This window comes from Streptomyces sp. NPDC050147, assembly GCF_040660195.1.
Lineage (GTDB): Bacteria > Actinomycetota > Actinomycetes > Streptomycetales > Streptomycetaceae > Streptomyces.
This window is the reverse complement of record NZ_JBFALJ010000021.1, coordinates 1-57671: the sequence shown is the minus strand read 5'-3', so window position 1 is coordinate 57671 and position 57671 is coordinate 1. Positions and strand designations below refer to the sequence as shown.

Below are 57671 nucleotides of genomic sequence, written 5' to 3'. Positions count from 1 at the left end.
CGCCCGACTGCAGCATCTGGAGCCACTGGCGGGTGCCGGGGTAGGGGCTGTTGACGTTGAGGGCGACGCACCCGTCGGGGATGCAGCCCGCCCGGTGCAGTTCGGCGATGAGGTCGAGCGTGTCAAGGCGCTGCTCGGGCGTCTCGCCGAGACCGAACTGCAGGGACGTGCCGACCCGGATCCCGGCCTCGCGGCACCAGTGGGCCACCTCCCGGAAGCGCTCGGTCCAGTCGCCCTCGGAGACCAGGAGCAGTTGGCGGACCTTCTGGACGCGTACGGCGTCGGGTTCGGCCGATTCGACACCGAAGTAGATATAGCTGCAGCCGGCCGCCGCCATGCGCCGCAGGAGATCCGGGTCCACGTCGTTGACGGTGGTCTGGCAGCCCCATTCGAAGGTGCCGTGGTCGGCGGCGAGTTCTTCGAGGAGGGTCAGGAACTCCTTCAGCCAGCGGGGGTTCTGGGTGAAGGTGCTGTCGTCGAAGAACACCGCCTCGAAGCCCTGCTCGATGCGCAGCCGGATCTCTCCGATGACGTGCTGCGGGGAGCGCTGGCGGATCTTGGGCTGTTCGTAGAGGAACGCGTCCGCGGACTCGTGACAGAAGGAGCACGCGTACTTGCAGCCCAGGCAGGCCATGATCTGCGCGGTGCGGCGATGCCCGAAGACCGGGAAGCGGTTCTCGTGCGTCATCCGGGTCACGTCGATGTACGGGAGCCGGTCGCCGTCGATCGGGACGCCGCTGAGCGGCAGCGACTCGATGCGCCGCGCGTTCCAGTCGTAGGTGAACAGGCTGCCCACGCCCGGCAGTTCGGTGAACCGGTCCGGCTCGGCGAGCATGCGCTTCTTGATGGTCTCGGCGTCGGCGGGCAGGCACTCCGCCACCAGCTTGAGCACCTCGGGCAGTGCGAACGCGGAGTCGCCCGCGAACACGATGTCCGCGAGCTCCCGTTCCTCGGGGCGGGCGAAGGTCTGCAGCGTGGTGAGCCGGCCGAGTTCCTCCGCGCCGATGCGGAAGTCGTCGTGGCTCTCCTGCCTGCGGCCGCTCATCCCGGACACGCGCCGCGAGGCCGCCCGGTAGGCGTCCGGGTTCACGGCGTCCTCGTGCTGGCCGCCGAGCAGGACGATGGCCTGCGGGCACTCCTTCTTGACGGTGGCGGCGATGCGCAGGGCGAAGTGGTGGCCCTCGGAGAGGTTGCTGATGCCGACCACGACCGGGCGGTGCTCGCGCAGACAGCCGACGAGCTCCTTCTCGAAGGCGGACGAGTAGGCAGGGGGGTTGAGGACGGCCACCACGTCGGGGACGCGGATGCCCGGGAACTCGTCGATGCGCAGCATCCGGTCCAGGACACAGGTCGCGTAGAGCAGCGGCGTGGGCATGCCGGGGAACGCGCCGGTCGCGCCCTCCTCGATGTGTGGGGCGCTGACGAAGAGCACCGGGAAGTACTTGGTCCCGTGATCGGGCGAGGTCTCGCGCAGTAGTGCCTCCTGCGAGACGGTGCGCGGGTCCCCGCCGTCGCCGGGGTGCCAGCGCCAGCGCTTCTCCTCCTCGTACAGCTCACGGTCTATTCGCTCGGCGCGCGCCCGGCGCACGCTGCGCGCCAGGGCCTCCGGTACAGCGAGCGGTCTGGGGTCCATGAGCGTCACCCGCCCGTCGCACGGGAGACGTACGCCGCCACGTCGGGGTCCGCGAGGAGGCGGGTGCGGTCCACGGTGAACCGGGTGACGGTGCCGCGGGGGTCGGCGTCGTCGGTGCCGACGCCGCCCGTGGTGGACAGGACCGTCGTCGCGGGTGGTGTGTCCCGTGCCGGGGGAGTCGCTTGTGCCCAGGCCGCGGCGGCGAGGTAGGCGAGGTAGTGGGAGAAGCGGTCGGAGAGCTGCTGTTGGACCGCCGGGGCGACGCTGAGGCGCTCGCAGGCGGCGGCCACCGCCGTTCCGTAGGCCGTTTCCAGTGCCTCGGCGAGCGGCAGGACGTCCACTCCGGTCAGCGTGGGTCCGTCATCGCACGGCCCGGCGGCCACCAGGGCGCTCTCCAGGTCCTGCGGGGAGAGCTGGGCGGCGAGCGTGCGCACAGCGGCGCGGTAGTCGTCGGCCAGGATGTGACTGTCGACCAGGATCGGGTCGAAGGCGATGAGGGAGGGTTCTCCAGAGGGTTCGTCAGTGGGCTCGCCAAGCCCCAACGTCCTTAATCGGCCAAACAATTCGCGCGCGAGGCCGCTTCCCGCGCAGTGACCGAACACGGCCCGCACCGGCTGCCCGAGCTCCTTGACGGCCTCGAGCCACGGCTCCACGTACGCGTCGGGCCCCTCCTTGACCAGCTCGGCGACCGTGCTGCGCAGCGGCACGCCCTCCAGGACGTGCCGTCCCTGAAGGAAGGACGCCAGGTCGGCGAACCGGGCATCGCCGCGTCCGGCGTCGAAGGCCACGGTGAGGATCAGGCCCGCGTCGCCGTCCCGCAGTACCTGCCATCGAGAAGAAGTCATGGTGCTCCCGTCTGTCCGTGGCCGCGGAAGGCTATACGTGGGCATCGGCCCAGAAGGTGCCGTACTCGTCGGCGGTGCCGGGGACCGGCGCGGAACCGAAGTACGGGGTCTTGTCCATGGCCTGCGCGAACTTCACCTGACCCTCCAGGAACACGTCGTACACCTGGTCAGGGGTGGCCTTGTCGGTCGCGAAGACGGGGGGCAGGTCCTCGTGGTAGAGGCGGAAGTCCCGGTGGAGCAGCTTCATGCCGAAGCGCTCCGGGGTGTCGAACATGGCGCTTCCCGGATACGGCACGAGGCCGAAGAGGTACGTCGCCTGCAGCAGGTCCTCATCAAGGAGTTGGCAGACCCAGTCGATGCTGCGGCGCATGTCGTCCGGTGTCTGGTCGGGAAAGCCGTTCACGGTGAAGGAACAGGCGGCGAGCCCGGCGTCCCTGACCTTCTTGAGGGTTTCCCTTGTCGCGCTCAGCTTCATGTGATGCTTATGCGTTTCATGGCTTTCCTGGGAGGCGGTCTCCAGGCCTATCTCCACCCATTGGCAGCCGCTGCTCTTCAGCTTGCGCAGGATACGGTCGTCCGTCAGGCAATTCAGTCGGGTCTGGCAGTCGTAATTGATGTCACCTTCCTTCTCCAGTAACTCGAGGAGTTCGAGGGTACGTTCCGGATGCAGGGTGAAGGTCTCGTCGCCCCAGTAGATGTTGTGGCGCTCGCCGTAGCGGGCCCGGTAGGCGCGGATCTCCTTGATCACGCGGTCCAGCGGGAAATAGTCGGGGCGCCTGCCGATGGTCTGGATCGTGCAGAAGGTGCACTGGTAGGGGCAGCCGAGCGCATAGACCTGGCGTAAATAGCGGATGTCTTCCCCGGTACTCGCAGGGAAAAGGTCCACCTTCGGAAAGGGGATGTCGGCCGGGTGCAGCTGCGTATAGCGGGGCGCCGTCCGGGCCGTCGTGCCGTCGGAGCGCCGGTACACGAGGTTGCCCACGCCCTCCACGTCGCCTCCGCGGGACAGCGCGTCGAGGAGCGCGGGAAGGGCCTGCTCGCCCCGGTCGGCCACGACGTAGTCGACGCTGGGGTGGCCGGCCACCTCGTGGCTCAGCGGCGTGGCGACGACCCCGCCGTACACGACGAAGGACGCGGGCCGGATCCGCTTGACGGCGTCCGAGATCTCGTACGCGAAGCAGAGGTTCACCGTCATCGGCGAGAACAGGTAGACGTCCGCCGGATGGTCGCGCACGGCCGCCTCCACGACGTCCACGGCCATATGGCCCGGCCGTGTGAAGGTGTCCGGATCGGTGTAGAGATCGACCACGTCGATGTCGTCGTAGCCGTACGCTACGAGCACTCCGGCCAGCCAGTGCATCCAGTGCGGAAGCTCCCACATATTCTTGCGCATATGGTCGAGACCCGGATGTGCCGCGTGGTATTGAATGTCGAAGTTCCGCCAGAAATCTTTGCGCTGAGCAATAGGAACGGTAGACATGGGCGTATGCACAAAAGCGACCCGCAATTTCTCTCCAGGGAAGAGGGGGATGGGGCTGCGCACAGACGGTCCTAGCGAAATCGAATTCCTATCATGCATGACGGAGTACCGTCAAGAAGTGCATCAAGTCACCACGCCCTGGCCGACCTTGACGCTCTCGTGGGCCTGTGATTTACTGCCCGCCGGCAGATCCGGATGGGGGAACCCGTGCCGTCAGATGAACTGTCAGATGAACTGTCCGAGGAGCAGGATCAGGCGCGGCCGACGGGTGCGGAGGGCGGTTCGCCCTCTTTATGGAGCAACCCCGCATATCGAATTTTCTTAGGCGTTCAGACTCTTTCCGCGCTCGGTGACTCCTTCTCGTATGTCGCCTTGCCGTTGCTGGTACTCCACACCACGGGATCGGTCCTTCAAATGGGCCTCGTCACCGGGCTCACCGGTGTCGCGTCGATCCTGACCGGCCTGTTCGCCGGTGTCGTCGTCGACCGCTTCGACCGCAGACGGCTGCTGATGCTCGCCGACGGGGCGCGCTGTCTGCTCTATCTGCTGATCCCGCTGGCGTGGATCTCCGCGTCGCCGCTCTGGCTGATCTACACCGTCGTCCCCATCGCGGGCTGCTTCTCGATGCTCTTCCAGGTCACCTATGTGACCGTGGTGCCGGCCATCGTCCAGCCGGACCAGATCACCAAGGCCAACGGCCATATGTACGCGACGTACGCCGTGGCCAGCGTCGCGGGGCCCGCGCTCGCGGGCTTCGTGGCCTCGTCCGCGGGCCCTGCCGCCGCGATCGGCATCGACGCGGCGACCTTCGCGGTCTCCGCGCTCGGCGTGCTGCTCGTCAAGTTCGACGGCAAGCCACGGCGGGCCGACACTGCTGACACTGCCGAACGCGGCAGCATCCGCAACGAGTTCCTGGCCGGGGTGAGGTTCCTGTGGGCGCACCCCGTACTGCGGCCGCTGACAGTTCTGCTCTCACTGATCACCTTCCTCATCTATGGCCTGACCGACCTCGTCATCTACCTGGTCAAGGATGAGCTGCACCACCCGGACACCACCGTCGGCTATGTGCTGACGGCCGGGACCGTCGGCTCGTTCATCGCCTCGGCGGCGGTCGCCCGGGTGCGCAAACGGCTTGGCTTCGGGGTGAGTTGGATCAGTGCGTTCTCGCTCGCGGGTGTCGCCGTCGCCGGGATCGGCCTGTCCGGGAGCGTCCCGGTGATCGCTGTACTGATGACGGTCACCCTGATGTGCACGGGCATCGCGGGCATCTCGTCGATGTCCCTGCGTCAGGAAGTGACCCCAAGTCATCTCCTCGGCCGGGTCACGTCCTCGTTCTGGACCATCCATACGGCGCTGGGGCCGATCGGCGCGGCCGTCACGACCGCGGCCGCCGCCGGGGCCGGCGTCACGACGGTCTGTGTCGTCATCGGCGTCGTCGTCATGGGCATCGCCGTGACCGGGCTGCTCACCGGCATCGCCCGGCCCTACGCCGCCGACCGCCCGGCAGGAGGGGTCGCATGAGCTTCGGCACACCTGGTATCCGGCCCTCGACCCCTCAAGCCTCCCAGGGAGCGGACGCGCTGTCACCCGCCCAGGAACGCTTCTGGTTCCTGGACCGGATGCACCCTCGCACCGCGCTGTACAACGCGTGCTCGGCGATCCGTCTCACCGGACCGCTCGACCCTGGCGCGGCCGCCCGAGCGGTGGGCGAGATCGTCCGCAGGCACGACGTCCTGCGCGCCCGCTTCCCCGCCGACGGCGGCGTACCGCGCGTACACGTCGAGCCGGAACTGCCGCTGAGCACACAGCTGATCGACCTCACAGGGCTGGACCCCGCGCTCCGTGCCGCCCAGACGCGGCGCATCGCCGAAGAGCATGCCCGGCGCCCCTTCGACCTGGAGACCGGCCCGCTGATCCGCACGGCGCTGCTGCGCTCCGCCGCCGACGACCACACCCTGCTCCTCAACTGGCACCACATCATCTGCGACGGCTGGTCCCGGCAGGTCTTCATCGACGAGTTCCTCGAACTCGTCGCGGCCCAGGCCGAGTCCCGCCCCGCCGAGCTGCCCCCGCTGCCCGCCCAGTACGCCGATTTCGTCGCCCGGAGCCACCACCCGGGCGCGGGCGACCCTGCCCATGAGGCCGAACTCGCCTACTGGCGCAAGCAGTTGTCCGGGCTCCCGGAACTGCGGCGGCTGCCTCCCGACCGCACACCTCCCGAGCGGGCCACGCCGCCCGCCGCCGTCGCGCTCCGCACGCTCGACCCCGAACTGATGGAGCACGTACGGGAGTTGGCCCGAGCCGAGCGTGCCACCCCGTTCATGGTGCTGCTCACCGGCTTCGTGATCGCGCTCTCGCGCCACCAGGACCAGGACGACATCGTGGTCGGCACGCCCAGTTCCCTGCGGGAGGACATCGACGCCGACCTGCTGATCGGCCCCTTCCTCAACATGCTCGCCCTGCGCACGGACCTCTCCGGCGACCCGACCGTCCGGCAGGCCCTGGCCCGGGTGCGGCAGACCTGCCTGGGCGCGTACGACCATCAGACGGTCGCCTTCCAGGACATCGTCGCCGCCATAGACACCGAACGCGCCGAGGGCGACGGCCAGTTCTTCGGCGTCACCTTCCAGTACATCGGTACGCCGTCCACCCGCACCGGACCCGGCACGCTGACCGCAAGTGCCGAGGAAGTGGACATCGGCTTCGCCAAGTTCGACCTGACCGTCGACGTGTTCGCCGAGGAGGGGCACACCGACGCACTCGCCCAGTACGACAGCGGGCTCTACCGGCCCGAGACCATCGACGCGCTGCTGCGCCTGTGGCAATCCGTGCTCGGCGACATGGTCCGGGACCCGGAGCGGCCCGTCGCCCTGACCGGCGCCCCCGGCCCCGAGGCCCGTACGCCGCTGCTGCGCGCCGCGACGGGCGCCCCCGTCGAGCCCGCCGAGGCCGATGACAGCGTGCTCGACGTGTTCGAGCAGTGGGCGCAGCTCCAGCCCGACGCCCCCGCCCTCGTGCACGGCGAAACCCGGCTCAGCTACGGCGAGTTGGACCGCGCCGCCAACCGTCTCGCCCACCGGCTGCGCGGCGAGAACGTCACGCCCGGATCCCGGGTCGGCATCTACATGGAGCGCTCCGCGGAGAGCGTCGTCGCGGTCCTCGCCGTGTGGAAGGCGGGCGCCGCCCATGTGCCGCTCGACCTCGACAGCCCGGCGTCCCGCCGCGCGATGATCGTCGCCGACGCCGGGGTGGACATAGTGGTCACCCAGGAGTCGCTCGTCCCCGACCTGGCCGACGACTCCGTACGCCTCCTGGTCGCGGGCCCGGACGGCGCGGACCCCGCCCGCTTCCCCGGCACCCGGCCCGAACGCCTGCTCGGCGCCGACAGCCTCTGCTATGTCATGTATACGTCGGGCTCGACGGGGCGTCCGAAGGGCGTCATGGCCACGCACGGATCGCTGCGGCGCATCCAGCTCGCATGGGAGCATGCCTTCGCGCTGCGCGGACGGATCAGCGGCCATCTGCAGATGGCCAACTTCAGCTTCGACGGCTACCTCGGCGAACTCGTCCGCAGCATCGGCTCCGGCGCGACTCTCGTCGTCTGCCCCCGCGAGACGCTGCTCCTTCCGGCCCGGCTGCTGAGGCTGATGCGCGACGAGGACATCGACGTCGCCGACTTCGTGCCCACGGTGCTGCGCACCCTTGCCGCGCACGTCGCCGAGAGCGGCGCGGACCTGGCCTTCCTCAAACTGCTCATCGTCGGCTCCGACACCTTCCCCGCCGACGAACTGGCGCGCATCCGCGGGCTGTGCGGCCCTGACACGGACGTCGTCAACTGCTACGGACTGACCGAAGGCACCATCGACAGCACCTACTTCACCGTCGGCGCCGACGACCACGACACACAATCCGTGCTCATCGGCACGCCCCTGCCCGGCACCGAGGCGTACCTCCTCGACGACCGGATGCGCCTGGTGCCCCCGGGCGTGCCCGGCACCCTCTACATCGCGGGCCCCACCCTCAGCCGCGGCTACCTGGGCGCCCCCGGCCGCACCGCGGACGCCTTCGTGCCGCACCCCTTCGCCGACCGGCCGGGCGCGCGGATGTACCGGACCGGCGACCGCGGCCGCTACCGGCAGGGGCCGCACGGCCTGCGCATCGAGTTCCTCGGCCGCCGCGACCACCAGCTCAAGGTGCGCGGCTACCGCGTCGAACTCGGCGAGATCGAGGCCGCGTTCCGCCGCTCCCCGTACATCAGGGACGCCGTCGTCCTCACCGAGGGGGAGCAGGACGCCAAGCGCCTCCACGCCTACCTCGTACCGAGTGCCGGCCAGCACGACGTGGACTGGCACGGCGTGCTGCGCGAACACCTGCCGCTCTACATGCTGCCCGACCGCCTGGTGCTCCTCACCGAGCTGCCGCTCACCCCGAACGGCAAGCTGGATCGCGCCGCGCTGCCGCGGGTCCACGGCACCGAGGTCGCTCCACCCGGTACCGCGAGGCCCGCCCGCACCCCCGTCGAGCACACCCTGCTCGACCTGTGGCGCACCGCGCTGCGCCGCACGGACATCGGCGTCAACGACGACTTCTTCAGCCACGGCGGCGACTCCCTGATGGTGATGCGCGTGATCGCGGCCGCGCACGACACCTGGGGCGTGGACATCACCGTACGGGCCTTCTTCCGCGCACCGACCGTGGGCCGTCTCGCGCCGCTGGTCGAGAAGCTGCTCGCCGAGACCGCCGCACGCGGCGGGACGGACCGGATACCCGGCGGGCCCGACCGGATCGTCCCGGTCGTCCGCCAACGCATTGCGTACGAGGAGGGTTAAGTGATGACTGGACCCATCGGCGGCGTCCCGGGCGGATACCGGGTCGTCGTCAACCACGAGGAGCAGTACTCGATCTGGCCTGTCGACCAGCCGCGGCCCGCGGGCTGGGAGGACGCCGGGTACGGCGGGGCGCGCGAGGAGTGCCTGGCACACATCGAGACGGTGTGGACCGACATGCGGCCGCTGAGCCTGCGCCGCAGGACCGAGCGGGGGGCCGCGGGATGACGCCGTACTACCAGGGCTGCCTCCTCGGCGATGTACGCGGATTCGCCGGCTGGGCCGAATCGGCGGCGCGGGAGCAGCGAGATCTTCCCGACGACACCGTGGTGTATCTGCGCGAGGACCTGGCCGTCGTACGGCACCCCGTCCTCGCCGACCAAGGGGTGCTGTGGGACGCGGCGACACCGCAGTGGCGCGCCTACTGCACCGACGAGCTGCGGTTCGAGCCGCCCGCCGGACGGAAGTGACGGCCGTGCAGCTGCCCCACGTCATCGAGGCACACGAGGGCGAGGACCTCCTCGACCGGATCGGCAGGGACCGCACCGGGATCCGGCAGCGGCTGCGCAGGGAGGGCGCCGTGCTGCTGCGCGGCTTCGCCGTCGGGGGCGTGGACGGATTCGAGTCCGCCGTGCGTGAACTGTCCGGCGAGGACCCGCTGCCGTACGAGGAACGGTCCTCGCCGCGCAGCACCATCAAGGGCCGCGTCTACACCTCCACCGACTATCCGCCGCACGAGGAGATCTTCTTCCACAACGAGAACTCCTACCGTGTCTCCTGGCCGATGAGCCTGTACTTCTACTGTGTCGAGCCACCGGGAGGCGGCGGAGCGACCCCGCTGTCGGACACCCGCCAGGTCCTGCGCGTCCTCGACCCCGCCGTGCGCGAGGAGTTCGAGCGGCGCGGCTGGATGGTGGTGCGCAACTTCGGCCCCGAGTTCGGGCTGAGCTGGCAGGAGGTCTACGACACCGACGACCGGTCGCAGGTGGAGCGGTTCTGCGCGGCCAACGGCGTCACCGCCCAATGGCGCGCGGACGGCAGGCTGCGTACGTCATCGGTGCGCGAGGCCGTGCACCGGCACCCCGAGACGGGGGACGAGGTGTGGTTCAACCACGCCGCGGTCTTCCACCTCTCGACACTGTCGCCGGAGAACCGCGAGGGCATGCTCGAACTCTTCGGCGAGGAGGACCTGCCCAACCAGAGCTACTTCGGCGACGGCGGGGACATCCCCGACGACGTCATGGCGCACGTACGCGACTGTTACCGCTCTTCGGCCACCCGCTTCGACTGGTCCCGCGACGACGTCCTGGTCATCGACAACATGCTGACCGCGCACGGCAGGGAGCCCTACACCCGTCCCCGTACGATCGCCGTCGCCATGGCCGAGGCGCTCGCGATGACCGGGCGGAGGTGAGCGGCGTGACGGCACCGACACCACCGACCGGTTCAGCCCTGGTGAGCGACGCGTCGTACGCCCAGTCGCGGATGTACTTCTTGGATGAACTGGCCGACCAGACAAGTGTGTTCACGGTCGCCCGTGTCCTCGACCTGACCGGAGTTCTCGACCCGGCGGCCCTGGACGCGGCCGTCCGGGGCTGCGTGCGCCGCCACGAGAGCCTGCGCACCTGCTTCCGCGTCCTCGACGGCCGGCTGAGCCAGATCGTCACCGACCACGAGCCCGCCCTGCGCATCATCGACCTGCGCTCCCTGCTCGGGCGGAACACGTCGGTCGACGAGCAGGGCCTGGTCGCAGGGCTGGCCGGGCAGGAGGCCGCCGAACCCTTCGACCTGCGGCGCGTGCCCCTCCTTCGGACCACGCTGATCCGCCTCACCGACCAGCGCTCCGTCCTCCTGGTGACGCTCCATCACATCGTGGCCGACGCCTGGTCCCTCGACCTCTTCCTGCGCGAACTCACCGCGCTGTACCGCGCCCACGTCACCGAAACCCCGCACGGTCTGCCCGAACCACGCCTGCAGTACGCGGATTTCGCCGCCTGGCAGCAGCGCGCCGAGGCGAGCGGCGGCCACGACCGGCTCCTCGACCACTGGCGCGAACGCATCCGCGCACTGCCCGAACTGCCGTTGCCCACCGGGCGCCCGCGCCCCGAACAGCTCTCCTACCGCAGCAGCGAACTCTCCGTACCGCTCGACGACCGCCTCACGGCACAGCTGAACACTTTGGGCCGTGAGGAGGGCGCGAGCCTGTTCATGGTCCTGCTCGCCGGCTTCTATGTCGCGCTGCACCGCCACAGCGGCCGGGCCGACCTCACCGTGGGCGGCACCACCTCCGGGCGGGCCCGCCCCGAGACCCAGAACGTGATCGGCTCCTTCGTGAACATGGTCGTGCTGCGCACCCTGGTCCGCGACGACCACACGCTGCGCGACGTGCTGCGTGCCACCGCAGAGACCTGCCATGACGCGTACGAGCATCAGGAACTGCCCTTCGAGCGGCTGGTGGCCGCGCACGGCGGGGCCCGCCGCGCCAACCAGAACCCGCTGTTCCAGATCGTGTTCCAGATGATCGTCGAGGCGGACGACGAGCTGTCCGTGCCGGGCTTGCGCATCCGGATGCGCGATGCGGCCACCACCGTCACCACCTTCGACCTGGTGTGCACCGTCACGAACACGGCGGGACGGCTGTCGGCGACCCTGGGCTACGCGACCGAGCTGTGGGACGAGGACACCGTCGCCGCCCTGGCCGAGGCCTGGCAGCGGGCGCTGCGGGAGCTGGCCGAGCGGCCCGACCGCGCCGTGCGGGACATCCCCCTGGCCGAAGAACACCCGTACGCACCGGACGCCCTCCCGGACGAGCTGCGCCGCTCGACCGCCCTCGCGGACCTGCCCGCCGACGCCGTGCTGAGCGTCCACGACGCCTACGGCCACCCCGCACCACGCGGATCGGTCGGTGAACTCGTCCGCCGCGACGGGCCCGACGCCCCCGCACGGCCGACCGGCGTCGCTGTGCAGTCGGATGGGAACGGACGCCTGGTCGCCGCGCCCTCACAGGAGGCTGCTCCCCAACCCGGACCCAAAACCGAGCCACTCGCCCACTCCGCACCCGTCGGCCCCATGGAGCGTGAACTCGTTGCCCTGTGGGAGGAGTTCCTCGGCCGCACCGGCATCGGACGGCACGACAACTTCTTCCAGCACGGCGGCCATTCGCTGCTCGCGACGGTGCTCATCACCCGGGTCCAGGAGCGCTACGGCGCCGATGTGACCCTGGAGGCCTTCTTCCGCGGCCCCACCCCCGCGGGCCTCGCCGAGGCGATCGCCGCCGCCTCGCCGGACGGCACCCTGCCCGGCGGCAGCACGCAAGCCGATGAACTGAGCGCGCTCGTGGACGCCCTGGATCGACAGGAGGACCATGTCTGAAGCCGATCTCGCCGAGCGGATCCAGAACCTCACCGCCAAGCAGCGCGCACAACTGCTCCGGCAGCTGGGCGAACGCGGCATCAACCCGCCGCTGAGCCTGTTCTCCGGACCCGCCGACGGCGACGCACCGGTGTCGTCGGCGCAGCGCCGCATCCTCTTCCTTGGCGCGCTGCAGCCGGACAGTTCCGCCTACACCAGCGTGAACCCCTTCCGGCTCACCGGGCGGCTCGACCCCGCCCTGCTGCACCGCTGCCTGGACGAGATCACCGCCCGGCATGAGATCCTGCGCACCGTGTTCCCCACGGTCGACGGCGTCCCCGTGCAGCGCGTCCGGGCCGCCGCGCGGGTCGAGTTGACCGTCGTCGACCTGCGGGGACTCCCGCCGGCCCGGCGCGCCGCCGAGGCGGACCGGCTCATCGCGGCCGAACACGGCATCCCCTTCAACCTCGCGGACACCCCGCCCGTGCGGTTCCGGCTGCTGCGGTTGACCGCCGACGAGTCGGTGCTCGTCGCGGTCTTCCACCACATCATCGTGGACGGCTGGTCGCTCGCCGTCCTCGGCCGCGAACTGACCGCTCTGTACGAGGAGTTCTCGCTCGGCCTGCCCAGTCCGCTGCCGCCCCTGCCGGTCCAGTTCGGCGGCTACGCCCGCTGGCAGGCGGCCTGCGAGGACGGCACGGAGGCCCGGCGGCAGCTGGCCTACTGGGAAACGCACCTCAGCGGCGCCCCCGACCGCCTCGACCTGCCCACGGACCGGCCGCGCCCGCCCGTGCAGAGCCACCGGGGCGCCACCTACCATTTCGTGCTGGACGCGGAGCTGACCGAGGCCCTGTACGAGCTGGGCGTACGCCACGGGGCCACGCTCCACATGACGCTGCTCACCGCGCTCGCCACCGTCCTGTACCGCTACAGCGGGCAGGCCGACATGCTCATCGGCGGCGCCGTCGCCAACCGGCGACAGAGCGAACTGCACGGCCTGGTGGGCTTCTTCGCCAACTCGGTGCTCTTCAGGGTGCGCCTTGACGGCGACCCGAGCTTCGCCGAGCAACTGGCCCGCGTACGCAGCACCTGCCTGGCGGCGCACGACCACCAGGACGCATCGGTGGACCTGATCGCCCAGCGCCTGTTCCCCGAGCGCGACCTCGCGCGCAACCCGCTCTACCAGGTGAATTTCACCCTGCACAACACGCCGGCCATGACCGGGAACCCTTCCGGCCTGACGGTGGAGCTGCTCGACACGGCGGCCGAGTCATCGCGCTTCGACCTCGACTTCAACATCCTGGAGACCGACGAAGGCCTCGACTGTCTGGTCGACTACGCCACCGACCTCTTCGACACCACCACCGTCGCCCGCATCTGCGACTCCCTCGGCGAACTGCTCCGTGCCGTCACCGCCGACGCCGACCGGCGCCTGTCCGCCCTGCCCGTGCTCTCCGCGCGCGAACTGCGGCGCATCGTGACCGAGTGGAACGACACCGGCACCGAGACCTGTGAGACGCCCCTGCACGAACTGGTGGCGGCCCAGGCCTCCCGCACGCCCGACGCGGTCGCTGTACGCGCGCCGGGCCACTCAAGGACGTACGGGGAACTCGACGGCGCGGCCAACCGGCTCGCCCACCATCTGCGGGACGCCGGAGCGCGGCCCGGCACCGTCGTGGCCGTCCTGATGGGTCACGGGCCGCGTACCGTGACCGCGCTGCTCGCGATCCTCAAGACCGGCGCCGCCTACGTGCCGCTCGACCGCACGCACCCACCGTCCCGGACCAACGCCATGCTCGCCGACAGCGAGGCCACCGTCCTGGTGGTGGACGACGGCCTGCCGGTGGAAGTGGAACCCGGCGACGCCCGAGTCCTCGGGCTCACTGCCGAGGCCGACGCGATCGCCAGGCGGCCCGCGACCGCCCCGGACGTCCGTGTGACGGCGGACGACCTGATCTACCTCATGTTCACCTCGGGCTCCACCGGCCGTCCCAAGGCGGCGCTCCTCACCCACCGCAACGTCGTCAACTACCTGCTGTGGGCCAAGGATTACTACTCCGCGTCCACGGGGACGGGCGTGCCCGTGCACTCGTCGCTCGCCTTCGACCTGACCGTGACGAGCATCTTCGCACCCCTGCTTGCCGGGCAGCGCGTGGTGCTCCCGGCAGCGGCCACCGCCGACGCCCCGGACGTGGCCTTGCGCGACCTCCTTGCCGACGCCGCCGACCTGAGCTTCGTCAAACTGACGCCCTCGCACCTGAGGCTCCTCGAACAGCACGCCGACGACGCCCCGCTCGCCCTGCCTGCCCGGACCGTCATCCTCGGCGGGGAGGGGCTGCACGACGACGCCCTGTCGGCGCTCCGCGCCGGCACACCCGAGGCCCGCATCATCAACGAATACGGGCCCACCGAGACTGCCGTGGCCTGCACCGCGTACGAGGCGGACAGCGCGCCACCGGAAGGCGGCGCGGGCCGGGTGCCGATCGGGCGGCCGATCGCCAACGTTCGCGTACACGTCCTGGACGAGGCGCTGCGCCCGGTGCCGGTCGGCGTGCCGGGCGAGGCCTGCGTCGGCGGTGCCGGAGTCGGCCAGGGCTACTGGCGGCGTCCGGCGCTCACCGCCGACCGCTTCGTGCCCGACCCCTTCAGCACCGTCCCGGGCGTCCGCCTCTACCGGACGGGGGATTTGGTCCGGCTGCTGCCCGGCGGCGACCTGGAATACCTGGGCCGCAGGGATGAGCAGGTCAAGGTGCGGGGCCACCGGCTCGAACCCGCCGAGGTCGAGGCCGCGGTGCGCAGCCATCCCGAGGTCCACGAATGCGCCGTCGAGGTGGTGAGCCGTGAACCGGGCGATGAGCGGATCGTCGCCTTCGTCCGCCTGCGCGACGGCTCCCGGAGCGAGAGGAACTGGGACGCAGACCGAGTCGAGGAGTGGCGTCGGCTCTACGAGACCACCTACGGCGATCTGCCGACGGGCCGGGACGAAGCATCATTCAACCTCGCAGGCTGGCTGAGCAGTTACACAGGCCGGGCCTTGGACGAGGGACAGATGCGCTCCTGGCTGGACAACACGCTCGGCCGCATCCGTGCCCTGCGGCCGCGCGACGTCCTGGAGATCGGCAGCGGCACCGGCATGATCCTGTTCAACCTGGCCGCCGATTGCCGCAGTTACCGGGCCACCGACATCTCCGCCCCCGCCGTCGCCTACGTGCAGAGCACCGTGGACGCTATGGACCTCCCGCCGGGACGGGTCGATGTCCGCACGGCTCCCGCGCACCAGAGCATCACCCCGCAGGCGACAAAACCGGCGCCCGACACGGTGGTGCTCAACTCCGTCGTCCAGTACTTCCCTTCGGCCGGCTACCTCCTCGACGTGCTCCGGCAGGCCGTCGACGCGGTGCCCGACGGCGGCCATGTCTTCCTCGGCGATCTGCGCAGCCTGCCGCTGCTGGAGCTGTTCCACACGTCCGTCCAGGCGCACCGGGCCCCGGCGAACATGCGCATCGCCGAACTCCGCTCCAAGATCCGCCGCCAGAGCGACCTGGATCCCGAACTGTGCGTCGATCCCGCCCTGTTCGAGGAACTCGCGGCGCGCTGGCCTCGGGTGGCGCAGGTCCGCGTGGAGCCCAAGCGCGGCCGCGACGACAACGAGCTCACCCACTATCGGTACGACGTCGTCCTCGCCGTCGGCCCCAAGGCGGCCGCATCTGAGCCCTCCGGCCCGGTGCTCGACTGGGCCGCATCACCTCTCGCGCCGGACGAGCTCCTACGCCTCGTCCAACGGGAGCGCCCCGAGCGGCTGCGCCTCACCGGTGTGCCCAACGCCCGGCTGTCCGCCGCACTGAGCCTGCGCGACCTCATCGCAGAGCGGGCGCCTGCCTCCTCCGTGGGTGAACTCCGGGCGCGGGCCGCCGCCGTGACCTCGCAAGGTCACGCGCCGGAGGACTGGTGGGAGCTTGCGGAGCAGTGCGCGTACGAGGTGGAGCTGAGCTGGCGGGACGGGCGGGCCGACGGCGCGTACGACGTCTTCCTGACGCGCCGCGACGTCTTCCTGACGCGCCGCGACGCGGCAGCCGTGCCGTCCGCGCTCCCGGCCGTCGCCACAGGCCGGGAAGCCGAGGTCTTCGATGGACGGCGGCACACCAACGACCCGCACTGGCGCCGGGCCTGCGCAATGATCATTCCGGACATCGACGCCCACGTACGCCGCTGGCTCCCCGAACCGGTCCTTCCCACCCACTACGTCCCGCTGTCCGAGCTACCGCTCACGTCGAACGGCAAGGCCGACCGCACCCAGCTGCGCCGGCTCGCGGCGGACCCCGCGGTCGTCGAGCGCGCCGTCTGGGGCGTGGCCGCCCGGGAACTCACCGGGACCGAGCAGATCGTCGCCGACATCTGGCGCGAGCTGCTCGACTGCGGTGACGTCACGCCCGACGACGACTTCTTCGGGCTCGGCGGGCACTCGCTGCTCACCCTCCAGGTCGTCTTCCGCCTGCGCAAGCGCCTGAACGTCGCCCTGCCCGCGCGTGCCCCGTTCAACCACCGGACCCTCGCCGAGCTCGCCGCCTGCGTCGACACGCTGCGGGAGCCTGCGGCCGACGCCCCGCCGCAGCTGACCGCCGTGCCCCGCGCAGGGGCGCTTCCCGCCTCGTACGCACAAGAACGCCTGTGGTTCATGGACCAGTTGAACCCGGGAGACCCCCGCTACAACGTGCCGGTCTTCGACCGGATCCGCGGCCCGCTCGACATCGGGGCGCTGTCCCGGACGCTCGACGCCCTCGTCGCCCGGCACGAGGTCCTGCGGACCCTGATCACCGCGCCCGACGGAGTGCCCCGGCAGGAGATCCGGCCGCCGCAGCCGGTGCCGCTCCCACTGGTCGACCTCACCGGCCTGCCGCAGGCGGACCGGGAAGCGGAACTGGCCCGCCTGGTGCGAAAGGAGTACCGCCGCCCCTTCGACCTGGCCGAGGGACCGGTCCTCCGCGCCCACCTGGTGCGCCTCGACCCGCAGGACCACGCGCTGCTCCTGTCGCTGCATCACATCGTCCACGACGGCTGGTCGTTGGGACTCTTCAACGACGACTTCGCCGCGTTCTACGAGGCGTTCACGGCGGGGCGTGATCCCGGCCTCGCCGCGCCGTCGGTCCAGTACGCCGACTACGCCGTATGGCAGCGGCGGCTGCTCGACGAGGGTCACCTGGACGCCCAACTGGCTTACTGGAAAAGCAAGCTGGCCGGTATCGTCGAGCTGCCCCTCCTGTCCACGGACCACCCACGGCCCGCCCGGCCCACCGGCAGCGGCCGGCTGCTCCCGGTCTCCATCCCAGCGCAGACCGTGGGGGAGATCCGTCGGCTGTGCCGGACGTCCGGTGTCACTCCGTTCGCCGTGCTGCTCACCGCGCTCGGCGTGGCCCTGTGCGCCCACACGGGCGAGCGGGAGGTGACCGTCGGCACCGATGTCGCGGGCCGCACCGCCGCCGAGACACAGGAGATGCTCGGCTTCTTCGTCAACCAACTGACGCTCCGCGTCGACCTGTCCGGAGGGCCGACCCGGCGGGAGCTCCTCGCGCGGGTCCACGGCACGGTGCTCGAAGCGCTCAGCCACCAGGACGTGCCCTTCGAAAGGGTCGTTCAGGCCCTCAATCCGCCCCGCAGCCGCCGCCACAGCCCGCTCTTCCAGACCAAGCTGGTGCTGAACAACACGCCGGGACGGTCCGGCGTCGAGCTTCCGGGACTGCACATCGAACCCGTCCCCGCCGGTCTCGACACCACCAGGTCCGACGTGGCGCTGGTCCTCCAGGAGAGCCAGGACGTGCGGGACGGAGTCAGCCCGTCCGACGTGGACGGCGAGATCACCGGGTTCCTGGAGTACAGCACCGAACTCTTCCAGGAGTCGACCGTCACCAAGCTGCTCGACGACTTCGCACACGCCCTCAAGGACCTGACCGATCCTGCCGACCTGGCTGAACTGCCCGATGACTTGCGGACGGGGCCCGCCTGATGACGAAGACGCCGACAGAGGACGAGCCTCTGGAGCTGCTCGACGACGCCAGGGCCGCGTTCGACGCCGGACGGGCGCTGGTCGACGCGGGCCGGCACCGCGCGGCGATCGGCAAGCTCCAGGCCGCTGCCCAGAACGCTCCACTTCGCGCCGCAGCCCTGTACTTGACCGGTGAGTGCTTCCAGCGCATCGGGGCGGAATCGGCCGCGGCCATTGCCTTTCAGCAGGCGGCACTGAGCGGTCCCGGAGATGACGACAAGCGTCTGCTGTACGAGAGTGCGCGGGCCTTGCAGGAGCAGGACAGGTATGCCGAGGCGGCCGATCGCTTCGAGACGCTGCTCGCCTGGGACGCGATGTACCAGGACGCCTGGAAGCACCATGAGTACTGCCGGACGCGAGCCGACTCGCCGTCGACCGCACCGGATGCAGTCCGGCAGGATTCTCCCCATTCTCCCTCCCTCCTCGTCAGGGACCTGGAAGCACGCGGTCTGCTCAAGAACTCCGACTCGCGGATCGCCGCCTACGACGCGCTGTTCTACGTCCAGTTCGACCACACCGGACTACACGACAGCGCCAAGAAGCACCTTGAACTGATCCAGTTGCTCACGGCCATCGGGGATATCTCCGCCGTCACCACCTCGCTCGACGTCGGCAGCGGCACCTTGCGCTACCCGCAGGTCCTCGACCGGTACGGGGTGCGGTCGTACGGCATCGATCTCAGCGACGCCGGAGTCCGTGCCTGCGTGGATGATCAGTGGGCGCGCCGCTTCGCCGTCGCGGACGGCACGCGGATGCCGTTCAGGGACGGCTCCTTCGACCTCGTCACCTGCATGATGGGCACGGTCAACCACCTGTCCGGGGCTCAGCGCGAGCGCTTCCTCGCCGAGTCGTTCCGGACGCTCCGGCCTGGCGGGCTCCTTGTCGTGAGCGCATGGGCACCCGCTTGCCGCTTCCAGACGTTCCTGTCCTTCTACTCCCCAACGGAAATGGCCCAGCTGCGGGGCCGGTTGAGCGACCCGGAGGACCTGCGCGCCGAGTGCGCTGCGGCGGGCTTCGGGGATGTGCGCACCACGCCTTTCTGTACGTTCCCCGACTGGCAGGTCACGGGGGCCGGCGCGGTAGGGACGGACGCGGACCACCTGGCCAGGCTCGCGGAGCTCGACCGGGACCGCGCGGCACAGGATCCGACGATCGCGGGCCAGATGTTCCTGCTCAGCGCGCGGCGTTGACCTCCGGCCGGGGGAGCGTGTCCGCGAGGGTGTCCGCCGTGAGGAAACGGACGCTGCGTACGGCGATGCCCTCGCGCCGGCAGGCGGTGGCGAGCTTCATCGCCGTGATGGAATCCCCGCCCAGTCCGACGAAGTTGTTACCGGCGCCGACTTCGCCCACGCTGAGAACGCGGGCGCAGAGTTGCTGGACGGCTTCCGGGTCTCCTTCTCGGACAGGTCCCGAGAGGTCGTTTTCGTTTTCATCTGGTTTGCGCCGCCTCACGTATCACGCCTCCGCTGGACGGAGAGGGCATCGACGCACGTCTTGGGATGAGACGCGCTTCACAGGATGAGTCCGACAAGACGGGCCTACCAGTCGGCCCATGGAGAGCCTCCGTACTTGTTGCCCGTCAAGTCATGCCATGGAGCTCAGGCGTCATCGAAGGGCACGTCAACAGGATCAAGATGCTCAAACGGCAGATGTACGGCCGCGCAGGAATCGAACTCTCGCGCAAACGAGTCCTCTTGGCGTGACCGGTCGTAGAAGCGGACGCATGACCGTTGTCAGCCGGGACAAAAGGGAATGCCGGCACCGCGCCGACGGTAAGGCGCGGTATGTGAGCCGAGCCCAGGAGGCCGAGTGTTCGAGGAGTTCGAAACAACGCAGATCGATGTCGGCCAGGCACGCGTCTTCGTCCGCTTCGGTGGGGACGGTCCGCCAGTGGTCTTGCTGCACGGGCATCCCCGCACGTCGGCGACATGGCACCGGGTCGCTCCGCTGCTTGTGCGAGCCGGTCACACGGTGGTCTGCCCGGACCTGCGGGGCTACGGGCGCTCCAGGGGACCGCGCTTCACGGCGGATCATGCGGGCTATTCCAAGCGTGCGGTTGCCCAAGACGTGGTGGCCGTGATGCGCCACCTCGGGCATCGCCGGTTCGCGCTCGTCGGGCATGACCGCGGAGGGAGCGTGGCGCTGCGCCTCACGCTCGACCATCCCGAGACCGTCTCCCAGGTGGTCTTCGCGGACTGCCTGCCGTTGACGGAACACTTGTCGCGGATCACCGTCGAGTTCGCCACTCAGTGGTGGCACTGGTTCTTCTTCGCACAGCCGGGCGTCCCCGAACGAGTCATCACCGCCGATCCCGACAGTTGGTACCGCGGTGACCCAGAGATGATGGGACAGGAGAACTATGACGAGTGGCGGCAGGCCACACGCAATCCTGACGTGGTTCGGGCGATGCTTGAGGACTATCGTGCCGGCCTCACCATCGACCGACAGCATGAGGAAGCCGACCGCGCCGCCGGTGCGCGCATCGCCTGCCCGACGCTGGTCCTCTGGTCGCTTCAAGACGACATGGAGGATCTGTACGGTGACCCCCGCGTGATCTGGCGCCGGTGGGCGCACAACGTCCACGGCCACGGCATCGAGTCCGGGCATCATGTCGCCGAACAGGCGCCCGAAGCGCTGGCCTCTGCACTCAGTGACTTCCTGCAGCAGGGCTCACTTCGGTAGCGACCGCTCACGGAGCACGGTCACAAAACTTAACCAGAGGGAGATGGCCGCAGCTCTGTTCACTCAGCGTGCGAACACCACACGGAGTGGACCAGAGCCCATTCCCGTGGACAAAGCCAGCGGGTCCGCAGCGCTGGCGCCGTCCTGTGGAATGGCAGAATGGCAGCCGGTGCCCGCCCCTGCCGGCGAGCTCGAGTGAGGGCGCTGGTAGAACCTCGTCATGACGTATCGATTCACTGCCCGCGCAGCCACAACAGAGATCGATCCTGACGGTTACTTCACGGAAGCCGCTCTCGCCGAGGGTGAAGATGGAAGCGGCTTCATCTTGATGTTCATGGCCGGAGAGGAAGACCCAGACGATCAAGAGGTGGCTCTGGGGATGGACACACACTGCCTGGTCACGGCCGGGCAGGGAACTGCGTACGGCTGTGTACGCGAGGCCGTTCTGACGGGCAACGTCCTTCGAATCTCGCTCAACCCTGAAGCGCTGGAAAGCCTGGGGTTGAGCGACAGCAAAATCGAGGCAGTCATCGAGGCACCTGCCAAGGACATCGCCCTGTTCCGCGAAGTCCTGGCCCGGGTGCTCGCCTACGGACGCGCGAACGCTGTGCCCACTCGTCTGGCTGTCTGAGCCGCACCCCGGCCCGTGGTGTGGGGAATTACGTGGAGGCGAAGGTGTGCGTGGGGAATCAGGGCCTGAACCAATTACGCGAGCGTCGACACAGGCGGCGTGATTCGCTCGCTGGGGAGTCGTCATCGCTGGCGTGCCGTGACGGCGGGAACGGCTGGCTCCGTTGTGTCACGCGCTGGGCACGACTTTTGCTTCACTCCTGGGGTCTTGTATCACTTCATGGGGCGCGTTCTCACTGCTCCTGTCAGGGACGCTTTCGGCATGTAGAGCCGAGGTGGCACAAGGTTGCTCGCTTCCGTAGGTCCACATCCCCCTGGCCGAGAACTGCTTCCCGACGGCGAGGCCGCCCCGCAGCCTGGTGAACCTCGCGCCGGAGCCCAAACCAGGTCCAAAGTCGATCGGCTGGCCCGCGGCGTAAGAGATCGCGCGATAGGCACTTGTGGGGGCCTCGTCGGCCCCGCACGGCTGCGCGTGGACACCGTCCGCTTCGGATGGCTCGGTTGGGGATCCTCCCTGGAGGCGGCGGCACGGTGAACATGACGCGCCTGGCAGGAAGGGCCCGCGCGCTGGAGCTCATCCCCGGCGCCGAACTCGTGGGCGCGGAGCTCGCGGAACGGTACGGCCTGATCAACCGTGCCCTGCCCGCCGCAGCACTCGATTCCTTCGTCGACACCCTCGCCCGACGGATCGCCGGCCTCCGGCCGGAGGTGATCTCCATCACGAAGGCTGCGGTCGACGCGGTCGCGCAGCCGATTCCGCGTGCGGCGTACGCCGTTGAGAACGAGGGCCTGCTCGCGGCGTTCGACGATGAGGTCACCGACCTCGCCCACAAGCTGCTCGCCGCCGGTATCCAGACCCGCGAGGGCGAACGGGACCACGAGCGCATCGCCAACAGCATCTGAGTGCCCAAGCTCTCGCCATCCGTGCGCAGAGGCTCCGTGGGAAGAGTTCCTCAGCCATTGCCGGCACGCGCGTTGTCGAGTGGTCAGTTCGATCACCCTGGTTCGCCGGGCCTGTCATTGGCGGCTGATCGTGCGGGTGACGCCCGCCGCGATCGTCGTCGCGAGGACCCATCCCGCGATGATCAGGGCGTAGGCCAGCGATTGGAGTCCCGTGCTGGTCGGCGTATAGGCATGTTCCTGGCCGAAGTCGATGATCGGCAGCAGAAGGTCGAGTGTGTAGAAGAACGCGTGGAAGGTCGGGGCCTCGTCCGGTTTCAGGGCGCGGGGGCGCTCGGCCGTGTAGGCGAGTGTGCCGATCAGCAGGAGTGAGAACAGCCAGGAGGCCGCGCGGACGGGGCGGAAGCCGTAGCCGACCGTAGCGTCCTGGACGTAGCCCCACAGGCGGGCGTAGGGCGACAGAGTTGCGCGGTGCCGACGCTGTTTGGCGAGTTGGACCGTTCGGGCCGCGTCGTCGTCGCCGATGCGGCGGTAGGCGGCGGTGAGTTGTTCGTACGAGAACGGGACGTGGCCGTCTTTGTCCCTGCGCAGTAGCGCGAGTCGGCGTTCGGCCGGCTCGTGCGGGGCGAGTGTGGTGTAGGCCAGGCCGTCGAGCCGGACCTCGTCGGGCCACGTCTCCGAGGCGATGTGGAGCAGATCCAGTTGGGAGCGGCGCAGTGAGACCATGCCCTGGATGGGCCGCGCCTCGCGGAACCAGAGTTCACCGGCGACCAGGCTGCTGGCTCGCAGAGTGACACCGCCCGGGTGGGAGAGCGTTGCGTAGGCAAAATTGAGCTGGCCTGGTATGCGCGCACCGCGCAGATTGATCCGGCCGTTCGAGACGAGCCGCGTCGCGTTCAGATCCGCGCCGACGCTGAGCGTCGAGGCATGCAAGGTGGTGTCAGTGGGGTTGTCGAGCCGCGAGTCGCTGAGGCCGAGCGTGCCCGCGATCGTCGCTCCCTTGAGGCAGAGTTCGCCGTTCGCCGTCATGTGCCGGGCATTGAGGTCGGAGCCAACCGTCAGACCAGTGCCGCGTAGGGCCACGCCCGTGGGGCAGTTGAGCTGCGCCCCGTCGAGGTCGAGGGCGCCCGCGATGCTCGCGCCGTGCAGACGGAGCGTGCCGTGCACGGTCAGGCCGCGTGCCGAGAGATGGTCCTCGACCACGACGCCGTTGAGCTGCAGGACGTCCTCGCGACGCCGGTTCGGGACAGGTGGTATGGGCGGGACAAAGACGTCGTCGGGCGGCGGCGCGGAGGTCGAGTCGGCCCCCTGAGCCGGTTCGCCGATGTGGGCACGGTCCAGGAACAGCGCCCCCGTGATCCGTGCCCCGGCCAGGCGTACGGGGCCTCGCACCCGGCACAGCGTCAAGCGCAGTGAGTCGTCGAGTCTGAGCGCCGTGGCATGCAACGACGGCAGGACGGAGACGCCGAGACTGAGGTGGCGTAGCTGGGCGCCGTACAGGTCGACTTCTTCCTCGAAGTAGCAGGCCCACAGGTGGACGGGGCAGTCGACGGCCGCGTACTGGAGGTCGAGCCGGCCCGTGATCCGGGCTCCCGCCACCTTGAGGACGGCGGTCTCGCCCGTTGTGCGGGGCCCGTTGAGCAGCAGTGTGCGCAACACCGTGGCGCGCAGCGTGCGTTCGGGCCCCCAGGTGTTCCCGGCCGTGGCCTCCTCGTCGGGGGTCGTACGGAAGTTGACCTCGGTCCCGCGCGGAAACGCCTGCCAGACCCGCAGTTCGGCCGGGGTCAGCTCATCGATCTCCATCGCGCGACTGTGGCTACGCGGGTCGGTCTTTGTCAACGGGCTCGCGGGACGACCGCGATCAACAGAGCTGTCCCGGCCATCAGCACGCTTCCGCGAAAGCCATGTCAGTTGAACACTGAGGCCCGGTGTCCACAACCAACGTGCCACCGCATCAGGTCAGCGGCTTGCCATCTGACAGATGCACTTCGGGCGGGCCCGGAGCCGTCTCAAGGCTGTTCTCCTGCTGTCCTCTTACCGTCGCTTCGTTGTGCGGCGCCAGCCGAACGGGCCCGGCAGGTCCATCGACGTGGTGCGCCGACCGGCGCTGCTGTGGGTGCGGCGGGGGCCGTGGCGGCCGCCTGTGGTGAGGGACCACGAGCGCTTGTTGATGTTCAGCTGTATGCCGGGAAGTATCCGGAAGCTCTTGCGGAACGTGAGCGGCATGGAACCTTCCTGATGCCTGTCTCCGGGTGCCCGGAGGCGGCCGCCCCCCCACGTACGCGGCGGCCCCCGTGTCCATGCCCCCAGTTCATCGCTCAGGGCAACCCCCCTCACACGGTCCAGTTGGGGGATGTGGCTGCCGGGGGAGACTGGCCAAGATCACCCGCATGACGAAACCCAAGCACACGGCCCCCTGCTCGCGGCCGCCGCCGTCCTCTGCGGCCGGGCGAAGCGGGCGGAACGTCAGCCGGCAGCCAGGAACGAAGCGGTGCGTCCGGCGAGATCGACGGCGGAGCGGATGTCGCGGGCAGGGAAGCGGCGCAGATCGCGTCGTATGTCCGTGACGGCCTTGCGGGGCGCGCGGGGTGCACGCCGGTCACGTCATGTGGTCCATGGACCTGTTCCAGGTGGTGCAGGCTTGCTCGCCGGTTCGTGCTCGCCGGTTCGTGCTCGCCGGTTCGTGTTCGCCGGTTCGTGCTCGCCGAACTCGCCGGCGACACCCTGGACATCATCTCCGTCCCGAATCCGGCCGAACTGCGCTCAACCCGGACGTGGAACGCATACGTGGCCACGCCCCTTCGCTGCCTGGGTCGCCCGGAACACCGCCGCTTTCCGCTGAGACACCTCAGCTTCAGCGGGTCGTGCGGCGGGGCAGCACCAGCACGGTGCGCTTCCGGCGGGCGATCATGCTGCTGGCTTCGGCGGGCGGGAACAGCGTGGGTGATCGCGAAGCTCGTACAGGCGGACGCGGACACTGTCCGGGATGTGGTCCACCGCTTCAACGAAATCGGGCTGGCCTGCCTGGATCCTCAGTGGGTGGGGGCCGTTCCCGCCTGCTCGTCGTTGACGACGAGGAGTTCGTCATCCAGACGGCCATCACCCGCGCCCGCAAGCTCGGTCAGCCGTTTACCCGCTGGTCGATCCGCAAACTCTCCGACGCTGGCGCCACCAGAACGCCCGCCACCCCGACGCCCTAGCCGCCCAGCGACGCGAACGCGCCCGCATCCGCATCCGCATCCGCAGCGAGAAAGACGTCGGCTGTGGCGGACGGCCCCTCGCCGAAGCCCAGGGCAACCCGTGGAACACTCGCGGACTCAGCCCTGATCGAGCGGGTTCGACATGGTCCGTTTCGCCCATCCTGCCGCTACCAACTCCGCCGCCGCGCATCCTGGCTTGCGCTCCGCCTGACCCTGGAACAGGTGCACGAAGGACTTGGCAAAGCCCAGTCGGGGGTACGCCTCGACGAGCGCGTCTCTGAACGACGCGTCGAAGGCCTCCATCCCTGCCCCGGAGACATCCGCGCTGGTCCCCACCTGCAACAGCCGACTCTCCACGTCTACTTCCGGCGCAACATCGCCCCGCATATGGAGCACGATCAGCTCAGCTGCCCGATCGCGTCTCTCAGTCGGCCAGCCGAGACCGGCCGTGAAGACCCGGGCCAGGTGGCCACCAGCCTCTTCAAACGACAGCGTGTGGCTGTCGAAGGGCGGAGTGAGAGCCAAGTCGTGCAGCAATGCCGAGACGAAGAACAGCTCCCGGTCGAAGTCGAGGCCACGTGTCTCCGCCCAGGCCGCGCCGAAGAAGTACGACCGCACAGAGTGGTGGTACAGCGCGTCGTCAGCGTATTCCTCACATACCAGTCGCGCAGCCTCTGCCGCCCGCCCCACAGGTACGCGCACTCCTGCAACCTCGGTCAACATCTGCCTGCCCCCCCTTGCAATCGAACACCGTTTCGCGATCCGCAGCTTAGCCGGATCTGAGCTCCCACCGCGGTGAAGGTTCCCGGTAACAGCACACCTAGGCCGATCGGTGAACCGGCCGGCGCTCCGGCCCATGGCACGCTCGCGAAGGCGATGGCCAGCAGGTGGTGAGGGCGGCGGCCCCGTGCGGCCGACCGCAGCGCCAGTACGGCCATAGCGGGGGCGAGTTGGCCGATCATGCCAAGGCCGGGCGTATTCACTGCGGACAGCGCGGCCGCGCCAAGGCGGGCAGCCAGGTGAGCGTGGCGAAGGTCAGGGCCAGGCGCCGGTCGGTCCTCGCCGGCTCGACGGCTCCCGGCATCAGCACCATGGCTTTGTAGGTCAGTTTTGGGTTCTGGCACAGATCTTGGGGAGCCGTCGCGGAGGGTGGCGGCATTGTTCGACGGCAACAGATGGTCACGACCCTGGGCCCGATACCGTGCACCTCGACCACCACAGGCGTGACCCTTGTCCGACCCGGCACATACGCTGTCGCCACGGAACGAAGAGCCAAAGGATGGAGGCGGCATGTCGTTGACGTGGCTGGATACGGAGGGCGGCCCCTTCATCGTGGTTCCGCGCACTGCACTGCCGCACTGGTCGGGAACGGAAGGCGACTACGACCGGGCCTGCGAGGTGACGGATTTCGTCGGGGTCCTCGAACTGCCTGACGGAGCTGAGGCGCTCGTCCTCGGGGACGAACCTCTCTCCACCTCCTACCTTCCCGAGCATCGAGTCCTCGTCCGCTGGCACTACGCGGAGAGTGGGGAAGGTGTCGCCGACATCATCCGGACTGGTCTTCCCACCGCCGAGTGGAAGGAAGGACCCGTACTCAGCACCACTGGCGAGCTTGTTATGTTCGACGCCGCCTACTTCGGCACCGAGGTCGGGATGCTCACGGACAGCACCACCCTCGACCTCGCCGCCGGCCGCTACCGAGTGGACTCGGCAAGCATCGAACCGAACAACCTGACGTCCTTTCGCGTCCATCGCTTTGTCGAGCTGGACTGACCCGACGTTCGTAAAGATCCTGGGGAGTCGCTGCCGAGCGTCACTGAAGCAGGATCATTTTGCGTAGGAGTTCGAATCCGGCTCGACCGTAGAGCTGTCTCTTGATCCTTTTGATGCGGTTCACGGCGCCCTCGATGCTGCCCGAGCTCCAGTCCAGGGTGAGGCCGGCGGTCACGGCGTCGACGGCATCGATCCAGGCGGGGAGCGTGGCACCGAGGCGGTCGCTGAGTATCTCGCCGAAGTCGCGGACGTGTCCGGCAGTCGTGTCCAGTTCGGGGCAGCGGGTCAGGACGTCCTTCAGACCGGCCCGGTCCTCCTCGGTCAGGACCGTGGGGCGGCGGGTGAACCAGCCTGTCACCTGCCGTACCGTCGGCGGCCGTGGCGGTGCGGCGGACGGAGCCCCGCGCAAGGTGGCGATGTGGGCTCGGACCATGCCGTAGGTGACGGGAGCTTGCTCGGTGACCAGCTCGCCGTGGAGTCGGGTGACGCTGGTGCATCCCTCGGCGAATCGCCGTTCCAGGTAGGGCTTGTAGGGGTCCAACCTGCTGGGCCGGGGCCGGTTCTCGCGGATGGTCCCCTGCCAGCGTGCGGCGGCCGCGTACCGGAGCACGGTGTTGAGACCCAAGCCCAGGTGCCGGGCGATCGCCCGGCGTGAGTGACCCTGGACGAGCATCTCGTGGACCAGGGCGTGTGCGGCCTTCTTGCGCTCGGCCCGCCGGCCGATGGGCTCCGCGTCGTTCTGCGGCTGGCCGGAAGCCGTCCGGGCGTCCTGCGGCAGCATGCCGCTGGGCGTCGGGTTGCGCAGGCAGTCGCGGTGAGCGGCGACGCACGTCTCAACGGCCCGGCCCAGGCCCTGCCACAGATGGAACCGGTCAGCAACCTGCAGAGCATCGGGAGCGCCGCGCCGGGCGCCCTCGGCGTAGGCGCCCGCCCGGCCCCGGCAGATGATCTCCACGCCGGGGTGACGGATCAGCCAGGCGGCCAGCGGCCCCGCTTCACGCTTCGGGAGCACATCGACCACCCGGTGGTCGTCGACGCTGGTCAAAACGGTGGAGTACGTCTGGCCGCGGCGGATCGCGAAGTCGTCCACGCCCAGCACCCGCAGAGTACTGAACCACGGATCGGGCAGTGCCATGACCTTGCGTAACAACGTCATCCGTCCCGCACCGAAGCCCAGCTGGGCCGCCAGCCGAGCGCCGGCCCGCCCCGCCAAGGCCAGCCCCACTCGCTCCAAGGCGTGGTTGAGCCGTGTGGTGAACCGCGCGTGCGGGGCGGCCAGCCGGGAGAACGGCTCGGCGAACGTCCGCCGCGGGCAGTCCGCCGACCCGCAGATGAAGCACCTGACCGTCAGCCGGATCACAAAGCCCTGGTCAGCCAGAGGAAGGTCCCTCAGCCTGCGCTGATATCGGTCGCGGACTCGGCCCGAGAAGCGACCGCAGCCGGGACACGCCGCCCCGGCCGTGCGGCCTCTCGCCACCACCTCGACCGTGCCGAACGCGGCCGTAACCGCCTCGACATCCACCTCGTCGATCCCGGCGAACACCAGCGAGTCCCAGAACGGTGCATCGGTCTGCGTGACCAGCACCATCACCGTCCACAGCCGACCAGGGCAGCGAACAGAATGCACCTGAGGGGGCGTCACTTCCGGGCTGTCAGGGGTCTGGGCGTACGCCGTCTCGCACGAGCCAGTCCCTCGCAATCGAACAATGCCGTCACCCTCCGCGACGGCTCCCCAAGATCTGTGCCAGAACCCAACCGTCACCTACGAAGCCAGCACCACCGCGGCCAGCATCGGCAGCAGCCAGTCGGATGCGTGCACCTGGGCGACGAGCTAGATGACGGGCAGTGCGCTGACCGCCCGGGCGAGCGGCCAGCGGCCAGCGCACGCCAGGGCTCCGGCCGCCAGCGTGGCCAGGAACACCACCAGGGCGCCAACGCCAGGGAGCGCCGCTGTGCCGGAGTCCCGTACCGCTTCGGCCGCCGCCGTGGTCAGGCGGGAGGCCGCGAGCGAGACGGCGGCCGCCAGCGCGTACGGGGCGGCGGCCAAGCCACCCCGCCAGCCCCGGACGGCCTGCCGGTCCCAGGCCATCCGCGCCGTCCGTGGCTGGCTGACGCCCTGGGCCACGCTGCAACGCTACTGGCGAGCCTGGACAACCAGGCTCCCGCCCACCGAACTCCAGGCCCTGCTCGGCATCGTCGGCACCGGCAGACCTCTTGACCTCTACCGCCCGCTCTGACAAACCACCGTTAGGGCCTGACTTCCCTCAAGAGCGCCGAACCGAGTGGTGTCAACGCATGGCGTACGGCATTGCTCTGCCGGACGCTGGAGACCAGGCCCGCGCCGCGCAGGACGGCGGCGTGCTCGCTCGCCGAGGAAAGCGAGACCCCGGCCCGGCGCGCCAGTTCGGTGGTGGTTGGGGCGCCGGAGAGCGCCTGGAGCACCGCAGCCCGGGTGGGGCCGAGCAGGGGGGCCAGGCCCTTGTACGTGCACGCAGCATCATCGGCCGACCGGGCCCGGGTCGGATAGACGAGCGTCGGCGGCAGCGCGGCGTCCGCGAGAGCGACCGGGCTGCGGGCGAAGCAGGACGGCACCAGGAGCAGCCCGCGCCCGTCCAGGTGCAGGTCACGCTCGACCGGGTAGGCCACTTCGAGCACCGGCGAGCGCCACCGCATCGCAGGGCCGTACGTCCGCAGCATCGCCTCCGCACCGCCGTGCCACAGCGCCTGCAGGCGCAGGGCGCGGTCGGTGTGCGCTCGGCCTTTGATGCGGGCCCAGTTGGGGCCGAGCGTCCTGTCGTAGTACGTCCCTACGGCGCGGGCAAGGCGGCGCAGCGCCGTGGGTTCGCCGTCCGCCAGGGAGCGGACCCAGGATGGCAGCGGGTTGCGGCCGCCCAGGACGGTGAGTTCGTCGCGCAACCGGGTGCGCGGCGTGGACATCAGCGCCTCCAGACCGTGCTCTATTCCGGCCGCCCCCGCCGCCGGCGTGAGGAAGTCCGGGAAGTACCCGCGTCGCGGTACGAGCGGCAGGAGCATCTCGAGTGGCCCCTGCCTGGCGCCGTCCCCCGGATGGCGCCAGACGGCCAGGGCCGGATCGGGGCTTTTGTCCTGCAGGCGGTGCAGACTCAGGACGGTCTCCCAGAGCGGGTCGGCTCCGTCCGAGACCCGGGTGCGGACGAGGTCCGCGACGGTGAAATGGACACGCAGCACGTTGTGTTTCCCCCGATGCCTTGAGCGGTCGCCGTTCCCCCGAACGGCCACAGGGACGACGATCTCGGTGAGACGTGTCCCTGGCAAGCCGGACGCGTCCCGCTGGGACGATGGGACGCCCGAATCCGCCCTGCCTGCTATCTTCTGCCCCTGTGGGACGGACACTGGGGCGAGCCGATGAGTGACAGTCACCAACTGGCTGACCTTCTGCAGGGGTTGAAGGAGCGCAGCGGTCGCAGTTATACCGCCCTCGCGAACCGCACAGGCCTGAGCCGCTCCTCGGTACACCGCTACTGTCAGGGCCTGACCGTGCCCGCCAGCTTCGGCGTGGTCGAGCGGATCGCGCGAGTGTGCGGGGCGGGGCAGGAAGAGCTGGACCGGTTGTACGCGGCGTGGACGCGAGCGGAAGCGCAGGCGCGGGAGGCCGAGACAGAGGCGGCGGCGGACGCGGAAGCCGCGGAACAGCCCGCCAAACCTTCCGACGCTCAAGACGCGACTCAACGCACCGCCCAGAACGCCGTTCAAGGCGACGCTCAAGGAGCTACTCAAGTTGCTGCCCAGGGGAGCCGGGCGAAGCCTCGACTGCTGGACAAGGCAGCCTGGTTCGCTGGGCCAGGTACCCGGCTGCGCTTGCGTACGCTCCTGATCGCCGTCATCGTCGCCGTTTCCGTCGTGAGCACCGTGACTCTCGACCGGCGTTCGGACTCGGATGGCGCAGGCGCAGGCGCCGGCGCTGGCGGTACGGCGAGCGGCGGTACCGCGGGCCCGCCGTCAGGCCAGCGGGTCGCCGGCCCGTACTGGGCTCTGGCGCCCAAGCCGCTCGACCGCGAGTTCTTCGGTATCACGATGAACACTGACACCGGCCTCATGCCGGACTTCGACGTCAGCGGTGTCCGCTTCTGGGAGAGCGAGACCCGCTGGTCCCAAGTCGAGCCGGAACAGGGAAAGTTCGACTGGGAGGTCCTTGAGTGTTCGGTGAGGGGCGCCGAACGCAAGCGCCTGCCCATCGTGTTCGTTTTCGGCGGCACCCCTGGCTGGGCGGCTCCCGGCGGCCCGAAGACGCCGTACCCGGACGACTCGCGCGCCGCACCACCCGACGACCTGGCCGACTGGGACCGCTTCGTCAAGGCGGTCGCCACTCGCTACCGCTCGCGGATCGGGGCGTACGAACTCTGGGACAGCGTGGGGGCCACATCTCATTATGACGGGAACATGTACACCCTGGCCGAGATGGTGCGCAGGGCTGCGCGCATCATCAAGCGTGCCGACCCGGACGCGAAGGTGGCATGCCCCTCTTTCGGCAAGCTGTGGGAGCCCGAAGGCAGGGCGCTGCTCGCAAAGTTCGTACGTACCGGCGCATACGAGTTCTGTGATGCCGCGGCACTCAAACTGCACCCGCGCCGGGCCGACGGCCCACCCGAAGAAATCATCGAACTCGCGGCCAAGGCCGAGGACGTCTTCCGCAAGAACAGCGAGGGCCAGCGGGTGTGGAACACCGGCCCGGGTGCGGAGATCGACGACGGGGCCCGACTGTCCGACCGGCGCGCCAACGACTATGCCGTGCGCTTCTATCTGGTCGGCCTCTACATCCGCAAGTCGAACGTCGACCGGATGTACTTCTACGCCTGGGGCAGTCGGAATATCCCGCTGGTCGTCCAGCTTGTGGGTGGACCGCCCACGGAGGCGGGCCGCCGCATCGGTCGGCTGCATGGCTGGCTCGCGGACAGACGGATCACATCCTGCGGAAAGGGCAGAGGCGTGGGCCTGCCGGACGGCGTCCTCGAGTGCGTCTTCCGGCGCGGTCAGGACCGTGAGGCCGATGCCGCGGAGCCCTGGATGGCGATTCGGTGGACCCAACGCGGCCGGACTGTCAGCGTGTTGAGCAAGGGGGCCGAGTTGCTGCGCCGGATGGACGGCAGTAGTGAGCGGGTGCGGCCGGGAGAGCGGGTGGAGTACGGGGAGACGCCAGTGCTCGTGGAGTACCGGGCGTGAACGGCCGGGCACCCGGCTCGTCTACTCGGATGCTGTTGGCCAATTCGGCTGCGGGTTCCGACGTCGGCCTCCTGCGGCTTTGTCTCGGGGAGGGGCCGACGTCGTGCTGGGGAGGGTCTGCGATGTCGATGTGTGCGAGGCCCGAGCGGCTTCGCCAGCACGCAGTGGCATCACGGCCGTTCGGTAGAGCGACTGCCGCCCATCCGAGTCCGGTTTTTCTCGCCGGCCGACTGCGGCACCTGCCCCCAGCTGCACGAGTGCCTCAGTTCTCCCAAGGCCCGGCACCGGGAGATCCACCTCCGCCCCCGCGATGATTACGAAGCCCTTCCTCAGGCACGGAAGCTCCAGACCACCGAGGAGTGGAAGGACCGCCACAAGATCCGTGCCGAGGTGGAAGGCGCCGTCTCCCAGGCAGTCCTGGTCTGCAGCCTGCGCAGGGCCCGCTACCGCGGCCTGCCCAGGTCCAGCCTCCAGCACCAGCTCACCGGCGCCGCTGTCCACCTCATCCGCTCGCATCCCGGCTCACCGACACACCCCGAGCCCCCCTGACGGCACTTCGCCCCGCCGCATGGCGGCGGGGCGAAACAATCAAGCCCGCATTGGCCAACAGCATCCCGTGGGCGGAGGGCCGGGCACCATGTGCCTGGCGGGCCGGTCAGGCCTTGGGGTTCCTGTGCCACTTGCCGTACTTGCAGGTGTCCGGCCCCCAGTCGGACTGACACACCACGACGCGGCCGTGGGTGACGTTGAAGTCGTCGCTGAACCTGGGGCCCTGGCGCGTCTGGCCCTTGCCCTTGCAGAGGCTGTCGCTGTTCCAGTAGTAGTTGTCCCCGTCGACGGTCTGCCCGGTGGCACGCCTGAACTGCATCCAGGCGTAGGCGCTGTATCCGTTGCAGTCCTGGTCGTTGACGTACACCTTGACCTTGCCGGTCGAGCCCGCCCCCTTCCACTTCCAGGTGGCGTGCGCGTAGGCGTACTTGGCGTTGGCCTTGGAGGACGCCTTGACGCCGCGGGCTTCCTGGCCGGAGCCGCCGTCCTGGGCGACCGCCGTCGCCATGCCGCCGGTCGCGAGCAGCGCCGCGGCCCCGATTCCCACGAGGGCCTTCCTTGCCACCAACATCTCCCTCTCCGATCTGCACCGGGCTGGTCGGGTCCGGTGCGCCCCGCTGACTCGTCCAGGGTTGCTGAGACGGGCGGGAGCGATCCAGGTGTTCCGGGTGTGCCCGAAACAGGGGGAGACTTCTCTCGGAGAACAGTCAGACACTTGGCACCAGGCCAAGCGCCTTACCGAATACGTCACTGAAGTTTCCCCTTGATCGACCCTGCTGGCCAATTCACATAGCGGTTGCGTGGGGGTTGTGGAGGCGGGCGAGGCGTGATGTCCAGGCTCCGGCCGGTGGAGTCCCGGCGAGCCAGGCGTCGGTGCGGACGAGGTTGAGAGCGGTGGCGGTGAGTACGTGCTGGAGGTGGGTGCGGGCGAGCCCGCGGTAGCGGGCTCGGTGGACGCCGCAGCGGCTGGATGCCTGGGCCATGCTGCCCTCGACGCCGGCCCTCAATGCGTAGCGTTCCTTCCACGCATCGGTGATCTGGTCTGCGCGGATGCGCCGTTGGGTCTCGAACTGTTCGCGAGTCCGGAAGGTGACCAGGATGATCGGGAGTCCGTCGCGGCTGTGGCCCTCGCGCCAGTAGCCCGGGAGCGACGGGCAGGTGCCCTGCTCGGAGCGAGAGCGCGATGGTTCGCTTCGGGCAGGGCACCGGAGGGACACGTCAGTTGCAGGCGTGGCCCCAGCCCATGTCGGGGCGCCAGGTCTTGGTGCTCGCGGTCCCGCCCTGCTTCTTCCAGGTGAACTTCGCCTGTACCTGGAAACTGTTCGTCGGCCACCTGCACGGGTTGACCGAGGAGGTGCCTGCCAGGTCTTGGGTGCGGTGCCAGCCGTCGTTGTCCTTGGCGGACTTCACCGTCAGCGTCCTGGTGCCGTTGAAGCGCAGGAGCTTCACGTCGTTGACCGCGACCGTGTAGTTGCCACCGCCGGCGGTGTCGGTGATCTTCGCCCGTGCCCGGTAGGTGTCGGCCTCGTCGTCCCACCATACGGTCGCGCAGCGCTTGACCTGCTTGCCGTAGCACTCCCAGGTGCTGTCCGCGGACGCCATGGACGGTGTGAAGACGATCGATGCGCCCACCGCTGCGACGGTGAGCCCACCAGCCGTACCGATCCGGCCGAGTTGCTTGATCCTCATGAGGTTCCCTTCCGATGTCCCGCGGCCGTTGGACGGCCGTCGGGTCTCCAGTGGCGGCGACGGGAACGCTAGCCGGAGATCCGGGGTGAACCGTGAGGCGTGCGGTGCTGTTGCGCAGCCGTGACAACGTCCGGATTCGGCTGCGGCCGCCATGGCCGTCACCGGGTGGCCCACCGAACCGTGCGGGGCGCGCGGGCAGGACCGGACGACTGGGCGACCACCCTCAAGTCCGTCAAGGAACGGCTGCGCGCCGTGCCCCGCCGCGGCCTGGGCTACCAGGCGCTCGGCCACCTCGGCTCATCCCGGCCTGAGGCCCGCGCACCCGGGCAACTGCCACTCGCGTGTACGTGCTGGACGCCGCCCTGCGTCCCGTGCCGCCCGGCGTGACCGGCGAGCTGTACGTCGCCGGGCCCGGCCTCGCCCGCGGCTGCCTGGGCCGGCCGGGGCTCACCGCCCAGCGGTTCCTGCCCGATCCGTTCGGCGCGCCGGGGGAGCGGATGTACCGCACCGGCGACTTGGTCCGCTGGACCGCCGACGGCCGTTTGCGGTTCGCCGGTCGCACCGACGATCAGGTCAAGCTGCGTGGCTTCCGGATCGAGCCCGGGGAGGTCGAGAGCGCGCTGCGGCGCAGCCCGCTGGTGCGGGACGCGGCCGTGGTTGTCCGCGCAAGGGAGGGGCCCGGCGCACCGGCCCGGCTCGTCGCCTTCCGTGCATGGTCCCGGCGCCTGGCCGAACACGTCGCCGACGGCGGCCTCGACCGCGAGCTGCCGCACCGGGAGCAGACGGCGGGCGCCGAGCCCGCCCCGGCGGACCCGGCCGCGGCAATCGGCGACGGCGGACCGGCCGCCACGGTGAGCGTGGAACTCGACGAGGACGACACCGCGGCCCTGCTGTGCTCCGCGCCCACTGCCTACCGCACCCGGGTCAACGACGTGCTGCTCGCCGCGCTCGCCCTGTCACTGGCCCGCTGGACCGGCCACGACCGGGTCCGCCTGGACCTGGAGGGCCACGGTCGGGAGGACCTGCTCGACGGCGTCGACCTCTCGCACACCGTCGGCTGGTTCACCACCGTCTATCCGGTCGCCGTCCAGGTGCCCGACCACGGCGGCCTCGGCCCGGACCGCGACTGGCGGTCCCTGGTGAAGTCGGTCCGCCGCCAGCTGCGCGCCGTGCCCGGCAACGGCAACGGCATCGGCTACGGCGCCCTGCGCACCTTCGGCCCGCCCGAGGCCCGTGAACGCCTCGGTGACCGGGCCCACAGCCAGGTGGTGTTCAACTACCTCGGCCAGTGGGACGCGCGTCCCGAGACGGGGGGCGGCGGCCTGGTCCGCGCCGAACACGGCTCCTTCGGACAGGACCACGACCCACGCGATCCCGGCTCGCACCCGGTGGAGGTGGTGGGCGCGGTGGCACCGTCGCGCACGCCTCGGTGCGCAATCTGGCCCGCCCCGACCAGCTCACCGTGGCTGTTGAACACGGTGCTGGCGCCGGGGAGGTCGCGGGGGGAGAGCGGCTACGAGCTCAAGGACGCTGTGGCGGGTCGCCGTGTGCGGCTACAGCAGGCTGCGGTCCGTGCTGCTGCGGCGGGCGGGCCGAAGGGGTCAGCCCGTGACGGCGTGCGGGTCCGGCTGGTGTGTCGTACCGGTGCGGCGGGAGCGTAAGGCCAGGGCCCGTAGGACCAGTTCCATGGCGAAGCGGTGGTCCGGCGATGCCAGCAGGTCGCCGAAGGCCTTCTCCAGGTTGCGCAGCCGGTAGCGGACCGTCTGCGGGTGCAGATGGAGCAGCTCGGCCATCTGCACGGCGTTGCCCCGGGTGTCGAGCCACGCCCGCAGGGTGTCGATGAGGCGCTCGCGCTGATTCGCGGTGAGACCGGCCAGGGGGCCCAGTTGCTGCTTGGCGAGCGCTGTGATCAGGCCGGGGTCCGCATAGAGGGCGAGGGATACCAGATGGTCCTCGCAGTGGATGTACGGGGCGCTGTCCAGGATGCCCGCCTCGGCGAGGCTCAGGGCTCTTCGGGCCCAGCGCAGGGACTCCGCCGCGTCTCCGAGCGGCACGGTCAGACCGACGGCCGCGCGGATGGTGTGCGGGGCCGCGTCCATGAAGGCGCGGCGGTGTTCGTCGACGGCGCCCGGTATCAGGGCGTGCGGATGCGGGGAGCCCAGCTCGACCAGGACGTCCTCGGAGATGGCCCCCCGGTCCGGTCGTGCGTCCGCGCTGAAAGCGATGGGTGTCACTTCGTCGGGCAGCTGCCACTTGGCACGCTCGGCGAGTTCGACCAGGGTCGGCCTGGGGACGGCCACATCGGAGAGCAGATGCTCCAGGAGTCGCCGGCGCTGGATGTCCTGGCCCTGCTCCATCTCCGTCTGGGCCTCCTGATACCCCTCACGGGAGACCTCGATCAGGTCGTCCACGTAGGCGAGCAGGGCGTCGGCGAAGGAGAGCATCAGGCCGGCCGGCAGGTTGAGCCGTCGCAGCATGCCCTTGGCCCGGTTGAGGGCGAGCCGGGCGCCGAGCCGGAAGATCGCCTGCATGGTGTCCAGGCTGCGGCCCTCGTAGGCCTCGAAGCGGCCGAACATGCGGCACACCTTGTCGCGTTGGACGGTGGAGGCATCCGGGGCGGCGACCTGATCCACGAAGTTCGTCAGATTGTGCTCGACGATGAGATGCACGGCCCGGGAATAGGGACCGTCGAGGACTTCTGCGTACTCGGGGTAGGAGCGGCGGATCTCATCGATGACTTCCTGGATGAGTCCGGGTAGTTCGGGCCGCATGATGGTGGCGAACTCACGTGGCAGAGCAGGCGCCGGATGTCCGGTATCTCCCGCCTTTGCTACAGTTGCCATGGAACTCCCCTTACTCCGCGCGTGATCAGAACCGCTGATCGGTAGTGGTGAGAGGCAGGACCGGTCCAGGGCGACCTCGGTGGTCGCCGGCTGGCGGCGGGTCATATTCGTTCTTGGCGCTGCGGAATCCTTGGCACGGTAGACCATGGACAGTTGGTGTGCACCTGGCTCACCACTCTCATTCGGACAACTCTGTTCCGTTGGCAACGTGTTCAGGGCGCCCTGTTCAGGCGCTGTCCGTCAAGGGTCAGGGAGCAGATTGCTCACCGCAGGATGAACATCCCGCACATTTTATTGCTCCGATGACAAAGGCGGGCGGGAGCCTGCCCGTGGGGCCGCACGGAGAGAGCGGCATCCGGTTTTCGTCAAGGGGCTGGGCGCTCGTTGCTCACTTGTGTATGAAGCCGCTCCAGGAATTACCGCCCGTGGGACAAGTAATCGTCCGCCGGCTTTGAGTTCGGGAGCGTTTCCAATTCGGCAGTTGCGCCCCTCAGTTACCCGTGCGTAGGGTCCGGATCGCAAGCTGAGCAGGAAGTAGGAAGTTGACCAGAAGTAGCAAGGTGGCCTGGAAGTAGAACGGGCTTATCGGAAGGCATTAACCGGCACCCGCTTTCGGTCCTGCGGAGTGCGGATCTCTTTCCGCGTTGGTGGTCCCGGCCCCCCTCGGATCACGCCAGGACCCCTCCATCGGACCCCGCGGCGGCCCCCGCCGCGGGGTCCGCCCCCTGATTGGAGAGCAGCGATGAGAGGCGCCCTGAGCAGCCCGCGCACGGCGCGACTGGCGGCCGTGACCGCGGCGGTGTGCGTGCTCGGTCTGCTGTCCGGGCCGGGCTCTGCGGCGCGGGACCAACAAGAGGCCCGGCTCACGGCCGCGTACGACTGTTCACTTCCCTTCAACGCACAGCGGGTCCCCTCCGGCGGCCGGCGAAGTCCCGGCCGTACGCAGCCGATCGAGGTCGCCCTCGACGCGGAGTTCCCCGAGCGCGGCGCGGTGGGCAAGCCGATCCGGCCCGCGGGCGTGACCGTACGGGCGAACCTGCCGCGGGCCGTGGTGGCACAACTGCTGCCAGCGGGTACCAAGTCGGTCTTCGGCACGGCCACGCTGGCCACGGCGGTCACGCAGGGGCGGGAGCGGGCGCGAGCCGAGTGGGCGGGGCTGGCCGCGGGCGCGGTGGCGCTGCCCGCGGAGGGGGCCGTCGAGTTCGGCTTCAGTGGTGACGTACCGCATGTGACTGTCGGCTTAGAGGGCGAAGTTGCCTTCACAGCTAGGGAGTTGGGCTTAGAACTTGCTGTCGAAAGCCCCCCGAACACGGCCACGGAAAGGGGGGAGAGGACAGGAACGGGCGCGGACACGGGAGCGGTGATGGGCACGAAACCCCCCGAGCCCATCACGCTGACCTGCACCCCGCACCGCGACGCCGACTTGCTCATCGCCACCGTCCCCGTCGAGGCCCCCGCCACCGAAACCCCCGACGCGCCGCCCACCGATCCCACGGACTCGGGCGCCCACCCCCCGAAAGGCATCGACGCCGGACCTCGGCCCCGCGCCGCCACGGATCAGTGCCCGGCGGACCCCCCGAAGGGCGAGCTCGACCCGAAGCGTCTGCCCCCGGTGCCGCCGGGCGGTGAAGTCACCAAGGGCGAACCGACCTCGGCGTGCGCGGTACCGGTGGGCTTCGCGACCATGCGCAAGCTGAAGGGCTCGGCGATCATCAACGACCCGCGCAATCCCCGGGTCGGCCTGATGCGTCTGGGGATGCTCATGCGTCATGTGTCCGCACCCGATTACAACGAGTACGACCATCTCGGGATCATGCAACTACCTGACACCGAGGGCACGTTCCTCACCTTCGGCTTCCAGCCGATCACCGCCAAGGTGCGCTTCGAGGCGCAGCCCGCGACCGTGGTGAACATCATCAGGCCGGGCAGGTCGCCGGTCACCAGGGCCGGTTACTGGCAGCATCTGCGCCTCTACGACGTACGGGTCAACGGCGTGCCCCTCGACGTCGGGCCCAGGTGCCGTACCTCACGCCCCGTCGACACCCAGCTCACCGGCAACTATCCGGTCACCAGCGGCGGGCTCCTGCAGGGCACGCTCGACATCCCGCCCTTCTCGGGCTGCGGGGCCAACGGTGAGGACTTGGACCCCCTGCTCACGGCGACGGTCTCCGGGCCCGGCAACCCCTTGAAGATCCGGCAGGGCCCCATCTGCACCGGATCGTCTTGCAAGGCGCCTCCCCTGCCCGAACTCTGATCCGCGAGCCGCGCACACAAGCCGAACCAGCCGAACCAGCCGAACTCTGAGCCAAGGAGGTGCGATGGGAGTCGAAGTGGTCGTCGAGGGGCTGACCAAGTCGTTCGGAAAGCAGAACATCTGGCAGCACGTGACGCTCACCCTGCCGCGCGGTGAGATCAGCGTGATGCTCGGCCCGTCCGGCACCGGCAAGACGGTCTTCCTGAAGTCGATCGTCGGCCTGATCCGCCCCGAGCAGGGGCACGTCCTCATCGACGGCGTGGACATGGTCAACAGCCGCGAACGGGACGTGTACGAAGCGCGGAAGCTGTTCGGCCTGATGTTCCAGGACGGTGCGCTCTTCGGCTCGCTCAGCCTCTTCGACAATGTCGCGTTCCCGCTGCGAGAACACACCCGCAAGAAGGAGTCGGAAATCCGTCGCATCGTCATGGAGCGGCTCGACCTGGTGGGCCTGGCCGGCGCCGAGAACAAGCTGCCGGGCGAGATATCCGGAGGCATGCGCAAGCGGGTCGGGCTGGCCCGGGCCCTGGTGCTCGACCCGCAGATCATTCTCTGCGACGAGCCGGATTCGGGGCTCGATCCGGTCCGTACGTCGTATCTTTCGCAGCTGCTCATCGACATCAACGCGGAAATCGACGCGACCATGCTCATCGTCACCCACAACCTCGATATCGCGGCGAGTGTCCCGGACAACATGGGGATGCTGTTCCGCCGCAACCTTGTGATGTTCGGCCCGCGTGAGGTGCTGCTGACCAGCGATGAACCGGTGGTCGAGCAGTTCTTGAACGCCCGTCGAGCAGGTCCCATCGGCATGTCCGAGGAGAAGGACCAGGCCACCTTGGACCTGGAGGCCTCCCACGGGATCGTCGCCGGGCCCGCGACGGAGCGGACCATCGTGCCGCAGCTGGCGCCCACCCCAGGGCTGCCGGAGCGCAAGGCGGTGCGGCGGCGTCAGGAGCGGGTCCAGGGCATGCTGCACGAACTGCCGCCCGTGGCCCGCCGCGCCATCGAGGCGAGTCTCCAAGGAAGCGAAGCGCCCCCGCTGGTCGCGTCCCGGGTGAGCCGGGGAGTGCACACATGACCGCACCACCCGTCCCACGTCAGCCTCTGCCGGGCCTGGGTGTCCTGCGCGAGATCGGCCATATGTTCGCGCTCGCGGTGAGTGTGCTGCGCCTGATCTTCAAACGGCCCTTCCAGTGGCGGGAGTTCATCGAGCAGTTCTGGTTCATCGCGAGCGTCACGATCCTGCCCGCGATGCTGGTGACGATTCCGTTCGGAGCGGTAATCGCCCTCCAAGTCGGCTCCCTGATCGAGCAGTTCGGCGCGCAGTCCTTCACCGGAGGCGCCAGCGTCCTTGTGATCATCCAGCAGGCCAGCCCGCTGATCGTGTCGCTGCTCATTTCGGGCATCGCCGGCTCCGCGATCTGCGCGGACCTCGCCTCGCGCACCATCCGCGAGGAGCTGGACGCCATGCGCGTCATGGGCGTCTCGCCCGTCCAGCGCCTCGTCGTGCCCCGGGTGCTCGCCGTGATGCTGGTGGGGCTGCTCCTCAACGGCCTGGTCTCCGTGGTCGGCACCCTCGGCGGCTATTTCTTCAACGTCGTGATGCAGAACGGAACTCCGGGCGCGTACGTCGCCAGCTTCTCGGCCCTTGCCCAGCTGCCCGACCTCTACATCAGCGAGCTGAAAGCGCTGATCTTCGGCTTCATCGCCGGTGTCGTCGCCGCGTACCGCGGACTGAATCCGAAGGGCGGACCGAAGGGCGTGGGCGATGTGGTGAACCAGTCCGTCGTCTTCACCTTCCTCATCCTCTTCTTCGTCAACATGGTCATGACGGGCATCTATCTGCAGCTCGTTCCCCCGAAGGGGCTGTGAACGATGGCCCTCATCGATCGTGCGGGCAAGAGCCGCGCCTTCGCCTGGCTGGACCGGCCCGGCGATGAACTCCTCTTCTACATACGGGCGGTGATCTGGATCCCGCGCGCCGTGCGCCGCTACCCCAAGGAGATCCAGCGGCTCCTCGCCGAGGTCGCCTTCGGCAGCGGCGGGCTCGGGGTGATCGGCGGCACCGTCGGCGTGATGATCGGCATCACCGTCTTCACCGGCACCGTCGTGGGCCTCCAGGGGTACGCCGCCCTCAGTCAGATCGGCACCGACGCGTTCACCGGATTCCTCTCCGCCTACTTCAACACCCGTGAGATCGGCCCGCTCGTCGCCGCCCTGTCCCTGTCGACCACCGTCGGCGCGGGCTTCACCGCGCAGCTCGGCGCGATGCGCATCAGCGAAGAGGTCGACGCCCTGGAGAGCATGGGCGTGCGCTCCACCCCCTTCCTCGTCTCCACCCGCGTCGTGGCCGGCGTGATCGCGATCATCCCGCTGTACGGCATCGGTCTCCTCGGCTCCTATCTGGCCTCACGGGCGACGACCGTGCTGTTCAACTCCCAGTCCACGGGAACGTACGACCACTACTTCCATCTCTTTCTGGTCCCGGCGGACGTGCTCCTGTCGTTCCTCAAGGTGCTGGTCTTCAGCGTCCTGGTGATCCTCGCGCACTGCTACTACGGCTTCCGGGCCTCGGGCGGGCCGGCCGGGGTCGGGGTGGCCGTCGGCCGTTCGGTGCGGACCGCGATCGTCCTCATCAGCGTCACCGACTTCTTCCTCAGCCTGGCGCTCTGGGGCGCCACGACCACGGTGAAGGTGGCCGGATGAGCGCCCCGCCCAAGGCCCCGATTCGCGTGCGCCCGGCACCGGCGGCACGCACCCGGCCCACGGAGGGCGCCCTCGCCCGCCGCAGACGGCTCGCCGGAGTGGTGTATCTCATCGTGCCCGCCCTGCTGGTCTGGCTGTCGATCGCGGTGTACGAGAAGGAGTTCACGGACTTTGCGACCGTCGTCGTCGAGACGGGACGAGTCGGCAGCGAGATGCACCCGAGCGCCGAGGTCAAGCTGCGCGGTGTCGTCATCGGCGAGGTCGACAGGATCGACACGGACGGCCGCACCGCCCGGCTCACCCTCGCCCTGCGGCCGGACCGGATCGGCCGGGTCCCCTCCGATGTGCAGGCGCAGTTGCTGCCCACCACGCTCTTCGGACAGCGGTACGTCGCCCTCGTACCGCCCGCCCGTCCCTCGGCGCAGCCGCTCGCCGCGGGCAGTGTCATCCCACAGGACCGCAGCCGCAGCGCCATCGAGCTGGAGCAGGTGCTCGACAATCTGCTGCCCCTGCTGACCGCCGTACAGCCACAGAAGCTGTCGGCCACGCTGTCGGCGCTCGCCCAGGCCCTGGAGGGGCGGGGCGAGAAGATCGGCGACTCGATGGTGGCGCTCGACGGCTATCTCAAGGACTTCAACCCCCACCTGCCGTCCCTGAACCGGGACATCAAGGAGCTCGTCGAGCTGAGCGACACCTACGCCGAGGCAGCCCCCGACCTCGTCGACGCGCTGCACGACGCCACCACCACGAGCGCCACGCTCGCCGCGCAGCGGGCCGAGCTGTCCACGCTGTACGCCTCCGTCACCAGCAGCTCACAGGAGGCCGGCAGCTGGCTGCGCGCCAACCGGGCCAACCTCATCCGGCTGACCGCGACGAGCCGCCCGACCCTGGAGATCCTCGCGCGGTACGCGCCCGCGTTCCCCTGCACCCTGCGTACGGTCGCCGACTTCGTCCCGGCGATGGACGCCGCCCTCGGCAAGGGCACGGACCGGCCGGGCCTGCGCGTCGATGTGCGGGTCGTGCCCTCGCGCGGCGCGTACGTGCCGGGCCGGGACACGCCCCGCTACGACGCGGGTGGCGGGCCGCGCTGCTATCCCGTCCCCTACACGGGCGGCTCGAACGCCGCGCGGCAGAGCACGGCCACCACCCTGAGCGGGGTGTCCGGCGGGCTCGGTGTGGCCAACTCGCCCCAGGAGAACAGTCTTGTCACCGAACTTCTCGGCGCACCGGACCAGGCCCGCGGCGGCCCCCTGCCCGACTGGTCGAGCGTGCTCGCCGGGCCGGCCTTTCGAGGGGCGGAGGTGAAGCTGAAGTGAGCGGACAGCGCAGTCTGACCGGGCCCGCCGTCAAGTCGCTGATCTTCATCGTGGTGACCGCTCTGGCCACCACCGTGCTCGCCCTGAGCGTCGCGGGCACCGATGTCGACCGGACCCACGGTTACCGGGCCTGGTTCACCGATGCCACCGGGCTCAACGAGGGCGACTCGGTGCGGATCGCCGGGGTGAAGGTGGGCCAGGTGGAGTCGATCGAGATCGTCCAACGCCGGTATGCCCAGGTCGCGTTCACCCTGGACGAGGATCGGCGGATGCCTGCCTCGGCGACGGCGTCCATCAAGTACCTGAACATGGTCGGGCAGCGCTTCGTCGATCTGCGCCGTGGCGCCGGACCGGTCGGCCGCACCCTGAATCCGGGGCAGACCATTCCGCTGAGCCGTACCACTCCGGCGCTCGATCTGACCCAGCTCTTCAACGGGTTCCAGCCGCTGATGCAGGGCCTGTCACCGGGGGAGAGCAATCGGCTCGCGGCGTCGATCGTGCAGGTTCTGCAGGGCGAGGGCGGCACCGTCGAGAGCCTGCTGCGGACCGTTGGTTCGCTGACCACCACGGTCGCCGCCAAGGACCGGGTGATCGGGGAGGTCATCGGCAACCTCAACCAGGTCCTCAAGACCGTCAACACCCGCCAGAAGGGGTTCACCGAACTCATCGGCACGGTCGAGGAACTGGTCTCCGGGTTCGCCACCGACCGCAAGACCGTCGGCCGGTCCATCGGCTCGCTCGCCAAGCTCAGCGTGAGCACGGCGGACCTGTTCGGGGAGAGCCGGGCACCCCTCAAGGACGGCATCCGCGATCTGGGGCGGGTGTCCCAGACCCTCGCCGACCATGCGCCGCTGGTCGAGAACTTCCTCGAGAAGACCCCGCAGAAGATGGCCGCCGTCTCCCGGACGGCGTCGTACGGCTCCTGGCTGAACCTCTATCTCTGCGAGGCGAAGCTCAGCGGCGTCTCCACCTACGACGGCAGCCCGCCGCCGACCGGGCTCGCGATCAAGGATGCGAGGTGCCGGGCATGAAACTCGCCAGATTGAAGCTGCCCCGACGGCGGCTGCCCCGATTGCGGCGTCCCCGGCTCAAGCCCATCGGTGAGCGCAATCCGGCGGCCGTCGCCCTGGCCGGGCTCCTTGCCATGACTCTCATCGGGCTGCTCGCCTACAACGCCGAATCGCTGCCCGTCATCGGCGGCGGCACCCGCTACACCGCCGACTTCAGGGATTCCGCGGGGCTCAAGGCGGGCGACGAGGTGCGGATCGCCGGTGTACGCGTCGGCCAGGTGGAAGGCGTTGCCCTGGACGGTCCGAAGGTGAAGGTGACCTTCGAGGTGAAGGACGTCTGGATCGGCGACCGCAGCACCATCGGCATCGCCATCAAGACCCTCCTGGGCGCCAAATACCTGGCGGTCGACCCGCTCGGCAGCCGCGAGCAGGCTCCCGGCAAGCGCATCCCGGCGGCCCGTACCACCTCCCCGTACGACGTGATGGAAGCCTTCAACGGCCTGAGCCGCACGGTAGGAGAACTCGACGAGGACCAGCTCGCCAAGAGCTTCAAGGCCATCTCCGGGACGTTCCGGGACACCCCGCCGCACGTCCGCAAGGCCATGACGGGACTGGCCGGGCTCTCCCGGACGATCTCCACGCGCAATGACGAGCTGTCCGAACTCCTCGGTGGGTCGGCCCAGTTCACCAAGACGGTGAACGGCAAGCAGAAGCAGTTCGAGCGGCTGCTCGACAACGGCAACCTGCTCCTTGAAGAGGTACGTCACCGCCGTGACGCCATCCATGGACTGCTCACCGGCGCCCGCGACCTGGGCACGGAGCTCGGCGGCCTCGTCGACGACAACGAGCGGCAACTGGGCCCGACGCTCGGCGCGCTCGACCGGGTCACCGACGTCCTCGCCAAGAACAAGAAGAACCTCGACAAGGCCCTCGCCGCTGCCGGGCCCTACTACCGGCTCGTCGGCAACACCCTCGGCAGCGGACGCTGGATGGACGGCTACATGTGCGGCCTCGTCCCCAAGGACTATCTGCCCGCGGGCACGGGCCCGGCCACCGGGTGCATGCCGCCGAAGCGCGGAGGCGGACGCTGATGCCCCGCACCTCGACGCACATCCGCGCACGCGGCGGACGGCTCCTGGTCGTCCTCATCGTGCTCGCCCTGCTCGCGGCGGCCGGGATCGCCGGGGGGACGACCCTGGCCCGCGGTGGGGACGGCAAGCGCATCACCGCCTACTTCGACCGGGCCGTCGCCGTGCACGAGGGGTCCGACCTCAGGGTGCTCGGGGTCAGGGTCGGCAGCGTCGACGAGATCCGGCCCCAGGGCAGACAGGTACGGGTGCGGCTCAACCTGGACGAAGGAGTGGAGGTGCCTGCCCAGGTGCGGGCTGTCGTGGTCGCGCCCAGCGTCGTGTCCGGGCGGTTCGTGCAGCTCAGCCCCGCCTACAGCAGCGGCCCGCGGATCCGCGACGGCGCCGTCATCGACGCCGGGCACACGGCGACCCCGGTCGAGGTCGACGAACTCGTGCAGAGCGTCACTGAGTTGAGCGACGCCCTCGGTCCCGACGGCGCGAACAAGAACGGCGCGCTCGCCGGTCTTGTCAAGGCCGGAGCGGAGAACCTCGACGGCAACGGCAAGGACATCGGCGACACCATCCACCAGCTTGGCGGCGCCTCCGCCGTCCTCAACGGAAACAGCGGCGACCTCGTCGAGACCATCGAGCAGCTGCAGCAGTTCATCAGCATGCTCAAGCGCAAGGACGGCCAAGTGCGGCGCGCCGAGATCCAGCTGTCCAAGGTCGCGGGCTTCCTCGCCGAGGACAAGGACGACCTCGCCGCCGCCCTCAAAGAGCTGGGCACCGCACTGGGCCAGGTCAAGGGCTTCATCAGAGACAACCGCGGACGCCTCAAGTCGAACGTCGACAAGCTGGCGGGTCTCACCCGGTCCGTCGTCGACCAGCGGGCGTCGGTCGCCGAGGCCCTGGACGCCCTGCCGCTGGCCGCCGCCAACCTCGGCCAGGCGTACAACCCACGCACCCGAACCATCGACGGCCGCGCCAATATGAACGAACTTGCCGCGGCGCCAGACACCCGGAGCAGCGGCGCCGAAGACCTCGCCGCCGTCCCGCAGGGCCGGATCAAGACCCTGCCCGCCCTGCCCCTGCCGCCGGTCGGCACCGTGTACGGCACGCCCGCCGACACGGCCGACGCAGAGGGTGCGGACCACGCCGGGGGAGACAGGTCATGAAGCGCCGCACCGCACGTATCGCCCTCGGCCTCTGTCTCACCGTGACACTCGGAGGTCTCGTCCTGAGCACCGGCGGCATCCCCGAGTTCGACGGCCTCCAGGACCTGCCGCTGCCCGGCGGTGCCGACCTCGGTGACCATCCGTACGAGATCACCGCCGAGTTCCGGGACGTCGTCAGCCTCTTCCCGCACTCCGCGGTCAAGGTCAACGATGTCGAGGTCGGCCGCGTGACCCGGATCGCGCTGGCCGACGACGGCTGGACCGCACGCGTCACCCTGAAGGTCAACGGCGGCGTACACCTGCCCGCCAACGCCTACGCCAACCTCGAGCAGTCCAGCCTCCTCGGTGAGAAGTACGTCCAGCTCGCCGCTCCCGACGACATGCGGGCCCGCCCCGACCTCCAGGGCGCCAGGGCCGGCACGAAGGGGGTGTACGGGAAGAACCACGGACGGCTGCACGACGGAGCCGTCATCCCCGTCGCCCGCACCAACCGCAACCCCGAGGTCGAGGAGGTCTTCGGCGCCCTGTCGATGCTCCTCAGCGGCGGCGGCGTACAGCAGATCCAGACCATCTCAGGCGAACTCAACAAGGCGCTCGGCGGCAACGAACCCAAGATCCGCTCTCTGCTGCGGCAGATCAACACCACCGCGAAGAGCCTCGACAAGAACAAGAAGCACATCACCGCCGCCCTTGACGGCATGAACCGGCTCTCCACCACGCTCGCCACCCGCGACCGCAAGATCGGCGAAATCCTGCGGGACCTCCCACCCGGCCTGAAGGTGCTCAGCGACCAGCGCACCTCGCTCGTCACCATGCTGCGCGCTCTCGACTCGCTCTCGACGGTCGCCGTCGACACCGTCGACCGCACCAAGGCCGACCTCGTGGCCGACCTCAAGGCCCTCGCCCCGGTCCTGAAGAACCTCGCCGACGCGGGAGCCGATCTGCCCGAGTCGCTACAGGTGATGTTCACCTATCCGTTCACGGACGAGGTGCTCACCGGGGTGAAGGGCGACTACCTCAACGTCTATCTCAAGATCGCGGCGGCACCCGGCACGGAGATCGTGCCGCCGGTCCGCGGGGGCGGCGCCGCAACGCGCCCGTCGCTGCCGCTGCCCGCGGTCACCAGCGACCCGGGAGGCGACTCCTAGTGCTCACCCTCTCCACCCACCTCAAGAACCTCACCTTCCTCGTCCTCGGCGCCGTCGTCCTCGCGTACATCGCCGTGACGTACGCGGATCTCGGGCGGTACGTCGGCGCCCGCGACTACTACACGGTCAAGGTCGAACTCGCCGAGGCCGGAGGCCTGTTCAGCCATGGCAACGTCACTTACCGGGGCGTCGACGTCGGCCGGGTCGAAGCCGTCGAGCTGACGGCCGACGGAGTCCAGGCTCGCATCCGCATCGACGAATCCGCACCGAAGATCCCCAGTGACCTGGTGGCGAAGGTAGCCAACCTCTCGGCGGTCGGCGAGCAGTACCTCGATCTGAGCCCGCGCACCGACACCGGGCCCTACCTCGCCGAAGGGTCGGTGGTCCCCAGGCAGGCGACGCGGACGCCCGCGCCGGTCACCGACGTCCTCACCAGCATCGACCGGCTCGCCTCCTCGGTCGACACCCATGCGCTGCGTACGGTCGTCGACGAGCTCGGCAAGAGCTTCGCGGGGCGCGGGCAGGACCTGCAGATCCTCATCGACACCGGCAGCGAATTCATCCGGGCGGCGAACAAGTCGCTGCCCGCCACCTCCAAGCTCCTCATCGACGGCGAGACGGTGCTGCGCACCCAGAACGAACAGTCCGAAGCCCTGAAGTCCTTCGCGAGCGGCACCGCCGAACTCGCCGCGCAGCTGAAGAAGTCCGATCCCGACCTGCGCCGCCTCATCGCCGAAACTCCCGACGCGGCAACCCAGTTCACGGCCCTGCTGCGGGACACCGACCCCGGGTTCAGCGTCATGCTCGCCAATCTTGTCACCACCTCCGAGCTCCTGGTGACCCGCCAGCGCGGCACCCGTGAACTGATGGTGCGCATCCCGCAGGTCGCCGCCGCCGGAGCCACCGCCATCGGCCCGGGCGGGGTGCGCTTCGGCATGGTCACCACCTTCTTCAAGCCGCTGCCCTGCACCGCCGGATACGGCTCCACCACCTACCGCAACGGCCTCGACACCTCACCGGCCCCCACCAACACCGAGGCCGCCTGCACCGCGAGCTCCGGCAGCGGCCAGAACGTACGCGGCTCCGGCAACGCACCGCGCGGCAGCGTGCCCGACCCCGCGCGGCCGGGTTCGAGCGGGCTCGGCCGGGGCGGCGGGGCGTCGTCCAACAGTCCGGCCGACCTGGGCGGGCTGCTCGGGATGGAGGCGTCATGAGGCAGCGCAGGGCGTGGCTGCTCGCGCTGGTCCTGGCCGCACTGTTCTGCGGCTTCTCGGGGTGGACGTACGCGCGGACGCAGGCCGACGACGATCTGGCCCATGCCCGCGACCGCGATGTCGCCCTGGCCGAGGCCCGCCGCCACATCGGGACCCTGAACAGCATGGACGGTCACGATGTGCGGGCCTCGCTGCGTGCCTGGACCGACGCGGCGGACGGGCCGCTCAAGGACGAGCTGCGGCGCACCGGCGACGACAGCGCCAAGGTCCTCGAACAGGAGGGCACCAGCACCCGCGCCACCGTCACCGACGCGGCGCTCACCGCCCTCGACGCCCGAGCCGGCACGGCGAAGGCCATCGCCACGGTCCGCGTCGAGGTGACCGAGCGCACCGGCAGGTCCACCACCGACCGCAAACGCTTCGAGGCCGGTCTGAAGCACACGGGGGAGAGCTGGAAACTCAGCTCTCTGACGGCACTCGCGGCGGGTTCGCGGTGAGCGGCACGCAGCGCGTCCTCGCCAGGCTCGCACTCACCGCCCTGCTCCTGGTCGGCGGCGGCCTCCTGGTCCTCACCGACAGGGCCGCGCACGCCCCGGCGGCCGCCAACCACGCGCTGACCGACAGCGAGCAGACCCGACAGGTCATCGGCGACGTGAGCGACGCACTCGCCGCGGTCTTCACCTACACACCCAACGACCTGGCCACCACCGAGCGCCGCGCGCGTGACGTGCTGCGCGGCACGGCGGCCAAGGACTACCGGAACCTGATCGGCAAGCTCCGCCGGCAGGTACGGACCCAGAAGCTGTCGCTCACCACTCAGGTCGTACGCGCCGGAGTCGTCGACCTCACCGGCGATCGCGCGCAGCTCCTGGTCTTCCTCGACCAGCGGGCCGAGCGCGAGGGCGCCAAGGCGACCACCGCGGCCGCCCAGCTCTCGGTCAGGGCGCACCTGGACGACGGCCGTTGGGTGATCACCGACATCAAGGCCCGTTGAAGGCCCGTCAGGGGAGAGGGACATGGCACGTTCGGCACGTACGACATCCCGAAGCGGTACGAAACTCACGCTCGCCTCGACGGCGGCCGCCTTCGCCCTGGGCTTCGCCACCTGGACGGGCTCGTCCTGGTACGTGGCGGCCCATGACGACTCCGCGGCGTTCGCGGAGACCCGCGACAAGGTCCTCGCGGCGGGCGAGCAGGCCGTCCAGAACATGAACACCCTCGACCATCGCGACCTCGAGCACGGCCTCGACACCTGGGAGCAGTCCGCCACCGGAGACCTCCTCGACGAACTGCGCAAGGGCAGGCCCGAGTTCGAGAAGCACGTGCGCACCGCTCGCACGGTCACCACGGCCGAGGTGCTGTCCGGGGCCGTGACCGAACTGGACGAACGCGAGGGCCGGGCCGGTGTCCTGATCGCGGTACGCATCACGGTCGACCCGCCGAAGAAGAAGCCGAGCACCAAGGAGAGCCGGCTGCTCGGCGAACTCACCCGCACCGACGAGGGCTGGAAGCTGAGCGGGCTCGGCCAGGCCCCCGCGGGCGAGCAGCCCACCGAAACTCCGTCCGACTGAGGGGCCCATCCATGTCGACGACACGCCATCTGGTGAACCGGCAGCGGCGGTTGACCGCGGCCTCGACTCAGGAGACACGTACGCAGGCGCCGCGGGAGCCGCGACCAGAACCTCGCAAGGCCCGGAAGCGGACCGCCCGCGGATCGGTGCCCTGGCCGCTGCTGCTCGCGCTGCTCGCCGTACTGGCCGGGGCCTTCGCCGCCCTTGCCCACACTCGGGCCGAGAGCCTGCGCGCCGCCCCCGCCCTGCGCAACGCGGCGCTCACCGACATGGCCCGTACCGCCGAGGTGAAGGGCGCGGTCGGCCAGGCCGTCGACGCGGTCTTCTCCTACGACCACACGGATCCCGGCCGCACCAGGAAGGCCGCGGCCGAGCACCTCACCGGCAAGGCGGTCGGCCAGCACAAGGAGATGCTCGCGCGGGTCCGCGCCGACGGGGGCAAGCAGAAGCTCGTTCTCAGCACCACCGTCACGCACAGCGGAGTGGAGGCCATCGACGGCGACCGGGCCCGGGTCCTGGTCTTCGCCGACCAGAGCAACACCAGCACCGCCAAGAGCGGAGCGGCCACCTACGCCTCCGCGATGTTCGCCGTGGACGTGGCCCACCGGGGCGGGACCTGGCGCATCGCGAACATCGACACATTCAGCCGGTGAAGACGAAGGAGATACAGGGATGAGCAAGTTCAGAATCGGCAGGGTCGCCGTGCTCGTGGCCGCCACCGTCACCATCGCGGTGCCCATCACGGGGTGCAGTTCACACGTCGACGACGGGCCGAAGGTCGACTGGGCCTCGGGCGTCTGCGACAGCGTGCAGGACGTCGGGTCCCAGCTGACGCTCCCCACCGCGGACCAGAAGGACGCCAAGAAGTACTACTCCGAGGTCGTCACTTTCCTGGACGCGCTCGGCAGCCAACTCGGGGCCCTTGACAAGAAGGTGCGACGCGACGGTGCTCCGCCTGTCGACGGCGGCACCGCCGCGTACAAGAAGGCACTCGCCAACCTCGGCGACGCCCGCAGCAGCCTCGCCGACACCACTGCGAAGCTCAAGGACGCCAAGGTCGTCGACGAGAAGTCGCTGAAGGCAGCGCTGCAGAAGGCCGGCGCGGGCATGGACAAAGTGACCGCCTACCAGGGCCCCGCCCATGATTTCCGCGCCGACCCCGCGCTCCGGAAGGCCTTCGACGAGGCACCGGAGTGCGCGAACCTGCCCGGAGCCGGTGCCTCGGCGTCGCCCGCCGCGCCCTGAGCCTGACATGAGGAGGCCCCTGCCGGAGTGTGTGGCAGGGGCCTCCTCGTACGGGGAACTACTTCTTGTAGGTGAGGTCCATGTCGATGGTGTTGCCGGGTCCTGAGGTGAAGGCGCTGATCATGTCGTTGAGGCCGCCGCAGCCCTTGAGGCCGGGCAGGGTGTAGGTGCCCTTGAGCTTGCCGCCCTTGTAGGGCTGGAAGCGGCCTTCGCCGGCGAGGTCGATCTTGGCGGGCTCGACGGTCTTGCAGTCGGCGCCGCCGCCGATGGGCAGGCCGAAGACGTTCACGCCGGTGAGTTTGACGTACATCTCGGAGTGCGACTTCAGGCTGCCCGCGGTGTCGAGGGTCCCCGTTGTCTTCGCCGTCTGGTCGAAGGCGATGTCCGCGGTCGTGGGCAGGAAGCCGAGGATCGTGAACTGGCCCTTGGTGTGGTCGAGGTGGAGATCGGCGTCGAAGGTGCCCTTGTCCAGGTCGTAGCGGGTGTCGATGCCACCGGCCAGCGGGGCGGTGCCGTTGGCCGCCTTGATGAACGAGCTGCCCTTGATGCCGAAGCTCAGCGGTACCGGCTCGCCGCCCGGGTCCGTCGTGGCCGGTTCGACCTGGATGGTGTGCAGTGTCTTGTTCTGGTCGGCCGGATCGAGCGTGCATTCGGTCTCGAAGGTGTCAAGGCCCGTCTTGTCGCCGGCCTTGTCCCGTGGAGTCATCGTCAGGAGCAGGCTGTTGACGTCGACCTTCACGCTGCCGGGCTGCCGGAACGTCAGCGGCGGGGCCTGGCCGGTCGCGGTGACCTCGAAGTCGGCGGGCGGGTTCGGCAAGGGCTTGTTCGGGATGGTGTTGTCGATGCCGATGTTCAGCGGGCCCTGAGGCATGTGGACGGTCACGTCCGCGGTGGCGACGCCTTCGAGGGTGTCGCCGCCGACCGTGCGCAGCGCGGCGGCGGCCTTCCCGCTGACCTTGGACACCGAGGTGATCTGGAAGGCGGGGACCCGCTCGCCGACCTTCACACGGGTTGGCAGGTCCGCCTTGATGACGACTGTGAGCGGATCCTCCTCCATGATCGGGAAGACGCACTTGTACGTCTGGGTCAGGGACACCGGGTCCGCGGCGGCCGGCGGGCCGGAGGCGACACCGGTCAGCCCGGCGAGCAGCAGTACGGCGGGGGCGGCCCGCCACGGTATGGCGCGCGATCTCAGCACTGCCTCTCCAATTCCTGGGGAGTTTCTGGGAGGAACGTCTGGGGGAACGGTCCGGCCCCCCGCCTCGAAGAGGGCGGGGGGCCGGGGCGAACTGCGGACTCACCGCTGGGGGTGGGGCTACTTCTTGTAGGTGAGGTCCATGTCGATGGTGTTGCCGGGTCCTGAGGTGAAGGCGCTGATCATGTCGTTGAGGCCGCCGCAGCCCTTGAGGCCGGGCAGGGTGTAGGTGCCCTTGAGCTTGCCGCCCTTGTAGGGCTGGAAGCGGCCCTCGCTGGCGAGGTCGATCTTGGCGGGCTCGACGGTCTTGCAGTCGGCGCCGCCGCCGATGGGCAGGCCGAAGACGTTCACGCTGGTGAGCTTGACGAACATCTCGGAGTGCGACTTCAGGCTGCCGGACGTGTCCAGCGTGCCGGTGGTCGTCTTGGACTGCTCGAAGGCGATGTCCGCCGTCGTGGGCAGGAATCCCAGGATGGTGAACTGGCCCTTGGTCGGGTTCAGTTTCAGGTCCGCGTCGAAGGTGCCCTTGCTCAGGTCGTAGCGGGTGTCGATGCCGCCCGCCAGCGCGGTGTTGCCGTTGGCGGCCTTGATGAACGACGTGCCCTTGATGTCGAAGTTGAGCTTCACCGGGTCATCGCCCGGCGGGTCGGTGGGCGGGTCGGTCGGGGGATCGGTGGGCGGGTCCGTGGGCGGGTCGGTCGGAGGATCGGTGGGCGGATCGGTGGGCGGGTCCGTGGGATCCGTGCCGTCACTGATGGTCATCGTGTGCAGTGCGGTGGGCTGCCCCGCGTCCAGGGTGCAGTCCGCGGGGAACTCGTCGCCGTTCGGCGGGAGTTGGACCGGGGCGCCGGACGCGTCCCGGGCGATCATGTTGTGCAGCTTGAGGCCCGTCACGTCGAACTTGGCGGTGCCCGCCTTCTCCCAGGTCAGCAGCCCACCTGGTGACTTGCCGGTGGCGGTCACGGTGAACGCGGCCGCCGGGTCGGGGATGTTGGCCTTGGCGACGGTGTTGACCACCTTGATCGGCAGGTTGCCGCCGCCGGCCGGCAAGGTCACCTTCACATCGGCGGTGGCCTTGCCTTCCAGGGTGGTCGCGCCGAGCACACCGAGACCCTGCGCGGCCCGCGCGCTGACCTTGGTGACGGCCTTGATGTCGTACGCGGGGACCGACTCGCCCACCTTCATGGTGGTCGGCATGTCGGCGGTGATCTCAACTTCGATCGGATCGTTGTTGATGATCGGGAACTTGCAGGTGTACTTCTGCGTGAGTTTCACCGGGTCGGCGGCGGCGGAACCACCGCCCAGGCTGACCAGGCCGGAGACGAGGCCGGCGGCCGCCACCACGCTCAGGGCGGTGCGTGCCCTGACTTGTCTCTTGTGCGCTCCCATGAGCTGCCTTTCGGGCTACGTGAATGGGCACGAACGAGCGTCGCTGTCATCTCCCCGATTCCCGACTCGCCGGCCCGCTTGTCCAGGGAATCGGGAGATGCGAAATATGCCGTCGTGAGGGGGAATTGCCTGCCGACTGAATTTCCACAGGCGGCACGGCGGCGTTTCGAATACGTAAACTACTGATGGGTAAGTGGGCGGTCAAGCTCTGCTTCACCCCATCGCCCAAAGGAAGTTGGCGGACCGGGATTTTTGTGACCGAAGTGAGTACGCGATGGTACGTGGGTGACAAATTGCGTAGCCCGCGCCGCATAGCTGCGCCGATCGGGTTGACCGATACCTTACCCCTCAGTACTAATTTCTCGATTGTGTCAATTCTCAGAAGTGAGGTCACGCATGGGAGACCGCATGGGAGAGCAACCGGGAAAAGCCACGGTGAGACTGGCCTGGGGATCAGCCCTGACCGGAGTCGCCGGGGTGTTACTCGCGCTGACCGGTGGCGGAGGCAGCGCGTCCGCGGAGCCGGTGTCGCTCACGCAGAAATACACCTGCAAGTTTCCGATCATCAACAACGACGCCATCGAAGTCGCGATCACCACGGACATGCCCGCCGCCATGAAGGTCGGCGAGTCGGTGCCGGAGTACGACATCAAGGCCGTCACCAAGGTCAGCGCGCGGGCCGCGCAGGGTCTCGGCGTGCTCGGCGCGACCACCCTGGAGGGCAAGGCGACCGCCGATGTCGCCATCACCCAGCCTGGCGGCGACGGCACGTTGCCCATCAAGGTCGTCAATACCGTCGCCAAGGCCGACATCCCCGATCCCGCCGCCGCGTTCGAGGTGACGGCGACCGGCAAGTCGCCGGGCGGGCTGCTGACCTGGGCCAAGGCGGGAGAGGCGGCCTTTGACGTCAAAGGTCTGAAGCTGCACAACATGATCGCTCGGGATGCGGCGGGCAAGCCCGTCCAACTGCCGCCGAACGGCGATGAGTTTGTGGCGGACTGCACCCTCGAGGCGGGCCAGAAGACGCTGCTGCACAAGATGACGATCACGGGCGGAGGCGGTACGGATCCCACGGATCCGCCCACTGATCCGCCCACCGACCCCCCGACCGACCCGCCCACGGACCCGCCCACCGACCCCACCGACTCCGCTGATCCCACGGGCCCGGCGGACGGCGGGGCCACCATCGGCGGCTCGTCGGGTGGCGGCTCGGGCACGAGCGGCGGCTCGGGCGGCTCCGACACCCAGCTCGGTACCGGGGTGACGGGCGGCTCGGGTGCCCTCGCGGCAACCGGCATGTCGGGCATCGGCCTGATGCTGGCGGCGGCAGGCGGCCTCGGCGCCGCCGGCATAGCCGCCTTCCACTATCTGCCGCGGCGCATCAGGAAGGACGAGCAGGCCGCCTGAGGCCGCTGCCGTACAGCACTCGGACTGTCCTCGGTTCCCTCCCGGGACACCCCGTCGTACGACAGCGAAGCGGGCCCGGAGCGACGACTGGCTCCGGGCCCGGGGTCATGCCGTACGGCCTCGTGCCGTACGGGTCAACTCCCCGCGGCGGTACGGGCCCGGCGCCGCCGCACCACCACCCCCATGACCAGGAGAGCCACCACCAGGGCGAGCGTGATGAGCACGCCCCAGTTCACGGTGCGATAGGCCGTGCTCCCGCTCTCCACCAGCTCGCCGGCCTTGTCGCTCGCGGTCAGTTCGACGCTGCCCCAGTCCAGCGGTGGCGGCGCGGCCCACTTCTGTGTCACCCGCACCCGCTGGCCGGGCATCAGCTCGGCCGGCAGCTTTTTGCCCGCGCTGTCGAAGGACGTCCGGCCGAGCAAGCCCTTCGCCTTGAGGTCGACCCTGGGTTCGAGCAGTACGTTTCCGCTGTTGACGAGGGTGTACGTGACGGTGGCGGCCTTGCCGAAGCCGGGCAGCAGCGGAACGTCGTAATGGAACCGGACGTCTGTGACGCGCAGAGCGGGCGCCCGCTCGCCGTTGACGTGGAGGTAGACCCGGGCGCCGACCGCCTGCCGGATGCCGACGCCGGTGCCCTTGGCGCGGGCGACGCGCTTGTCCAGGGCGATGACCGCTCCGGGGTGGTCGCCGGGCGAGGCCGTGCGCGGAACGGCGACGGTGAAGGGCACCGTCGCCTTACCGCCCGCCCGGACGGTGACCTCCGTACGTTTCAGCCGCGTCCACGCCCCGACGGACCGCTGCTTTTCGGCGCGTTCGCGCACGGCGAAGCCGCCGTCGCGCGGGGTGTTGTAGGCATCGGCCGCATAGAGCAGAAAGGTCACCGGCTCCTTGGCGAGGTTGGAGACGGTGACCTTGTCGTGCACGGTGCGCCCCGGATCCGCCTTCATCCGGAAGTACGCCCGGTGCTTCCCGTCGTTCGCGGCCTTCTTGTCGGCGGGGAAGACGGACCAGCGGCCGTTGTCGGCGGCGTACGCGCCCGGTGGCGGGCTCGCGGTGAGCAGGCCGAGCGCCAGGGTCAGCGCGGTGAGGAGCGCGGCAACGCATCTGCGACGCGTCGGCTGCGTACGGACGAAGTTCATGCGGCCCCCAGAGCGATGACATGGAGAAGCGATGGCATGGAGAGACGGAAGCGGCTCGGGCAGGGCGGGGCAACGCCGAAGAGGTGGTCCGGCCGTCGCGCGGCGGCCGGGGCACCCGTCGGGCGGGGGGGTGAGGGCGGGGGGAGGGGGGGGCGGGGCCGCGAGGGCCCGGGCGGCGCGGGGGGCCGG

The 57671-nt window shown here is 69.6% G+C and carries 48 protein-coding genes and 2 pseudogenes (1 of these 50 running past the window's edge); 32 read left to right on the top strand and 18 right to left on the bottom strand.

Translation table 11 applies throughout. The annotated features are described in order from the left end of the window. The 3 genes in view from AB0I94_RS28255 to AB0I94_RS28245 are tightly spaced (at most 31 nt apart) and all read right to left on the bottom strand, a layout consistent with a single transcriptional unit that may run on beyond the window. Positions 1–1633, bottom strand: the 5' portion of a protein-coding gene (locus AB0I94_RS28255) for a radical SAM protein (RefSeq protein WP_363312520.1). Its footprint begins 155 nt before the window's first position; only the first 1633 of its 1788 coding nucleotides appear in the window; it begins with the start codon at positions 1631–1633; its stop codon lies off the left edge, out of view. Between the two features lie 5 nt (positions 1634–1638). Next, positions 1639–2478: a hypothetical protein gene (locus AB0I94_RS28250; RefSeq protein WP_363312519.1), complete on the bottom strand. Its 840-nt coding sequence runs from the start codon at positions 2476–2478 to the stop codon at positions 1639–1641. 31 nt (positions 2479–2509) lie between these two features. Next, entirely contained in the window at positions 2510–3871 is a 1362-nt protein-coding gene (locus AB0I94_RS28245) for a radical SAM protein (protein ID WP_363312518.1), read from the bottom strand. Between the two features lie 321 nt (positions 3872–4192). Here AB0I94_RS28245 and AB0I94_RS28240 point away from each other — a divergent pair, with 321 nt between their 5' ends. Genes AB0I94_RS28240 through AB0I94_RS28205 form a run of 8 tightly spaced genes read left to right on the top strand, consistent with a single transcriptional unit; the run spans position 4193 to position 19365 of the window. Further along, the gene (locus tag AB0I94_RS28240) at positions 4193–5479 is read left to right on the top strand and encodes an MFS transporter (protein WP_363312615.1); all 1287 of its coding nucleotides are present in this window, start codon (positions 4193–4195) and stop codon (positions 5477–5479) included. Beyond that, positions 5476–8787 carry an amino acid adenylation domain-containing protein gene (locus tag AB0I94_RS28235; RefSeq protein ID WP_363312517.1) on the top strand — a complete coding sequence of 1104 codons (3312 nt, stop codon included), beginning with the start codon at positions 5476–5478 and terminating at the stop codon, positions 8785–8787. Before AB0I94_RS28240 ends, AB0I94_RS28235 begins: the two co-directional genes overlap by 4 nt. A gap of 3 nt (positions 8788–8790) precedes the next feature. Continuing rightward, a complete protein-coding gene (locus tag AB0I94_RS28230) occupies positions 8791–9012 on the top strand; it encodes an MbtH family NRPS accessory protein (RefSeq protein WP_363312516.1) in 222 nt (73 codons plus the stop codon). Next, positions 9009–9254 (top strand): hypothetical protein, encoded by a 246-nt coding sequence (locus AB0I94_RS28225; RefSeq protein WP_363312515.1) that lies wholly within the window; start codon positions 9009–9011, stop codon positions 9252–9254. Before AB0I94_RS28230 ends, AB0I94_RS28225 begins: the two co-directional genes overlap by 4 nt. Before the next feature lie 5 nt (positions 9255–9259). Next, the gene (locus AB0I94_RS28220; RefSeq protein ID WP_363312514.1) at positions 9260–10198 is read left to right on the top strand and encodes a TauD/TfdA family dioxygenase; all 939 of its coding nucleotides are present in this window, start codon (positions 9260–9262) and stop codon (positions 10196–10198) included. Positions 10199–10203: 5 nt separating this feature from the next. Further along, a complete protein-coding gene (locus AB0I94_RS28215) occupies positions 10204–12156 on the top strand; it encodes a condensation domain-containing protein (protein WP_363312513.1) in 1953 nt (650 codons plus the stop codon). Continuing rightward, positions 12149–18136 (top strand): amino acid adenylation domain-containing protein, encoded by a 5988-nt coding sequence (locus tag AB0I94_RS28210; protein WP_363312511.1) that lies wholly within the window; start codon positions 12149–12151, stop codon positions 18134–18136. The genes AB0I94_RS28215 and AB0I94_RS28210 overlap by 8 nt, the downstream gene beginning before the upstream one ends. Then, complete coding sequence (locus AB0I94_RS28205) at positions 18136–19365, top strand: class I SAM-dependent methyltransferase (RefSeq protein WP_363312509.1); 1230 nt, start codon at positions 18136–18138, stop codon at positions 19363–19365. The genes AB0I94_RS28210 and AB0I94_RS28205 overlap by 1 nt, the downstream gene beginning before the upstream one ends. On the opposite strand, the gene AB0I94_RS28200 is transcribed toward AB0I94_RS28205, so the two are convergent. Further along, positions 19349–19627 carry an acyl carrier protein gene (locus AB0I94_RS28200; protein ID WP_363312508.1) on the bottom strand — a complete coding sequence of 93 codons (279 nt, stop codon included), beginning with the start codon at positions 19625–19627 and terminating at the stop codon, positions 19349–19351. The genes AB0I94_RS28205 and AB0I94_RS28200 overlap by 17 nt on opposite strands. Before the next feature lie 357 nt (positions 19628–19984). Here AB0I94_RS28200 and AB0I94_RS28195 point away from each other — a divergent pair, with 357 nt between their 5' ends. The 3 genes from AB0I94_RS28195 to AB0I94_RS28185 all read left to right on the top strand — a co-directional run bounded on the left by AB0I94_RS28195 (position 19985) and on the right by AB0I94_RS28185 (position 22390). Beyond that, on the top strand, positions 19985–20857 hold the full coding sequence (locus AB0I94_RS28195) for an alpha/beta hydrolase (RefSeq protein ID WP_363312507.1): 873 nt from the start codon (positions 19985–19987) through the stop codon (positions 20855–20857). Positions 20858–21077: 220 nt separating this feature from the next. Next, a complete protein-coding gene (locus tag AB0I94_RS28190) occupies positions 21078–21488 on the top strand; it encodes an Imm10 family immunity protein (protein ID WP_363312506.1) in 411 nt (136 codons plus the stop codon). Between the two features lie 491 nt (positions 21489–21979). Then, entirely contained in the window at positions 21980–22390 is a 411-nt protein-coding gene (locus AB0I94_RS28185; protein ID WP_363312505.1) for an enoyl-CoA hydratase-related protein, read from the top strand. Positions 22391–22504: 114 nt separating this feature from the next. Here the strand turns inward: AB0I94_RS28185 and AB0I94_RS28180 are convergent, their stop codons facing one another. Beyond that, the gene (locus AB0I94_RS28180; protein WP_363312504.1) at positions 22505–24190 is read right to left on the bottom strand and encodes a membrane-associated oxidoreductase; all 1686 of its coding nucleotides are present in this window, start codon (positions 24188–24190) and stop codon (positions 22505–22507) included. A gap of 231 nt (positions 24191–24421) precedes the next feature. Next, a complete protein-coding gene (locus tag AB0I94_RS28175) occupies positions 24422–24613 on the bottom strand; it encodes a DUF4236 domain-containing protein (protein WP_363312503.1) in 192 nt (63 codons plus the stop codon). A gap of 683 nt (positions 24614–25296) precedes the next feature. Here AB0I94_RS28175 and AB0I94_RS28170 point away from each other — a divergent pair. Next, positions 25297–25542 (top strand): annotated as a pseudogene (locus tag AB0I94_RS28170) (helix-turn-helix domain-containing protein); the annotation flags it as partial. Between the two features lie 162 nt (positions 25543–25704). Here the strand turns inward: AB0I94_RS28170 and AB0I94_RS28165 are convergent. Continuing rightward, positions 25705–26310: an HD domain-containing protein gene (locus AB0I94_RS28165; RefSeq protein ID WP_363312502.1), complete on the bottom strand. Its 606-nt coding sequence runs from the start codon at positions 26308–26310 to the stop codon at positions 25705–25707. Between the two features lie 256 nt (positions 26311–26566). Continuing rightward, positions 26567–26746, bottom strand: a complete 180-nt coding sequence (locus AB0I94_RS28160) for a hypothetical protein (protein ID WP_363312501.1) — start codon at positions 26744–26746, stop codon at positions 26567–26569. 131 nt (positions 26747–26877) lie between these two features. Here AB0I94_RS28160 and AB0I94_RS28155 point away from each other — a divergent pair, with 131 nt between their 5' ends. After that, a complete protein-coding gene (locus AB0I94_RS28155) occupies positions 26878–27360 on the top strand; it encodes an Imm21 family immunity protein (RefSeq protein WP_363312500.1) in 483 nt (160 codons plus the stop codon). Positions 27361–27400: 40 nt separating this feature from the next. On the opposite strand, the gene AB0I94_RS28150 is transcribed toward AB0I94_RS28155, so the two are convergent. From AB0I94_RS28150 to AB0I94_RS28140, 3 genes are all read right to left on the bottom strand, one after another. Continuing rightward, complete coding sequence (locus tag AB0I94_RS28150; protein WP_363312614.1) at positions 27401–28948, bottom strand: ISL3 family transposase; 1548 nt, start codon at positions 28946–28948, stop codon at positions 27401–27403. Between the two features lie 243 nt (positions 28949–29191). Beyond that, positions 29192–29485: a hypothetical protein gene (locus tag AB0I94_RS28145; protein WP_363312499.1), complete on the bottom strand. Its 294-nt coding sequence runs from the start codon at positions 29483–29485 to the stop codon at positions 29192–29194. Between the two features lie 122 nt (positions 29486–29607). After that, positions 29608–30567, bottom strand: a complete 960-nt coding sequence (locus AB0I94_RS28140) for a winged helix-turn-helix domain-containing protein (RefSeq protein WP_363312498.1) — start codon at positions 30565–30567, stop codon at positions 29608–29610. Between the two features lie 177 nt (positions 30568–30744). Here AB0I94_RS28140 and AB0I94_RS28135 point away from each other — a divergent pair, with 177 nt between their 5' ends. Both AB0I94_RS28135 and AB0I94_RS28130 read left to right on the top strand, forming a co-directional pair. After that, entirely contained in the window at positions 30745–32559 is a 1815-nt protein-coding gene (locus AB0I94_RS28135) for a helix-turn-helix domain-containing protein (RefSeq protein ID WP_363312497.1), read from the top strand. Between the two features lie 132 nt (positions 32560–32691). Next, positions 32692–33108 carry a transposase gene (locus tag AB0I94_RS28130; RefSeq protein ID WP_363312495.1) on the top strand — a complete coding sequence of 139 codons (417 nt, stop codon included), beginning with the start codon at positions 32692–32694 and terminating at the stop codon, positions 33106–33108. Between the two features lie 106 nt (positions 33109–33214). On the opposite strand, the gene AB0I94_RS28125 is transcribed toward AB0I94_RS28130, so the two are convergent. The 3 genes and pseudogenes from AB0I94_RS28125 to AB0I94_RS28115 form a co-directional block, all read right to left on the bottom strand. Further along, entirely contained in the window at positions 33215–33655 is a 441-nt protein-coding gene (locus tag AB0I94_RS28125; protein ID WP_363312494.1) for a hypothetical protein, read from the bottom strand. A 238-nt stretch (positions 33656–33893) separates the two neighbouring features. Continuing rightward, positions 33894–34193 (bottom strand): annotated as a pseudogene (locus AB0I94_RS28120) (transposase); the annotation flags it as partial. A gap of 133 nt (positions 34194–34326) precedes the next feature. After that, complete coding sequence (locus AB0I94_RS28115; RefSeq protein ID WP_363312493.1) at positions 34327–34797, bottom strand: hypothetical protein; 471 nt, start codon at positions 34795–34797, stop codon at positions 34327–34329. 341 nt (positions 34798–35138) lie between these two features. Here AB0I94_RS28115 and AB0I94_RS28110 point away from each other — a divergent pair, with 341 nt between their 5' ends. Then, entirely contained in the window at positions 35139–36458 is a 1320-nt protein-coding gene (locus AB0I94_RS28110) for a condensation domain-containing protein (RefSeq protein ID WP_363312492.1), read from the top strand. Here AB0I94_RS28110 and AB0I94_RS28105 read toward each other — a convergent pair. Next, positions 36399–37640 (bottom strand): helix-turn-helix domain-containing protein, encoded by a 1242-nt coding sequence (locus AB0I94_RS28105; protein ID WP_363312490.1) that lies wholly within the window; start codon positions 37638–37640, stop codon positions 36399–36401. The genes AB0I94_RS28110 and AB0I94_RS28105 overlap by 60 nt on opposite strands. Before the next feature lie 742 nt (positions 37641–38382). Here AB0I94_RS28105 and AB0I94_RS28100 point away from each other — a divergent pair. The 15 genes from AB0I94_RS28100 to AB0I94_RS28030 all read left to right on the top strand — a co-directional run bounded on the left by AB0I94_RS28100 (position 38383) and on the right by AB0I94_RS28030 (position 52352). Continuing rightward, on the top strand, positions 38383–39894 hold the full coding sequence (locus tag AB0I94_RS28100) for a DUF6801 domain-containing protein (RefSeq protein ID WP_363312489.1): 1512 nt from the start codon (positions 38383–38385) through the stop codon (positions 39892–39894). A gap of 64 nt (positions 39895–39958) precedes the next feature. Then, complete coding sequence (locus AB0I94_RS28095; protein WP_363312488.1) at positions 39959–40975, top strand: ATP-binding cassette domain-containing protein; 1017 nt, start codon at positions 39959–39961, stop codon at positions 40973–40975. After that, positions 40972–41769, top strand: a complete 798-nt coding sequence (locus tag AB0I94_RS28090; protein WP_363312487.1) for an ABC transporter permease — start codon at positions 40972–40974, stop codon at positions 41767–41769. Before AB0I94_RS28095 ends, AB0I94_RS28090 begins: the two co-directional genes overlap by 4 nt. Positions 41770–41772: 3 nt before the next feature. Beyond that, the gene (locus tag AB0I94_RS28085; RefSeq protein WP_363312486.1) at positions 41773–42603 is read left to right on the top strand and encodes an ABC transporter permease; all 831 of its coding nucleotides are present in this window, start codon (positions 41773–41775) and stop codon (positions 42601–42603) included. Next, complete coding sequence (locus AB0I94_RS28080; RefSeq protein WP_363312485.1) at positions 42600–43919, top strand: MCE family protein; 1320 nt, start codon at positions 42600–42602, stop codon at positions 43917–43919. The genes AB0I94_RS28085 and AB0I94_RS28080 overlap by 4 nt, the downstream gene beginning before the upstream one ends. Further along, positions 43916–44950 carry an MCE family protein gene (locus AB0I94_RS28075; RefSeq protein ID WP_363312484.1) on the top strand — a complete coding sequence of 345 codons (1035 nt, stop codon included), beginning with the start codon at positions 43916–43918 and terminating at the stop codon, positions 44948–44950. The genes AB0I94_RS28080 and AB0I94_RS28075 overlap by 4 nt, the downstream gene beginning before the upstream one ends. Then, positions 44947–46020 carry an MCE family protein gene (locus AB0I94_RS28070; RefSeq protein WP_363312483.1) on the top strand — a complete coding sequence of 358 codons (1074 nt, stop codon included), beginning with the start codon at positions 44947–44949 and terminating at the stop codon, positions 46018–46020. Before AB0I94_RS28075 ends, AB0I94_RS28070 begins: the two co-directional genes overlap by 4 nt. Next, positions 46020–47174, top strand: coding sequence for an MCE family protein (locus AB0I94_RS28065; RefSeq protein ID WP_363312482.1), 1155 nt, complete (start codon positions 46020–46022; stop codon positions 47172–47174). Before AB0I94_RS28070 ends, AB0I94_RS28065 begins: the two co-directional genes overlap by 1 nt. Then, entirely contained in the window at positions 47171–48322 is a 1152-nt protein-coding gene (locus tag AB0I94_RS28060; RefSeq protein WP_363312481.1) for an MlaD family protein, read from the top strand. The genes AB0I94_RS28065 and AB0I94_RS28060 overlap by 4 nt, the downstream gene beginning before the upstream one ends. Then, positions 48322–49536, top strand: a complete 1215-nt coding sequence (locus AB0I94_RS28055; RefSeq protein WP_363312480.1) for an MlaD family protein — start codon at positions 48322–48324, stop codon at positions 49534–49536. Before AB0I94_RS28060 ends, AB0I94_RS28055 begins: the two co-directional genes overlap by 1 nt. Beyond that, positions 49533–50033: a hypothetical protein gene (locus AB0I94_RS28050; RefSeq protein WP_363312479.1), complete on the top strand. Its 501-nt coding sequence runs from the start codon at positions 49533–49535 to the stop codon at positions 50031–50033. Before AB0I94_RS28055 ends, AB0I94_RS28050 begins: the two co-directional genes overlap by 4 nt. Further along, complete coding sequence (locus AB0I94_RS28045) at positions 50030–50530, top strand: hypothetical protein (protein WP_363312477.1); 501 nt, start codon at positions 50030–50032, stop codon at positions 50528–50530. Before AB0I94_RS28050 ends, AB0I94_RS28045 begins: the two co-directional genes overlap by 4 nt. Before the next feature lie 22 nt (positions 50531–50552). Further along, complete coding sequence (locus AB0I94_RS28040; protein WP_363312476.1) at positions 50553–51107, top strand: hypothetical protein; 555 nt, start codon at positions 50553–50555, stop codon at positions 51105–51107. A gap of 11 nt (positions 51108–51118) precedes the next feature. Beyond that, entirely contained in the window at positions 51119–51760 is a 642-nt protein-coding gene (locus tag AB0I94_RS28035; RefSeq protein WP_363312475.1) for a hypothetical protein, read from the top strand. A 19-nt stretch (positions 51761–51779) separates the two neighbouring features. Continuing rightward, a complete protein-coding gene (locus AB0I94_RS28030) occupies positions 51780–52352 on the top strand; it encodes a hypothetical protein (RefSeq protein WP_363312474.1) in 573 nt (190 codons plus the stop codon). Between the two features lie 58 nt (positions 52353–52410). Here AB0I94_RS28030 and AB0I94_RS28025 read toward each other — a convergent pair whose 3' ends face one another. Both AB0I94_RS28025 and AB0I94_RS28020 read right to left on the bottom strand, forming a co-directional pair. Continuing rightward, positions 52411–53550: a DUF6801 domain-containing protein gene (locus AB0I94_RS28025; RefSeq protein WP_363312473.1), complete on the bottom strand. Its 1140-nt coding sequence runs from the start codon at positions 53548–53550 to the stop codon at positions 52411–52413. Positions 53551–53667: 117 nt separating this feature from the next. After that, positions 53668–54936, bottom strand: coding sequence for a DUF6801 domain-containing protein (locus AB0I94_RS28020; protein ID WP_363312472.1), 1269 nt, complete (start codon positions 54934–54936; stop codon positions 53668–53670). Between the two features lie 408 nt (positions 54937–55344). Between AB0I94_RS28020 and AB0I94_RS28015 the strand changes: the two genes are divergently transcribed. Further along, entirely contained in the window at positions 55345–56343 is a 999-nt protein-coding gene (locus AB0I94_RS28015; protein ID WP_363312471.1) for a DUF6801 domain-containing protein, read from the top strand. 134 nt (positions 56344–56477) lie between these two features. Here the strand turns inward: AB0I94_RS28015 and AB0I94_RS28010 are convergent, their stop codons facing one another. Then, a complete protein-coding gene (locus AB0I94_RS28010) occupies positions 56478–57482 on the bottom strand; it encodes a DUF916 domain-containing protein (protein WP_363312470.1) in 1005 nt (334 codons plus the stop codon). Positions 57483–57671: the final 189 nt, after the last annotated feature.

Bases quoted from the DNA above. Each gene is read 5' to 3' on its own strand.
- AB0I94_RS28065 (WP_363312482.1), top strand. From the start codon at position 46,020: ATGCCCCGCACCTCGACGCACATCCGCGCACGCGGCGGACGGCTCCTG.
- AB0I94_RS28210 (WP_363312511.1), top strand. From the start codon at position 12,149: ATGTCTGAAGCCGATCTCGCCGAGCGGATCCAGAACCTCACCGCCAAG.
- AB0I94_RS28235 (WP_363312517.1), top strand. From the start codon at position 5,476: ATGAGCTTCGGCACACCTGGTATCCGGCCCTCGACCCCTCAAGCCTCC.
- AB0I94_RS28095 (WP_363312488.1), top strand. From the start codon at position 39,959: ATGGGAGTCGAAGTGGTCGTCGAGGGGCTGACCAAGTCGTTCGGAAAG.
- AB0I94_RS28060 (WP_363312481.1), top strand. From the start codon at position 47,171: ATGAAGCGCCGCACCGCACGTATCGCCCTCGGCCTCTGTCTCACCGTG.
- AB0I94_RS28175 (WP_363312503.1), bottom strand. From the start codon at position 24,613: ATGCCGCTCACGTTCCGCAAGAGCTTCCGGATACTTCCCGGCATACAG.
- AB0I94_RS28180 (WP_363312504.1), bottom strand. From the start codon at position 24,190: ATGGAGATCGATGAGCTGACCCCGGCCGAACTGCGGGTCTGGCAGGCG.
- AB0I94_RS28190 (WP_363312506.1), top strand. From the start codon at position 21,078: ATGACGTATCGATTCACTGCCCGCGCAGCCACAACAGAGATCGATCCT.
- AB0I94_RS28250 (WP_363312519.1), bottom strand. From the start codon at position 2,478: ATGACTTCTTCTCGATGGCAGGTACTGCGGGACGGCGACGCGGGCCTG.
- AB0I94_RS28080 (WP_363312485.1), top strand. From the start codon at position 42,600: ATGAGCGCCCCGCCCAAGGCCCCGATTCGCGTGCGCCCGGCACCGGCG.
- AB0I94_RS28105 (WP_363312490.1), bottom strand. From the start codon at position 37,640: ATGGCAACTGTAGCAAAGGCGGGAGATACCGGACATCCGGCGCCTGCT.
- AB0I94_RS28225 (WP_363312515.1), top strand. From the start codon at position 9,009: ATGACGCCGTACTACCAGGGCTGCCTCCTCGGCGATGTACGCGGATTC.
- AB0I94_RS28035 (WP_363312475.1), top strand. From the start codon at position 51,119: ATGTCGACGACACGCCATCTGGTGAACCGGCAGCGGCGGTTGACCGCG.
- AB0I94_RS28085 (WP_363312486.1), top strand. From the start codon at position 41,773: ATGGCCCTCATCGATCGTGCGGGCAAGAGCCGCGCCTTCGCCTGGCTG.
- AB0I94_RS28185 (WP_363312505.1), top strand. From the start codon at position 21,980: ATGGCTCGGTTGGGGATCCTCCCTGGAGGCGGCGGCACGGTGAACATG.
- AB0I94_RS28015 (WP_363312471.1), top strand. From the start codon at position 55,345: ATGGGAGAGCAACCGGGAAAAGCCACGGTGAGACTGGCCTGGGGATCA.
- AB0I94_RS28150 (WP_363312614.1), bottom strand. From the start codon at position 28,948: ATGGTGCTGGTCACGCAGACCGATGCACCGTTCTGGGACTCGCTGGTG.
- AB0I94_RS28230 (WP_363312516.1), top strand. From the start codon at position 8,791: ATGACTGGACCCATCGGCGGCGTCCCGGGCGGATACCGGGTCGTCGTC.
- AB0I94_RS28100 (WP_363312489.1), top strand. From the start codon at position 38,383: ATGAGAGGCGCCCTGAGCAGCCCGCGCACGGCGCGACTGGCGGCCGTG.
- AB0I94_RS28165 (WP_363312502.1), bottom strand. From the start codon at position 26,310: ATGTTGACCGAGGTTGCAGGAGTGCGCGTACCTGTGGGGCGGGCGGCA.
- AB0I94_RS28160 (WP_363312501.1), bottom strand. From the start codon at position 26,746: ATGCCGCCACCCTCCGCGACGGCTCCCCAAGATCTGTGCCAGAACCCA.
- AB0I94_RS28030 (WP_363312474.1), top strand. From the start codon at position 51,780: ATGAGCAAGTTCAGAATCGGCAGGGTCGCCGTGCTCGTGGCCGCCACC.
- AB0I94_RS28135 (WP_363312497.1), top strand. From the start codon at position 30,745: ATGAGTGACAGTCACCAACTGGCTGACCTTCTGCAGGGGTTGAAGGAG.
- AB0I94_RS28090 (WP_363312487.1), top strand. From the start codon at position 40,972: ATGACCGCACCACCCGTCCCACGTCAGCCTCTGCCGGGCCTGGGTGTC.
- AB0I94_RS28245 (WP_363312518.1), bottom strand. From the start codon at position 3,871: ATGCGCAAGAATATGTGGGAGCTTCCGCACTGGATGCACTGGCTGGCC.
- AB0I94_RS28205 (WP_363312509.1), top strand. From the start codon at position 18,136: ATGACGAAGACGCCGACAGAGGACGAGCCTCTGGAGCTGCTCGACGAC.
- AB0I94_RS28040 (WP_363312476.1), top strand. From the start codon at position 50,553: ATGGCACGTTCGGCACGTACGACATCCCGAAGCGGTACGAAACTCACG.
- AB0I94_RS28050 (WP_363312479.1), top strand. From the start codon at position 49,533: ATGAGGCAGCGCAGGGCGTGGCTGCTCGCGCTGGTCCTGGCCGCACTG.
- AB0I94_RS28070 (WP_363312483.1), top strand. From the start codon at position 44,947: ATGAAACTCGCCAGATTGAAGCTGCCCCGACGGCGGCTGCCCCGATTG.
- AB0I94_RS28155 (WP_363312500.1), top strand. From the start codon at position 26,878: ATGTCGTTGACGTGGCTGGATACGGAGGGCGGCCCCTTCATCGTGGTT.
- AB0I94_RS28115 (WP_363312493.1), bottom strand. From the start codon at position 34,797: ATGAGGATCAAGCAACTCGGCCGGATCGGTACGGCTGGTGGGCTCACC.
- AB0I94_RS28020 (WP_363312472.1), bottom strand. From the start codon at position 54,936: ATGGGAGCGCACAAGAGACAAGTCAGGGCACGCACCGCCCTGAGCGTG.
- AB0I94_RS28010 (WP_363312470.1), bottom strand. From the start codon at position 57,482: ATGAACTTCGTCCGTACGCAGCCGACGCGTCGCAGATGCGTTGCCGCG.